48 protein-coding genes and 2 pseudogenes are annotated in these 49,488 nt (G+C 64.5%); 26 read left to right on the top strand and 24 right to left on the bottom strand.

Annotated elements, in window-relative coordinates; all coding sequences use genetic code 11:
• The first annotated feature begins 208 nt into the window (after positions 1-208).
• Positions 209-913: an SDR family oxidoreductase gene (locus tag FJ471_RS17060; protein WP_140805002.1), complete on the top strand. Its 705-nt coding sequence runs from the start codon at positions 209-211 to the stop codon at positions 911-913.
• Between the two features lie 44 nt (positions 914-957).
• Here the strand turns inward: FJ471_RS17060 and FJ471_RS17055 are convergent, their stop codons facing one another.
• The 3 genes from FJ471_RS17055 to FJ471_RS17045 all read right to left on the bottom strand — a co-directional run bounded on the left by FJ471_RS17055 (position 958) and on the right by FJ471_RS17045 (position 2,029).
• Positions 958-1,188, bottom strand: a complete 231-nt coding sequence (locus FJ471_RS17055) for a hypothetical protein (protein WP_140805000.1) — start codon at positions 1,186-1,188, stop codon at positions 958-960.
• A 71-nt stretch (positions 1,189-1,259) separates the two neighbouring features.
• Positions 1,260-1,499 carry a hypothetical protein gene (locus FJ471_RS17050; RefSeq protein ID WP_140804998.1) on the bottom strand — a complete coding sequence of 80 codons (240 nt, stop codon included), beginning with the start codon at positions 1,497-1,499 and terminating at the stop codon, positions 1,260-1,262.
• Between the two features lie 86 nt (positions 1,500-1,585).
• On the bottom strand, positions 1,586-2,029 hold the full coding sequence (locus FJ471_RS17045) for an SRPBCC family protein (protein ID WP_140804996.1): 444 nt from the start codon (positions 2,027-2,029) through the stop codon (positions 1,586-1,588).
• Between the two features lie 129 nt (positions 2,030-2,158).
• Here FJ471_RS17045 and FJ471_RS17040 point away from each other — a divergent pair, with 129 nt between their 5' ends.
• The 5 genes and pseudogenes from FJ471_RS17040 (at position 2,159) to FJ471_RS17020 (ending at position 9,610) form a co-directional block, all read left to right on the top strand.
• Entirely contained in the window at positions 2,159-2,950 is a 792-nt protein-coding gene (locus FJ471_RS17040; RefSeq protein ID WP_140804994.1) for a pyrroline-5-carboxylate reductase dimerization domain-containing protein, read from the top strand.
• A 325-nt stretch (positions 2,951-3,275) separates the two neighbouring features.
• Positions 3,276-4,700 carry a family 16 glycosylhydrolase gene (locus FJ471_RS17035; protein WP_140804992.1) on the top strand — a complete coding sequence of 475 codons (1,425 nt, stop codon included), beginning with the start codon at positions 3,276-3,278 and terminating at the stop codon, positions 4,698-4,700.
• A gap of 12 nt (positions 4,701-4,712) precedes the next feature.
• Positions 4,713-6,473, top strand: a complete 1,761-nt coding sequence (locus FJ471_RS17030) for a type I secretion system permease/ATPase (RefSeq protein WP_140804990.1) — start codon at positions 4,713-4,715, stop codon at positions 6,471-6,473.
• Positions 6,474-6,476: 3 nt separating this feature from the next.
• Positions 6,477-7,793 carry an HlyD family type I secretion periplasmic adaptor subunit gene (locus FJ471_RS17025; protein WP_140804988.1) on the top strand — a complete coding sequence of 439 codons (1,317 nt, stop codon included), beginning with the start codon at positions 6,477-6,479 and terminating at the stop codon, positions 7,791-7,793.
• Between the two features lie 192 nt (positions 7,794-7,985).
• Positions 7,986-9,610 (top strand): annotated as a pseudogene (locus tag FJ471_RS17020) (alpha/beta-hydrolase family protein).
• Positions 9,611-9,618: 8 nt separating this feature from the next.
• Here FJ471_RS17020 and FJ471_RS35335 read toward each other — a convergent pair.
• The 6 genes and pseudogenes from FJ471_RS35335 to FJ471_RS16990 form a co-directional block, all read right to left on the bottom strand.
• Positions 9,619-9,741 (bottom strand): annotated as a pseudogene (locus FJ471_RS35335) (ionic transporter y4hA); the annotation flags it as partial.
• A gap of 51 nt (positions 9,742-9,792) precedes the next feature.
• Entirely contained in the window at positions 9,793-10,899 is a 1,107-nt protein-coding gene (locus tag FJ471_RS17010; protein ID WP_140804986.1) for an SAM-dependent methyltransferase, read from the bottom strand.
• A gap of 14 nt (positions 10,900-10,913) precedes the next feature.
• The gene (locus tag FJ471_RS17005) at positions 10,914-11,495 is read right to left on the bottom strand and encodes a DUF3726 domain-containing protein (protein ID WP_181179486.1); all 582 of its coding nucleotides are present in this window, start codon (positions 11,493-11,495) and stop codon (positions 10,914-10,916) included.
• A complete protein-coding gene (locus tag FJ471_RS17000; protein WP_140804982.1) occupies positions 11,492-13,141 on the bottom strand; it encodes a hypothetical protein in 1,650 nt (549 codons plus the stop codon). The genes FJ471_RS17005 and FJ471_RS17000 overlap by 4 nt, the downstream gene beginning before the upstream one ends.
• Positions 13,138-14,142, bottom strand: a complete 1,005-nt coding sequence (locus FJ471_RS16995) for an Ldh family oxidoreductase (RefSeq protein ID WP_140804980.1) — start codon at positions 14,140-14,142, stop codon at positions 13,138-13,140. Before FJ471_RS16995 ends, FJ471_RS17000 begins: the two co-directional genes overlap by 4 nt.
• A gap of 15 nt (positions 14,143-14,157) precedes the next feature.
• The gene (locus tag FJ471_RS16990; RefSeq protein ID WP_140804978.1) at positions 14,158-15,066 is read right to left on the bottom strand and encodes a LysR family transcriptional regulator; all 909 of its coding nucleotides are present in this window, start codon (positions 15,064-15,066) and stop codon (positions 14,158-14,160) included.
• 100 nt (positions 15,067-15,166) lie between these two features.
• On the opposite strand from FJ471_RS16990, the gene FJ471_RS16985 reads away from it, so the two are divergent.
• On the top strand, positions 15,167-16,615 hold the full coding sequence (locus tag FJ471_RS16985; RefSeq protein WP_140804976.1) for an aldehyde dehydrogenase family protein: 1,449 nt from the start codon (positions 15,167-15,169) through the stop codon (positions 16,613-16,615).
• Positions 16,612-17,589 (top strand): membrane dipeptidase, encoded by a 978-nt coding sequence (locus FJ471_RS16980; RefSeq protein WP_140804974.1) that lies wholly within the window; start codon positions 16,612-16,614, stop codon positions 17,587-17,589. Before FJ471_RS16985 ends, FJ471_RS16980 begins: the two co-directional genes overlap by 4 nt.
• Positions 17,590-17,608: 19 nt before the next feature.
• Here the strand turns inward: FJ471_RS16980 and FJ471_RS16975 are convergent, their stop codons facing one another.
• The gene (locus tag FJ471_RS16975) at positions 17,609-17,986 is read right to left on the bottom strand and encodes a DUF2066 domain-containing protein (protein ID WP_181179483.1); all 378 of its coding nucleotides are present in this window, start codon (positions 17,984-17,986) and stop codon (positions 17,609-17,611) included.
• Between the two features lie 355 nt (positions 17,987-18,341).
• Between FJ471_RS16975 and FJ471_RS16970 the strand changes: the two genes are divergently transcribed.
• Genes FJ471_RS16970 through FJ471_RS16955 form a run of 4 tightly spaced genes read left to right on the top strand, consistent with a single transcriptional unit; the run spans position 18,342 to position 22,365 of the window.
• Positions 18,342-19,220 carry an ABC transporter permease gene (locus FJ471_RS16970; RefSeq protein ID WP_140805008.1) on the top strand — a complete coding sequence of 293 codons (879 nt, stop codon included), beginning with the start codon at positions 18,342-18,344 and terminating at the stop codon, positions 19,218-19,220.
• 13 nt (positions 19,221-19,233) lie between these two features.
• Complete coding sequence (locus FJ471_RS16965) at positions 19,234-20,076, top strand: ABC transporter permease (protein WP_140804971.1); 843 nt, start codon at positions 19,234-19,236, stop codon at positions 20,074-20,076.
• Positions 20,073-21,215, top strand: coding sequence for an ABC transporter substrate-binding protein (locus FJ471_RS16960; protein ID WP_140804969.1), 1,143 nt, complete (start codon positions 20,073-20,075; stop codon positions 21,213-21,215). The genes FJ471_RS16965 and FJ471_RS16960 overlap by 4 nt, the downstream gene beginning before the upstream one ends.
• On the top strand, positions 21,208-22,365 hold the full coding sequence (locus FJ471_RS16955; protein ID WP_140804967.1) for an ABC transporter ATP-binding protein: 1,158 nt from the start codon (positions 21,208-21,210) through the stop codon (positions 22,363-22,365). Before FJ471_RS16960 ends, FJ471_RS16955 begins: the two co-directional genes overlap by 8 nt.
• Before the next feature lie 82 nt (positions 22,366-22,447).
• On the opposite strand, the gene FJ471_RS16950 is transcribed toward FJ471_RS16955, so the two are convergent.
• Positions 22,448-22,663 carry a hypothetical protein gene (locus tag FJ471_RS16950; RefSeq protein WP_140804966.1) on the bottom strand — a complete coding sequence of 72 codons (216 nt, stop codon included), beginning with the start codon at positions 22,661-22,663 and terminating at the stop codon, positions 22,448-22,450.
• Between the two features lie 255 nt (positions 22,664-22,918).
• On the opposite strand from FJ471_RS16950, the gene FJ471_RS16945 reads away from it, so the two are divergent.
• The 5 genes from FJ471_RS16945 (at position 22,919) to FJ471_RS16925 (ending at position 27,022) form a co-directional block, all read left to right on the top strand.
• The gene (locus FJ471_RS16945) at positions 22,919-23,164 is read left to right on the top strand and encodes a DUF1127 domain-containing protein (RefSeq protein ID WP_181179480.1); all 246 of its coding nucleotides are present in this window, start codon (positions 22,919-22,921) and stop codon (positions 23,162-23,164) included.
• A gap of 235 nt (positions 23,165-23,399) precedes the next feature.
• The gene (locus FJ471_RS16940; RefSeq protein WP_224667087.1) at positions 23,400-23,978 is read left to right on the top strand and encodes an OsmC family protein; all 579 of its coding nucleotides are present in this window, start codon (positions 23,400-23,402) and stop codon (positions 23,976-23,978) included.
• A gap of 58 nt (positions 23,979-24,036) precedes the next feature.
• Positions 24,037-25,263 (top strand): NAD(P)/FAD-dependent oxidoreductase, encoded by a 1,227-nt coding sequence (locus tag FJ471_RS16935; protein WP_140804960.1) that lies wholly within the window; start codon positions 24,037-24,039, stop codon positions 25,261-25,263.
• Between the two features lie 11 nt (positions 25,264-25,274).
• Positions 25,275-26,570: an NAD(P)/FAD-dependent oxidoreductase gene (locus FJ471_RS16930; protein WP_140804958.1), complete on the top strand. Its 1,296-nt coding sequence runs from the start codon at positions 25,275-25,277 to the stop codon at positions 26,568-26,570.
• The gene (locus tag FJ471_RS16925) at positions 26,567-27,022 is read left to right on the top strand and encodes a MaoC family dehydratase (RefSeq protein ID WP_140804956.1); all 456 of its coding nucleotides are present in this window, start codon (positions 26,567-26,569) and stop codon (positions 27,020-27,022) included. Before FJ471_RS16930 ends, FJ471_RS16925 begins: the two co-directional genes overlap by 4 nt.
• Before the next feature lie 19 nt (positions 27,023-27,041).
• On the opposite strand, the gene FJ471_RS35330 is transcribed toward FJ471_RS16925, so the two are convergent.
• From FJ471_RS35330 to FJ471_RS16890, 7 genes are all read right to left on the bottom strand, one after another.
• Complete coding sequence (locus FJ471_RS35330; RefSeq protein WP_246684748.1) at positions 27,042-28,583, bottom strand: alpha/beta hydrolase; 1,542 nt, start codon at positions 28,581-28,583, stop codon at positions 27,042-27,044.
• A gap of 161 nt (positions 28,584-28,744) precedes the next feature.
• Positions 28,745-29,701, bottom strand: coding sequence for an EamA family transporter (locus FJ471_RS16915; RefSeq protein WP_140804954.1), 957 nt, complete (start codon positions 29,699-29,701; stop codon positions 28,745-28,747).
• A 101-nt stretch (positions 29,702-29,802) separates the two neighbouring features.
• Positions 29,803-30,084: a hypothetical protein gene (locus tag FJ471_RS16910; RefSeq protein ID WP_246684747.1), complete on the bottom strand. Its 282-nt coding sequence runs from the start codon at positions 30,082-30,084 to the stop codon at positions 29,803-29,805.
• A 210-nt stretch (positions 30,085-30,294) separates the two neighbouring features.
• Entirely contained in the window at positions 30,295-31,467 is a 1,173-nt protein-coding gene (locus FJ471_RS16905; protein ID WP_140804952.1) for an FAD-dependent oxidoreductase, read from the bottom strand.
• Positions 31,468-31,484: 17 nt separating this feature from the next.
• Entirely contained in the window at positions 31,485-32,804 is a 1,320-nt protein-coding gene (locus FJ471_RS16900) for an aspartate aminotransferase family protein (RefSeq protein WP_140804950.1), read from the bottom strand.
• A 137-nt stretch (positions 32,805-32,941) separates the two neighbouring features.
• A complete protein-coding gene (locus FJ471_RS16895; protein WP_140804948.1) occupies positions 32,942-33,919 on the bottom strand; it encodes a GlxA family transcriptional regulator in 978 nt (325 codons plus the stop codon).
• Positions 33,920-34,033: 114 nt separating this feature from the next.
• Positions 34,034-34,381, bottom strand: a complete 348-nt coding sequence (locus FJ471_RS16890) for a VanZ family protein (protein ID WP_140804946.1) — start codon at positions 34,379-34,381, stop codon at positions 34,034-34,036.
• Between the two features lie 291 nt (positions 34,382-34,672).
• Here FJ471_RS16890 and FJ471_RS16885 point away from each other — a divergent pair, with 291 nt between their 5' ends.
• From FJ471_RS16885 to FJ471_RS16860, 5 genes are all read left to right on the top strand, one after another.
• A complete protein-coding gene (locus FJ471_RS16885; RefSeq protein ID WP_140804944.1) occupies positions 34,673-35,209 on the top strand; it encodes a DUF1629 domain-containing protein in 537 nt (178 codons plus the stop codon).
• Positions 35,210-35,460: 251 nt separating this feature from the next.
• Positions 35,461-36,321, top strand: coding sequence for a xanthine dehydrogenase family protein subunit M (locus tag FJ471_RS16875; RefSeq protein ID WP_140804940.1), 861 nt, complete (start codon positions 35,461-35,463; stop codon positions 36,319-36,321).
• Complete coding sequence (locus FJ471_RS16870; protein ID WP_140804938.1) at positions 36,321-36,797, top strand: (2Fe-2S)-binding protein; 477 nt, start codon at positions 36,321-36,323, stop codon at positions 36,795-36,797. Before FJ471_RS16875 ends, FJ471_RS16870 begins: the two co-directional genes overlap by 1 nt.
• Before the next feature lie 2 nt (positions 36,798-36,799).
• Positions 36,800-39,064, top strand: coding sequence for a xanthine dehydrogenase family protein molybdopterin-binding subunit (locus FJ471_RS16865; RefSeq protein ID WP_140804936.1), 2,265 nt, complete (start codon positions 36,800-36,802; stop codon positions 39,062-39,064).
• A gap of 16 nt (positions 39,065-39,080) precedes the next feature.
• Positions 39,081-39,326, top strand: a complete 246-nt coding sequence (locus FJ471_RS16860) for a MoaD/ThiS family protein (RefSeq protein WP_140804934.1) — start codon at positions 39,081-39,083, stop codon at positions 39,324-39,326.
• 67 nt (positions 39,327-39,393) lie between these two features.
• Here FJ471_RS16860 and FJ471_RS16855 read toward each other — a convergent pair whose 3' ends face one another.
• Positions 39,394-40,782, bottom strand: coding sequence for an SIR2 family protein (locus tag FJ471_RS16855; protein WP_140804933.1), 1,389 nt, complete (start codon positions 40,780-40,782; stop codon positions 39,394-39,396).
• A gap of 271 nt (positions 40,783-41,053) precedes the next feature.
• Here FJ471_RS16855 and FJ471_RS16850 point away from each other — a divergent pair, with 271 nt between their 5' ends.
• Positions 41,054-41,935 carry a serine protease gene (locus FJ471_RS16850; protein WP_181179477.1) on the top strand — a complete coding sequence of 294 codons (882 nt, stop codon included), beginning with the start codon at positions 41,054-41,056 and terminating at the stop codon, positions 41,933-41,935.
• 368 nt (positions 41,936-42,303) lie between these two features.
• On the opposite strand, the gene FJ471_RS16840 is transcribed toward FJ471_RS16850, so the two are convergent.
• The 3 genes from FJ471_RS16840 to FJ471_RS16830 are packed head-to-tail and all read right to left on the bottom strand — an operon-like array spanning position 42,304 to position 44,610.
• Positions 42,304-43,446: an ATP-binding protein gene (locus tag FJ471_RS16840; RefSeq protein WP_140804929.1), complete on the bottom strand. Its 1,143-nt coding sequence runs from the start codon at positions 43,444-43,446 to the stop codon at positions 42,304-42,306.
• A gap of 55 nt (positions 43,447-43,501) precedes the next feature.
• Positions 43,502-43,924: a DOPA 4,5-dioxygenase family protein gene (locus tag FJ471_RS16835; RefSeq protein WP_140804927.1), complete on the bottom strand. Its 423-nt coding sequence runs from the start codon at positions 43,922-43,924 to the stop codon at positions 43,502-43,504.
• Between the two features lie 44 nt (positions 43,925-43,968).
• The gene (locus FJ471_RS16830; protein ID WP_140804925.1) at positions 43,969-44,610 is read right to left on the bottom strand and encodes a hypothetical protein; all 642 of its coding nucleotides are present in this window, start codon (positions 44,608-44,610) and stop codon (positions 43,969-43,971) included.
• 506 nt (positions 44,611-45,116) lie between these two features.
• On the opposite strand from FJ471_RS16830, the gene FJ471_RS16825 reads away from it, so the two are divergent.
• The 3 genes from FJ471_RS16825 (at position 45,117) to FJ471_RS16815 (ending at position 47,119) form a co-directional block, all read left to right on the top strand.
• Positions 45,117-45,653, top strand: a complete 537-nt coding sequence (locus tag FJ471_RS16825) for a hypothetical protein (RefSeq protein WP_140804923.1) — start codon at positions 45,117-45,119, stop codon at positions 45,651-45,653.
• A gap of 99 nt (positions 45,654-45,752) precedes the next feature.
• The gene (locus FJ471_RS16820) at positions 45,753-46,586 is read left to right on the top strand and encodes an SPFH domain-containing protein (protein WP_140804921.1); all 834 of its coding nucleotides are present in this window, start codon (positions 45,753-45,755) and stop codon (positions 46,584-46,586) included.
• The gene (locus tag FJ471_RS16815; protein ID WP_140804919.1) at positions 46,583-47,119 is read left to right on the top strand and encodes a hypothetical protein; all 537 of its coding nucleotides are present in this window, start codon (positions 46,583-46,585) and stop codon (positions 47,117-47,119) included. The genes FJ471_RS16820 and FJ471_RS16815 overlap by 4 nt, the downstream gene beginning before the upstream one ends.
• 51 nt (positions 47,120-47,170) lie before the next feature.
• Here the strand turns inward: FJ471_RS16815 and FJ471_RS16810 are convergent, their stop codons facing one another.
• Together FJ471_RS16810 and FJ471_RS16805 are read right to left on the bottom strand one after the other, a co-directional pair.
• Positions 47,171-47,932, bottom strand: coding sequence for a Stf0 family sulfotransferase (locus FJ471_RS16810; protein ID WP_140804917.1), 762 nt, complete (start codon positions 47,930-47,932; stop codon positions 47,171-47,173).
• A gap of 336 nt (positions 47,933-48,268) precedes the next feature.
• The gene (locus FJ471_RS16805) at positions 48,269-49,243 is read right to left on the bottom strand and encodes a nucleoside hydrolase (protein WP_140804915.1); all 975 of its coding nucleotides are present in this window, start codon (positions 49,241-49,243) and stop codon (positions 48,269-48,271) included.
• Positions 49,244-49,488 lie beyond the last annotated feature (245 nt).

The raw sequence follows: 49,488 nt of genomic DNA, 5'->3' as shown, positions 1-49,488 counted from the left end.
ATTTGGCGAGACCCAAGCTGGGGCAATGCCTCATTCCTTCGCGCCCCCCTCGGTCCTGCCGGGCATCTCCCCCACTTGGGGGAGATTGGCAGTTCGGCCGCTATCGCCAATTGCCAACGCCGCCTTGGCGTAATCCAATCCGGTTCGTGCCCTGCCCTCCGCGTGCTAACAGAGGCGCTTTCAACAATTCCAACGAATGGATCAGGACATGGCGGCAGAAAAAGTAGCTCTGGTGACGGCGGGCGGCAGCGGCATGGGGGCCGCGGCGGCGAAGCGCCTGGCAGCGGACGGCTTCAAGGTTGGCGTGCTCTCCTCCTCGGGCAAGGGCGAGGCGCTGGGCAAGGAACTCGGCGGCTTCGGCGTCACCGGCTCCAACCAGTCGAACGAAGACCTGAAGCGCCTTACCGACGGCGCGCTGCAACGCTGGGGCCGCATCGACGTGCTGGTCAACAGCGCCGGCCATGGGCCGCGCGCGCAGATCATCGAGATCAGCGACGAGGACTGGCACAAGGGCATCGACACTTATTTCCTCAACGCCGTGCGCCCGACCCGGCTGGTGACGCCAGTGATGCAGAAGCAGAAATCAGGCGTCATCATCAACATCTCGACCGCCTGGGCGTTCGAGCCGAGCGCCATGTTCCCGACCTCGGCCGTGGCGCGCGCCGGGCTCGCCGCCTACACCAAGATCTTCGCCGACACCTATGCGGCCGACAACATCCGCATGAACAATGTGCTGCCCGGCTGGATCGACAGCCTGCCGACGACGAACGAGCGTCGCGACAGCGTGCCGCTGAAGCGCTACGGCACTTCGGAAGAGATCGCCGCGACGATCTCGTTCCTCGCCTCGGACGGGGCCGCCTACATAACCGGGCAGAACATCCGCGTCGACGGCGGCATTACCCGAGCGGTGTAAGTCGCGCGGCAACGCGATGGCGCCTGGCAATGCCGGGCGCCAAGTCATTTGCGGCTGCGAAGATGCAGCAGCAAGAGGACACCCAGAAACGCAACGACGGCGACCACATTGCCGAGAACGTTGCTCCAAAAACGTGCCGGGTCGTCCGCACACGAAATCCAGCTGAGCCGCCCCCGGATTTCTCCGGTCTTCAGGCCGTAGGCAAGATTATAGATCGCGAAGGCGGCGAGTGCCGCCACCAGGACAAAGAAAGCGTCGGTTTTGTTGCGATCCATGGAGCATGGTCTAGCCCCGCCCGATGAAATTTTGCTTATCGTCGTGCGGGCGACAGGGACGCCCGCTCAAGTCATCCGGGTCTGCGGGAATTGAGCACGCACAGAACGCACAGGAAGGCTATCGAGCCCACCAGGACGATCGAATTGCCGACCACGATGTTCCAGAATCGTGTCGGATCGTCCACCAGCGCGACCCAATGCAACTTGCCGCGGACTTCGCCAGTCTGGATGCCGCAGGCAATGTTGTAGACCGCGATGGCGGCGAGCGCCGCCATCAGGACAAACAGGTCGTTGTTCTTGTTGCGATCCATGGCAGCGGCTTTTAACAGCGCTTGGTGAAATTTTACTTACCTTGGGTAAGGCGGCGGCCGCGATCCAGCCGCCGCCTTATACGAGTTTATTGGTTGATCTCCGGCTCGACGAGCTTGGCCAGGTTGCGCAGCGATTCCTGCCAGCCGAGATAGCAGGCCTCGGCGGGGATGGCGTCCGGGATGCCGGCCTGGGTGATGTTGATCTCGGTGCCGACCAGTACTTTCTTCAAGGTCACCGTCACTTCGATCTGGCCCGGCAGGTTGGGATCGTCGAAGCGGTCGGTATAGCGCAGGCGTTCACCCGGAACGAGCTCGACGAATTCGCCGCCGAAGGAATGGCTGTCGCCGGTGGTGAAGTTGCGGAAGGACATCTTGTAGGCGCCGCCGACCTTGCCCTCGAACTCATGCACCGTGCAGGTGAAGCCGTTCGGCGGCAGCCACTTCGCCAGCGCATCTGCCTCGACGAACGCGCGGTATACCTTTTCCGGCTTGGTCGCCAGGACGCGGTGCAGTTTGATGGTGCTCGGCATGTCTCGATATCCTCTCTGGTTTCCGTTGATCGATGCCCCAAGGACGGACGGGCTGCGGCCGATCCGACAGAGGCTGTCAAATTTTTTGCCCGGCGGCTACCGTGGCATCCGGCAACGGAGGCAGCGGACATGAGCGCTTCGATCAGGCTGGGCATCGTCGGCGGCGCGGGCTGGCTGGGCGGCGCCATCGCGGCTGCGGCGCTGCAGGCCGGCGTCGTACAGCCGGAGAAGCTCGCCCTCTCCTACCGCAGCGCCAGGCCGGATCGTTTTGCCGGCGCATTCTGGACCGACGACAACCAGGCGCTTGCAGAGCGTTGCGACATCATCATGCTTTCGGTGCGGCCGCAGGATTGGCCGGCGCTTACCGTCGACGCCAAGGGCAAGCTGGTCATCTCGGTGATGGCCGGCATCCGCCTTGCCGAGATCGGCGAGAGGCACGGCACACGCCGCGTGGTGCGCACATTGCCCAACGCCGCGGCCGAGGTCGCAAAATCCTACACGCCGTGGATCGCGAGCAGCGATGCGACCAGCGAGGACCGCGCCATCGTGCGCGCGATCTTTTCCGCCTGTGGTTGCCAGGACGAGGTCGGCAGCGAACGCGACATCGACTATCTCACCGGCCTGACCGGATCGGGACCGGCCTTCCCTGCCCTTCTGGCCGACGCCATGATGCGCCACGCCATCGCGTTTGGCCTCAAGCCCGAAGTCGCGCAGCGCGCCGTCAACACGGTGCTGACCGGCACCGGCCGGTTGCTCGAGGTGAAGGATGCCTCACCCGCCGACACGGTCGAAGCGTTCCTCGGCTATCGCGGCACGACTGCCGCGGCGATCGAGACGATGCGCAAAGCCGGGTTCGACGAGGCGGTAGCCCAGGGCCTGACGGCGGCGTTCAGGAAGTCGATCGCGATGGGCGAGACGTGAGCGAGCGCTCCACTCCCAGATGTCAAAACTCGATCGGCCATGCCCTGTGGCTCCGCCGCGACAGATGCATGCGTCCACGGCTATCTGCACAATCTTTTGGCAGAAAATCTTGCCAAATTAAGTAAAATTGAGTATAATTCGCGCCCTAATTGCATTAGGTATCGCTCATTCTATCTTCTCGAAAATATCGACAAAATTACTGTCGTTTTTCTCTGTACTATTTCCTTGTTTTCGGGAACGATAGCCCGTGTTGCAAGTTGGTTCGAAGCACTCGCTTGAACCTGCAATGAGCCATCCGGGCGGGGCAGCGCGGAAGGATCGTCCGATGAGCTTCGTCGTCAACGCGGTAGGCGTTCCTCTCTACTATAGCGGCGCTTCCAATCATTGGTTTTCGGCCTCGTCCGGACCGACGTTCAACGGCAGCAGCGGCAACGACTCCATCTGGGCCGCCAGTGGTGTCAACGTCACCATGTATGGCGGCTCCGGCGACGACATCTATTATCTCTATTCGGCGGGCAACAAGGTGGTCGAGAACCCTGGCGAGGGCATCGACACGATCAGCACATGGATGAGCTACACGCTGCCGGACAATGTCGAGAACCTCATCGTCACCAACCCCCACAACTATGCCTTCGGCAATGCGCTGGACAACATCATCACCGCCACGGCAGGCGGCCAGACCCTGGACGGCGGCGCGGGCAACGATGTCCTGATCGATGGTGGCGGCGGCGCCGACACTTTCATCATCGCCAAGGGCAACGGCAGCGACTCGATCGTCAATTTCGCCTCGAACGATACCGTGCGCCTCGACGGCTACGGGTTCACCTCGTTCACCGCCATCCATGACAGCATGATCCAGGCGGGACCCAATGTGATGCTGAACCTTGGATCGGGAGAGATCCTCGAATTCAAGAACACCACGATCGACAAATTCCAGCCTAACCAGTTCGAGCTGCCGATCGACAAGTCCGGCATGACGCTGTCCTTCAGCGACGAATTCAACACGCTCAATCTTCACAGTAGCCAGGGCGGAACCTGGGATACCAATTTCTGGTGGGGCGCGGCGAACGGCAGCACGCTCACCCGCAATGGCGAGCTGCAGTGGTACATCGACGCCAATTACGGCCCGACCAGTTCGGTGCATCCGTTCAGCGTGCAGGACGGGGTCCTCACCATCACCGCGGCGCAGACGCCGGCCGACATCAAGCCACTGATCAATAACTACGAATACACATCCGGCATCCTGACCACGCATGATTCGTTCTCGCAGACCTACGGCTATTTCGAAATGAAGGCCGACCTGCCGGAAAACGCCGGCGCCTGGCCGGCCTTCTGGCTGCTGCCGGAAGACGGCTCCTGGCCACCGGAGCTCGACGTGATGGAAATGTATGGCCAGAAGCCGAATTCGCTGCTGGTGACCGCGCATACCAATGAGACCGGCCAGCACACGACGGTGGGATCGACGGTGAACGTCATGGACACCGCCGGCTTCCATACCTATGGCCTGTTGTGGACGCCGGACAAGCTGGTGTGGACCTATGACGGGATGCAGGTGGCCGAAGCGGCGACGCCGTCCGACATGAACAAGCCGATGTACATGCTTGTCGACCTCGCGGTGGGCGGCCAGGCCGGGGCGCCGCCGGACCATCTCGCCACGCCGGCCCAGATGAAGATCGACTACATCCACGCCTATACGCTGGATGAGCTGCAGCAGAGCCATTTGAACGTCACGGGCGAACACACAGCCTAGGCGGTCGAGGCGATGTCAAGGGAGCGCGCCCCGGATGCGATCAGGCAGGCCGGCCCGTGGCCGGTGCTTTTGCGCCGGGTGTTCCTGCGCGCCGTCGCCGATGTCGGGCTGTTCTCGCTGCTCGTCAATCTCCTGCTGTTGGTGATCCCGCTTTACCTGCTCCAGGTCTATGACCGTGTGCTGCCTTCCTCCAGCGTCGAGACGCTCGTCTATCTGTCGGTCATCGCGGTCGCGGCGCTTGGCTTCCTCGGCTTTCTCGACGCCGTCCGCGCCATCTACACGCAGCGCGTCGCCGCGACCGTCAACGACAGGCTGGGCGCGAGAACGTTCGCCGCCTCGCTCGGCTCCAGGACTGTGCCGTCGCCGCTCACCGACCTCGCCGCGGTCTGCGCCTTCATCCGCTCGCGCGGTGTTTCGGTGCTGTTCGACCTGCCCTTCGCGCCGGTCTTCCTCGCGCTGCTCTACCTGATCCATCCGCTGTTGTTCTGGGTGACGCTTGGCGGCGCGGCGCTGCTCGTCGTGCTGGTCTTTGCCAACCAGCTTGCCATCGGCAGGAACGATGCGCTCTCGGCGGAGCGTTCGGCCTTGGCCAGCCAAGCCGAGCAGGCCTTTGCCCGCAACGCCGAGACCCTGCGCGCCATGGGCATGGTGGAAAACGCCGCGCGCGCATGGGGCCGGCATGTGGCGGCCGCGCTTGTCCTGCACGACCATTCGGCCGGCGCCAACGCAGTCTTCAGCGGCGCTTCGCGGGCGCTGCGCATGATGCTGCAACTGGCGATCCTCGGCACCGGCGCCTGGCTGGTGCTCAAGAGCGAGATGACGGCGGGCATGATCTTCGCCGCCTCGCTGGTGTCGTCGCGCGCGCTGCAGCCGCTCGACCAGCTGATCGGCTCCTGGCGGCAGCTCGGCGAGGCCAGGCGCGCCTGGACGCGGCTCGGGCGCGCGCTTTCGGCGCAGCCGGAAAAGGCGGGCAAGCTCATCCTGCCCGACCCCACCGGCGCGATCTCGGCGCAGGATCTTTTCTTCATCGCGCCGAATGCCACGTTCGGCGCCGAGCCGATCCTCAAGCGATTGAGCTTCGCGATTCAGCCCGGCGAAGCGGTGGCGATCGTCGGCCCGAGCGGCGCCGGCAAATCGACGCTGGCGCGGCTGCTTGTCGGCGCCGCGCAACCAAGCGGCGGTTCGGTCAGGATCGACGGCGCGGAGCTCAGGACCTGGGACGAAAACCAGCTTGGACGGCATATCGGCTACCTAGCGCAGGAGGTGGAACTTTTCCCTGGCTCCATCGCCGACAACATCGCCCGCTTCGACGCGGACGTCGACGACGCGGCGATCGTCGAGGCGGCGAGGCGCGCCGAGGCGCATGAGTTGATCCTTTCGCTGCGCGACGGCTACCAGACGACGATCGCCGGCACGCTGTCAGGCGGCGAGCGGCAGCGGATCGGGCTGGCGCGCGCCTTCTACGGCAACCCGCGCATCCTGGTGCTGGACGAGCCGAGCACGCATCTCGACGGCGCCGGAGAGACCGCGCTGGACGCGGTGCTTGCCGCCGCGCGCGCTGCCAGCGTCACCACGATCGTGATCACGCATCGGCCTTCGGTCGCCACCGCCTGCGACCGCGTGATGGTCTTGCGCGGCGGCGTCATCGAGGCGTTCGGGCCGAGCGCGGAGGTGCTGCGGCAACCCGGCAAAGCCGCGCAGCGGAGCACGGTGGTGACCGGATCGTTCGCGCCGACCATTCGCGCCGCGCCGACCACCCGCTACAGGTCCTGAACGATGACGCAGAGCCTCACCTTCGACGGCCGCCCGCGCACGGATTTCCGCCGCACCGCCTTCGCCGGCTACGCCGCGATCGCGCTTCTTATCGGCGGCTTCGGCTATTGGGCGGCCAAGGCGCCTCTGGCCGGCGCGGTGATCACGCAAGGCACGATCGCGGCGACCGGCGGCAACATCCTGATCCAGCACCGCGAGGGCGGCATCATCAAGCAATTGCTGGTGCATGAAGGCGACCGCGTGCGCGAAGGCCAGGAGCTCATCCTGCTCGACCGGACGGCAGCCGAAGCCGATCTCAACCGGCTGACGAGGCAGTGGATCGCGCTCAAGGCGAGCGCCGCGCGGCTGGAGGCCGAGCGCGACGGTCTCGCCACGCTGGCGCCGATCGCCGAGCCCGCGCCCGCGCCGTTCCAGCCGGAATTCGAGAACCTGATCCGCGAACAAAAGAAAGAGTTCGACGCCAGGCTGGCGCGGTTCCGCTCGGAGCAATCGATCCTGGCGCAGCGCGTCGCCATGCATCGCGAATCGGTCACAGGGCTGAACGCGCAGAAGCTCGCCATCGAGCAGCAGGCCGAGGTGGTGAAGAAGGAGCTCGGCATCAAGACCGACCTTCTGGACAGGGGCCTTACCGATCGCAACGAATATTCGCTGCTCTTGCGCAGCGAGGCCGACCTCGTCGGCCAGGCCGGCGCGCTGGAGGCCAACCTTGCCTCGGCCAACACGCAGATCATCGAGGCGGAGGTGCAGACCGAACGCGCCACCACGCAGCGCGTCGAGGAAGCGCTGACCAAGCTGGACGACGTGCGCACCAACCTCGCCGACATCGAGGAGCGGATGCGCGCGGCGCAAGCGGTGCTGCAACGCACGACGATCACCGCGCCAGCGGCGGGCATCGTGGTGTCCTCGACCTACAATTCGCAAGGCAGCGTGATCGGGCCAGGCGAGAAAATCATGGAAATCCTGCCCACGTCATCCGGCCTGATCGTCGACGCGAAGCTCAGGCCGAAGGACATAGACCAGGTGCATGTCGGCCAGCAGGCGAAGCTGAGGCTCTCCGCGCTCAACACGCGCCTCACGCCGGAAGTGCCGGCCACGGTGAGCGAGATTTCCGCCGACCGGCTGATCGACCAGGCCACGCACGAGCCCTATTTCCGCGCCAAGCTGAAGATCACCGATGCCCTGCCCGCCGGCGTGAAGAGAGAACAGCTCTATCCCGGCACCCCGGTCGACGCCTTCATCAGCACCGGCGACCGAACCTTCTTCGAATACCTCGTGCGCCCGATGATGGATTCCTTCGCGCGGGCGTTCAGGGAAAGGTAGGGCTGCGAGGCGAGTCCTCTTGATCGCTCCCCCTGGTCGACGCTCCCCGGATGTTGGGCCGATAGCGGATCGGCAAAGCCTGCGATATAGGAACCGGAAGCCGAAATTATCCTGCGGTTCAACCCGACGCGTAAGGCCCACGTGACAACTGCTCGTTTGCTTCATGTCTGGCGATCGCTGTCCGGTGTCGGCATGGCCCTCGGCATGCTGTTCTTCGCGGCCGCCCTGACGCCGACGCTCGTTCCCCGCACCGACCTGACGCAGGGCGTACTGGCGGGCGCGTGCTTCGCCATCGGCTACGGCCTCGGCGTCGCCTTGCGGTGGCTGTGGAGATATCTGGAGATTCCGGAGCTGCCGCCACGGGCGCGTTCGCTGTCGAAGGCCGTCGTCATGATCCCGTGCCTCGGCCTGGCGATCGTGGCGCTGTGGCGATCCGGCGCCTGGCAGAACTCAATCCGCGCGGTGATGGGCATGCCGGCCGTCGATGGCGCTCACCCGGTCAATGTCTGCGCCCTGGCCATCTGCACCTTCATCGTCGTGCTGGCGCTGGCCCGCCTCGTGGCATGGCTGGTGCGCACCATCGCCGGGGCACTGAGACGCTACATACCCAGGCGCCTGGCGAATGTGGCCGGCGCCGCCATCGCCACGCTGCTCATCTGGTTGCTGGTGAGCGACGTCGCGATCCGGGCGATCTTCAGCGCGCTCGACTCCTCGTTCGCCAAGTTCGACGCTCTGTTGGAACCGGAGCGCCAGCCGCCGAGCGATGCCTCCAGGACGGGAAGCCCCGACTCGCTGGTCAAGTGGGACGAGCTCGGCCGCGCCGGCCGCGAGTTCATCGCGGACGGTCCCGCCGCTGCCGAGATAGGCGCCTTCACCGGGCGCCCGGCGCAACAGCCGGTCCGGGTCTATGTCGGACTGGGGGCGGCGGACAACCCGCAAGCCCGGGCAAAACTTGCGCTGGAGGAATTGAAGCGGACCGGCGGCTTCGACAAGTCCACGCTTGTGGTCATCACGCCGACCGGCACCGGATGGATCGATCCGGCCTCGATGGACGCGCTCGAATATCTGTGCCGCGGCGATGTCGCCAGCGTCGCCGCCCAGTATTCCTATCTGAGCAGCCCGCTTTCGCTGCTGGCGCAGCCGGAATACGGCGCCGAGACGGCCCGCGCGCTGTTCCTCGAAATCTATGGCTACTGGACGAGCCTGCCGAAGCAGTCCCGACCGAAGCTTTATTTGCACGGGCTGAGCCTCGGCGCCATGAACTCCGAGAAATCAGCCGGGCTGTTCGAGATCTTCGGCGATCCGATCAGCGGCGCGCTCTGGAGCGGACCGCCCTTCGAAAGCCGCATCTGGCGTTCGGTCAGCGATACGCGCAGCAACGGCTCGCCGCAGTGGCTGCCGATCTTCCGCGACAGCAGCCTGGTCCGGTTCATGAACCAGAATGGTCCGGCGGTGGCGCCCGACACGCCCTGGGGGCCGCTGAGGGTCGTCTACCTGCAATATGCCAGCGACCCGATCGTCTTCTTCGACTATCGCGACGCCTACCGGCAGCCCGACTGGATGAAGGCGCCGCGCGGGCCGGACGTCTCGCCGCAACTCGCCTGGTACCCGGTGGTGACCATGCTGCAGCTCGGTCTCGACATGGCCGTGGCGACGACCACGCCGATCGGCCACGGCCATGTCTACGCGCCGCAGGACTATGTGGAAGCCTGGAGCGCGCGGTGCTGGGCGTGAAGGATTGGTCGCAACAGGATCTCGCCGCCCTCAAGGCCCATCTTGCCGCCAAGGTTGCCGCAGAGGCCGACAGAGGCGGATAGCTGAGGCTTCAGGGCACCGCCGAAATCAGCAGAAACATGGCGAATATGCCGAGATGGACCACGCCTTGAAGGCTCGTCGTGCGGCCCGTGCTGAGCGTGAGCGTGCTGACGAACAGGGTGAGCAGAAGAAGGGTGTCGGCTTGTGTCCGCGACCGACCCCGGGCGCGGACCTCGATAGCCTCTTACGATTTGACGATCTCCGTCACGCAGTGGACGTAGTCCATCCGATGGCCTTCGGGGGCGCGCGCAACATCGGCTTCGTACGCGCCATAGAGATCGTCGACGATTGCGGCACGGTCATTGGCGGGACGCGAGGGATCGAGCGCGTTCGCAAAGACGGTTTCCGACCAGGAGCGGAGCGTAGGCACATAGGCCCAGGCGAAGTTCTGCGCGTTGCCATGGACCCGGAAGGCCTCGGCATAGGGGCAAGGCGTCACCATGGTGAAGATGTTTTCCAGCCTCAGTCCGGCTTGTGACACCGGCGAAGCCGGATCGCGGAAGGGTGCCGCGAATTCGTCCGGCGTCTTATAGAACTGCTGGAACGTCGCGTTGACATATTCCGTCTCGCTGATCCGCCCCGCCCGCGCCAGATCGCGCCAATGGCGCGCGAAGCCGTCGAACATGTCGACCCCGGTCGTATGCCCGAGATAGCGCCCTTCTTCGTCGACGCAGAAATTGGCCAGCGCCAGCCTGCCGCCGGACCTGAGCTCGCGCGCCCTGGCCAGCAGGATCGTCTCCCAGTCGCGCAGGCCCTGGGCGCGAAACTGCGCCCGCTCGGTTTCCGTCGCACCGACCGCCTGAACATGGTCGGCAATCATGCACGGCCGCTTGCTGATCCAGTGCATCGCCGTGGCGGAAAAGCCGAACGAGAGCGAATTGTCCGGCAATATCTGGCGATAGAAGCTGGTGCCGCTGCCGAAGATGTAGAGACCGGGCGTCTCGGCCAACGGAACCTCCGCGGAGGTTCCCAGCAGCCCCTGGCTCAGCCGGAACAGGGTCGAGAAATCATTGTGAGGCAGGTCGGTGTAGGTGATCGATATCGCCCGCTGCGGTTCCCTCTCCCGAATGGCGCCGACCAGCCGACGCATCATGTCCATCGAGGTGCCGCCATCCGCCGCGCCGAAATCGGCGATCGCGAACGGTTGCCCCTCAGCCAGCCGAGGCATCCTCGCGGCGGCCTCGACGACGAGGTCGCCGACCTTGTCGATGACGTATTTGGCGCCCACGGTGTTGGCCGAGTAATAGCCCGCTCCGCGCATGGCGATCTTCTGGCCGTCGGCTGCGCTCATTTTTTCTCCCCTTGTTATTCATCGTCCACGCGGCCGCCGCCGGCTCCGCGCATGCGCGACCGCTCGCTTTCCGGCACATAGGTTCTGGCGGCGAAGGAATTCAGGGCGGCAAGTATCTGCCCGTCGATCGCGCCGCGCCGGCCCGTGACCGGCTGGGCGATCCCGGCGCGGCCTTCGATGACGACATCGGCCTTTGGCGTCAGCGGCGCCGCCGGATGGGCTATGCGCATGGCCGAGCGGCGCAGCATGGCGTCGAGCCAGATCGGCTGGCCGACATCCATGATCGTGAGCGGCATCGCACTCGCTGGAAGCAGATCGTCGAGAAGCAGAGCCGCCGTTCGGATCGGGCAGAGCGGCCTGCCGTCGGAGACATCGGCAGCACCCTCGCGCCAGCGCTTTGCGCGGGCCGGCTCCGGCGGCGCGAAGGATTGCGTATCCTCGAACAAGCTCAGCAGGGCCGGCCCCCAATTGTCGCCCTCGACCGCGATCCGCCGTGCCGCGCGGCCGATATCCTCGGCCAGCCCCCATGAGAATCCGGCGCCCCGCGCCGCCTTGGTGCTCAGCGTTTCCACCTCGTTGAGCGACAGGTCGATCACGCGGCCTCTCCTGCCATCGTGGCGACATCCTCGATCAGGGGCTCGCCGCTGAAGAGCGCGATGCGCAGCCAGCGGTCGGAGCGCGGATCGAAACTGCGCGCGCCGAAGAAGGCGAGCTTGGCGCGCAATATGTCGACGGGCCGCAATTCGGCGCCGATCAGGTTGTCGTGGATCTCGGCATAGGGGAATTTCGCGACGATCTGGGCGCGCCGCACCGCATGGCGCCATTCCGGCCGGCGCAGCAGGAAGTCCGCGACACGGGCCAACGCCGGCTCCCGCGCCAGCGCGGCCGCCAGGCTGAGTGCGTCGCGCGCGGTGGCCAAAGGCTGTTCGAGCTCGGCGCCATCCTCCTCGAAGCGTTCTCCGAGCCGGGGCTCGAGCTTCTCCGCCGAGACATACCAGAAGCGCGCATTGGCGGACGGCTCGGCGAAGTCGATGCCTGCCGCCCAGGAATAGCAGTCGAGAAGCGCCTTGCGCAGCGAACCGCAGTCCATGCCGCCTGCGATAGCATGGCCGGGCGTCTCGTCGGCTTTCATCGTGTCGCCGAGCTCATCGACCAAAGTTCCATGCGGCTCGAGGATCAGCGAGACGCAGGCCTCCTGCCCTTCGAGGGAGAAATTGTCTTCCGCGAAGCGATAGACCGCATCCCAAGGCTGGGGTTTCGCCAGCAGCCGATCGAGGTTTTCGACCAGCGCATCGAGATCGGCGGCCAGCGACAAGGTTGCGGCGGCTTGGCGGCTGTCGTCGCTGTGCCAACGGGCGACACGTCGCGACAGGTCGGCAAGCGTCCGCGCGAAAATCCCCCGTTCCGCCGCGCCAGCATGCGGCTCTGCGCGCACCCGCGCCAGCGCGGTTTCGCGGGCCAGGAACCAGCTATGCGTCAGGAGCGGATGGCGAACGAGGAACGGCGCCATGCCGAGCCCGGTCGCGTTTCCCACGCCGAGCGCCCGGCGCAAATCCGGCGCCAGCCTGGCCGCGCCGGCCGGATTGCGGCGATGGGCGATGTGATCGACCAGATCGAGCGTGAAGGAGCGGATCAGCCAGACGGTGAGCATTTCCGCCTGGAAGGATCCCGCAAGCTCCGGCCGTGTTGCGATCTCGTCGCGATCGGCGATGCCGAACTTGCCGTTGCCGTAAACGGCCGTCGTGCGCAGCAGATAGCCGACGCCGAGCAGTTGCTCCTCGGCCGGCTGTCGTCCTTGCGCAAGTGCCGCGGCGACGTCCTCGAACAGCCGCACGCTCTTGTTGGCGCGCGCCAGCACCAGTTCGCGGCTGGTGTAGCGGCCCGCCTCCTGCAGCGGCGCATTTGCCTCCAGCCGCGCGATTTCGGCGGCGTCCGGCAATCCGTCGTAAAGCACGTAGCTCGTGTCCCAGGCCTGCGCGATCACCCGGTCGGATCGCTTCTCGTCATCGAGCGGCGTCGAGAACGCGACCAGGCTGTAGGTTCTCGCCGGCGTCTCGACCGCATAGACCGCGCGCCCGAACCCATTGTCGTCCAGGTCGAACAGATGCTTGCGCACCCGCCATTTCTCCCTGGTGGCGCGGCGGATCAGCTGACGCAGAAAGCTGAGACGCGTCGGATGCGCGGCGCCCAGCCGCTTAAGGCGCATGACAACCTCGGGCGGGCGCAGCGCGATCGCCGTCATGCGGTGGCGCCCGCAAGCTTTTCGAGCGTGGCGAGCGTTTCGGCCGCCACCTCGATGCCGTCTCTGGTGTTTTGTTCGCGGGCGCCGAAGCGCCTTGTGCCTGGAAGCCTGGTATCGCCAGTGAAGGCGCCAGCGACGGTTTCCAGATTGCCCGCGAAGGCCCCTGCCGAAGTGGCATCGGGCGACACCGCCAGGAAGAACTGGCCGGTTCCGGGCGGCCCTCCGGCCGTGCCGGAAAACGGGCTGGCGACAAGCCCGGGATTGGCTCCCGTCAGGCAGGCGGCAAAAATCTCCACCAGCAGCGCGGAGCCGACGCCCTTGTAGCCGCCCGCCGGCGCCATCGTGCCCTTCAGCGCTTCGCCGGCATCGGTGGTGGTCTCGCCGCTCGTGTCGAAGGCCCAGCCGGGCGGGATCGGCTCGCCGGCGCGGGCGCGCTTGATGACCTCGCTCTTGGCGACGACGCTGGCGCTCTGGTCGATGACGAAGCGGGCGCCGCCCTGCCCGTCCGGGACCGCCAGCGACCATGGATTGGTGCCAAGCGCGGCCTTTCGGCCGCCCCAGGGCGCGATCGAGGCCGGCGCGTTGGTGAACCCCAAGCCGACTAAGCCTGCTTCGGCGATGTGTTCGGTGTGATAACCGAGCGCGCCGCAATTGTAGGAGTTGCGGATGGCCAAAGCCGCCATGCCTTGCGAGCGCGCCGCTTCGATCAGCGCCGGCAGGCCGAGGGCGATGGCCGCATGGGCAAAGCCGTTGGCGGCATCGACGGCGACGACCGCGGGAGCCGGCCGCGTCAGGATTGGCTGCGCCTGCCCCAGCACCTTGCCGCAGGCCAGATGCTCGCAATAGGTCGGCAGATACATCAGGCCGTGCGACTTCAACCCGTCGCGTTCGGCTGCCGCGATGCCGGCGGCCAGCGCCCCGGCCTGGCCCTCGCTGGCGCCACGGCGCATCAGCGCGGCGCGGGCGAGCGTTTCGATGCGGGCTTGCGTCAGACGTGTCATCCCCTCACCCGCCAATCATGCCGCCGCATAGCCGAACTCTCCTTCGCTCGCCCGCGTCTGCAGTCGGATGCATTCGATGAAGCGCAGCGATGCCGGCTGCCGGTTGCGGCCCTCCTTAGCGATCCAGCCGACGGTGCGGCTCGAGCGCGGATCGGCAAGCGGCATGAAGCGAACCGCATGGCTCGATTTCCAGCGGCAGAGCCTGGGCAGGATCGTCACCCCGAGCCCCGCCTCCACCATCGCCAAATTGGAGCTCACATTGGTCGCGGTGAGTTTCGAGCCGGCGGCAAGCGCCTCGATCTCGGTAATGCCGAGGGCAGCCGCCGCGCCGTTGCGGATGAAGCTCTCGCCGTCGAGCTGCGCCCATTTCAACGGGCGCTTCGATTTTGCCAGGGGATGATCGACCGGGCAGACGAAATCGAGCGGCTCATGGAATAGCGGCTCGAAGCTGAGCTGCGGCCGCCTGGTGGCGAGCACGCACAGCCCGACCTCGACCATGCCGTTCTCAACCGCATCGACGATGGCGCTGGAATCGCTGTCGCGGACATGGATGTCGAACCGGCTGCCCTCGGCGCGAAGCTGCGCGATCGCGCGCGGCAACAGGGTCACCGCGACCGAAGGCACACTGGCCACATCGCAGCGCCCCTGACGGTCTGCCGCGTAGCTAGTCATTGCCAGGCAGGCGCGGTCGTAGTGCGCGATCATGGCGCGCGCCTCGTCGAGCACGATGCGACCGACCGGAGAGAGCGCGCCCTTGCGTTCGCTCTCGAACAGCGGCGCGCCGATGTCGTCTTCCAATTGCTTCAGGGTCATCGACACGGCCGACGGCGTGCGGCCGATCTGGTCGGCGGCGGCGCGCACGCCGCCGGTCTCGCAGACCGCGACGAAGCTGCGCATGCCGGTCAGGCTGATGGTTTTGGTCACTGTTAAGCTTGCCTGAACATTTGTGCCAAAAATTGAGCTTGATTGAAGTTCACAGCATTGGTTAGGTCGTTGTCAACCGAATTGATGCAGGTCGAACAGGATGCTGAACGGTCAGAACTTCATTGCAGGCGAATGGCGCGACGGCGCCGGCTGGGTCGAAGACATCAATCCATCCGATGTGACCGATGTTGTCGGGCGCTTCGCCCAGGCGCACACCTCGGACATCCATGACGCCGTGGCGGCGGCTCAAGGCGCCCAGCGGGAATGGGCGGCGGCGGGGCTGGAAGCCAGAGCCGCCGTTCTCGACGCCGTCGGACGCGAGTTGATGGCGCGCTCGAAGGAGCTTGGCGAATTGCTGTCGCGCGAGGAGGGCAAGACGCTTCCCGAGGGTGTCGGCGAGGTTTATCGCGCCGGGCAGTTCTTCACCTATTTCGCGGCTGAAGCCTTGCGCAATCTGGGCTCCTCGGCCGACTCGGTCAGGGCCGGCGTCGACGTGCTGATCGAGCGCGAGCCGCTCGGCGTCGTCGCGATCATTTCGCCCTGGAACTTCCCCGTCGCCACAGCGTCCTGGAAGATCGCGCCGGCGCTTGCCTTCGGCAATGCGGTGGTCTGGAAGCCGGCCAGCATCACCCCGGCGAGCGCCTGGGCGCTGACCGAAATCATCAGCCGGCAGGCGATCCCGAAAGGATTGTTCAGCCTGGTGATGGGATCGGGCTCGACGATCGGCCGCGAGCTTGCCGCCAATGCCAACATACAAGGGTTGAGTTTCACCGGCTCCGGCGCCGTCGGCTCCGGCATCGCGGCGCTGGCCGCCGCGCGCTTCGTGAAGCTGCAGCTCGAAATGGGGTCGAAGAATCCATTTGTGATCATGGACGACGCCGACCTCGACCGCGCCGTCGACCTTGCCGTGAACGGCGCCTTCGGCGGCACCGGGCAGAAATGCACGGCCTCGTCGCGCCTGATCGTGCACCGGCCGATCCATGACGCCTTCGTCGAGAAGCTGCTGGCGAAGACCAAGGCCCTGAAGGTCGGCCATGCGCTCGAGGCCGGCGTCCAGATGGGACCGGTCGTCAGCGCCGAGCAGATCTCGGCCAATCTCGATTATGTGACGCTCGGCATCAGCGAAGGCGCTGAGCTTGCGACCGGCGGCGAGGTGCTCGATCTGGCGCATAATGGGCACTATATGGCTCCTGCCGTGTTCCTCAACGGGGGCTCGCGCATGCGCATCAACCAGGAGGAGATGTTCGCGCCGATCACCTGCATCATTGCCGCCGACGATCTCGACGAGGCGATCTTCATCGCCAACGACACGCCCTATGGGCTAACGGCAGGCATCGCCACGCGCTCACTCGCACGCGCCACGAAATTCCGCCGCGCCTCGCGCTCAGGCTGCGTCATGGTCAATTTGGCGACCGCCGGCACCGACTATCACGTGCCGTTCGGCGGCGTTCGCGCCTCGAGCTACGGGCCGCGCGAGCAAGGCCGCGCCGCGATCGAGTTCTACACCCAGGTCAAGACATCCTACATCCACGCGGGCGCGCCCGAATGACCAGCGACGCGCCGCAAGTGCTCATCGACGGGCTGCAATATTGCAACTGGTCGCGCGAAATTTTCGAGGAGATGCGCCGGGGCGGCCTGACCGCGGTCCACGCCACGGTCGGCTATCACGAAGGTTTCCGCGAGACGGTGCGCCACCTCGTCGATTGGCGCACTTGGCTTCGCGACAATGAGGACCTGATCCTCCTGGCGCGCGATGCCGGCGACATCGAGCGGGCGCGGGCCTCGAACCGGACGGCGATCCTGCTTGGCCTGCAGAACCCGATGCCGATCGAGGACGACATCGGCCTGATCGAGATGCTCTTCGATCTCGGCATCCGCTTCATGCAGTTCACCTACAACAACCAGTCGCTGCTCGGCTGCGGCTGGATGGAGAAGGAAGACAGCGGCGTGACGCGGATGGGGCGCGAGGCGATCGCCGAGATGAACCGGCTCGGCATGATCATCGACCTGTCGCATGCCGGAGAACGGACCGCGCTGGAAACGATCGCGTTCTCACAACGCCCGGTGGTCGTCAGCCATGCCAATCCGCGCTGGCTGCGCGACAGCAACCGCAACGTCTCCAAGGCCGTCCTGCACGCGCTGCGCGAAAAGCAGGGACTGCTTGGCCTGTCGCTCTATCCGCTGCATCTTCCGAACGGCTCGGACACGACCCTCGCGCAATTCGGAACGATGGCTTCCGAGGCCGCCGAGATCATGGGAGCGGATCATCTCGGCATCGGCTCGGATCTCTGCCAGGACCAGCCCGACAGCGTCGTGCGCTGGATGCGCGAAGGCCGCTGGACGCGCGAGACACAGGCGGCGGCAAGTTTCCCGCCACAGCCATCCTGGTTCAGGTCGAACCTCGACTTTCCTGGGTTGTCGGAAGGCCTGCTCTCGGCGGGCTTCGACAAGGCGCAGACCTCGCTTGTGCTCGGCGGCGCTTGGCATCGCTTCCTGACGGCCAGCCTGCCTGCGGCCGGGTGATTGCTGGCCTTTTCAATAGCTAGTTCATCGGCCGAAGGCGCTTGGCCGCGCCGCCTATGGCATTGCGGAAGGCGGCATCGAAGTTGACGCCGGCGATCTCCCAGCTCTTGTCCTGCGCGCCAAGCGGCAGGCGCCAGACGGCATGCCAGCCCGGCTCATTGGTTTCCCAGTCAAGAGGGCCGACCAGGATCGCATCGGCCCCCAATCTGGATTTCAGACCTGCCAATGTCTCTTGCGGTATCGCGTCGACCTTCTCCGGCGCGATGGTCGACAGGTCTGCTTCGCTTGCGAAGACGATAGGTATCGCGAAACGCGTCGAAGCGTCCTCGAAGCTTGCGCGCAGGTCCGAGCCGTGGGCGCCGCCGGAACGACGAACGGGCCGCCGGGCTTTCGGCATCCATTTCATAGAGCGATGCGTAGCCAGACCGCCAAAGCTCGAACTCACGCGCATTGCCGGCCTGGATGGACAGGTTCAAGCGGTTCGGCGCGCGGCGGGCCGTTTGTGGCGCTGGCGAATCCATGGGGCAGGCTGCTCCAAAAGCTGGCGAGCCAGCGTGCCCAACAGGCCCCGATTTTGCAAGGCATCCATTCAAAGCCCTTATATTTCCGGACCGTACGCTCCTCGCGTCGCGCGGCCCTCCCCTGGCTGAATCGAATTTAGGCCAGCGCCTGTAGACATCGCGGCGGCAATGAAACAATCTTCACTGCGGGAACACAAGCGCCTCGAAGAAGGCGCCTACATCCGGGTGCGCATGAACAATCGCTGGACCTTGTATGATCCACGCCTGGCCTGGATGCTGGTTGCACCAGTGCTTCTGCTGCTGATCTTCTTCCTGGTGCTGCCGATCGCGGTGATGGCGGCCTATACGTTCTTCACCTTCGTCACCGCAGGCGTCGAAACCAGCGCGCTGACCACCGCCAACTGGCAGGAGTTCTTCACCGACAGCTACTATTCCGGCTTCCTGCTCAAGACGTTGAGGGTCGGCGCGATCACCGCGCTGCTGTGCGGCGTGCTCGGCTATTTCCCGGCCTATTTCATCTGGGCGACGAGCTTCAAGCACAAATGGCTGCTCTTGCTCCTGCTCATCGTGCCGTTCTGGATCAGCTTCACCATCCGCACCTTTTCCTGGATAAACATCCTGGGCGAACAGGGCGTCATCAACGTCGCGCTGCTCAAGATGGGCATCATCAACGAGCCGCTGCAGATGCTCTACAACGAAGGCGCGGTGATCCTAGGACTGCTGCACTTCCTCCTGCCCTACATGATCCTCAACGTCTATGTCAGCCTGGAGGGCATCGACCGCACACTGATCGCGGCGGCGCGCTCGATGGGCTGCACCAGCGCACAGGCGTTCCGCGAGGTGACCTTGCCCCTCTCCCTGCCCGGCCTCGCGGCTGGGCTGCTGCTCTGCTTCGTGCTGGCGGCCGGCAGCTATGTGACGCCGCAACTGCTCGGCTCGGGCCGCGACGCGCTGTTCGGCAATCTGATCTACGACACGATCATGGGCGAATTGAACTGGCCGATGGGCGCCACGCTGTCGATCGTGCTGTTCGTCGTGCTCGGCTTCTTCGCCGCCATCTACACCCGCTACATGGGAATGTCGCAGATCGTCAAAGGGCTTGCTGGATGAGGAAACCGGGCGGATGAGCGGGACGCGGCGCAAGGAGGAAGGCAGATGGGCCTGGCGGCTGACCGGCTTCGTCACGCTCTGCGTCTACATCTTCATGTTCGCGCCGATCGTGGCGACCGTCATCCTGTCGTTCAACGCCTCGATGTTCGGCGGCTTCCCGATGACCGGCTTTTCGCTGCAATGGTACGCCAAGCTGATGAACAACGACGCGGTGCTGACGGCCTTCCGCACCTCGCTGTGGATCGCGCTGGTCACCGCTGTCGCCACCACGGCCATCGGCGTCGTCACGGCCTTCGCGCTGGTGCGCTTCGAATTCCCCGGCAAGCAGGCGCTGAGCACGCTGGTGATCCTGCCGGCGCTGGTGCCGGAAACCATTCTCGGCGTCGGCCTGCTGGTGCTGATCAAGGCGATCGACCAGCCGCGCACCATGCTGCTTCTGGTGCTCGGCCATATCCTGCTTGCAGTGCCCTATGTGGTGCTGATCGCGCAGGCGCGCATGGTGGGAATCCGGCGCGTCTATGAGGAGGCGGCGCTCTCGCTCGGCGCCTCGCGCTTCTCGTCCTTCCGCGAGATCACGCTGCCGCTGCTCATCCCGGCGGTGGTCGGCGGCGCGCTGCTCGCTTTCACAATCTCGTTCGACAACACCTCGGCCAGCCTGTTCTGGCGGCCGGCGGGCGTCGAGACCATGCCCACCCAGATCCTTTCGATGCTGAAAATCTCGATCAGCCCGGAGATCAACGCGCTCGGCACCGTGATGATCCTGGTGACCGTCGGCATCCCGTTGGTCGGCGGCCTGATCCTGCAGAGCTTGACCAAGTTGAAGAGACGAGGCGAACCAAAGGAGGAAGTACGATGAAACTGACGACGACCAAGCGGCTGGAACGGCTGCACGACCGGTATGCCAATGGCGATCTGAGCCGCCGCACTTTCCTGACGCTGACGGCGGCGGCCGCCGCATCGGCGGGGCTTTCCATGCCGTGGATGGGCCGGGCGCTCGCCGCGGTCGAGGAAGTCCGCTTCGACGGCTGGGGCGGCACGGTGCAGGACGCGATCGACAAGTTCGCCTTCCAGCCCTACACGGCCAAGACCAAGATCAAGGTGGTGCAGGGCACGTTCGGCGACGAGGACGAGATCATCACCAAGATCAAGACCGCGAAGCCCGGCGACTACCAGGTCATCCATTCCTCGGGCGTCAACTACTACATCAAATATGTCAATGGCGGCCTGACCTCGGAGATCAACGAGGCCAACATTCCCAACATGGTGAATGTGCTGCAGCCGATGATCGAGCCGTTCCGCAAGCTGACGCCGAAACTGTCGGCCGTGCCTTACGACTACGGCACCACCGGCATCGCCTACAACACCAAGGTGATCTCGCCGGAGGAGGCCAAGGAAAAGGGCGCGGCACTGCTGCTCGACAAGAAATATGCGGGCAAGGTGGGCGGCTATTCCGACATGACGACGCGCGTCTGGTACGCGGCTTTGGCCACCGGACAGGATCCCAACAACCTCAAGGACATGGACACGATCTGGGCCAAGGTGCGCGAGACGCGCGACCTCGCCAAGAAGTTCTGGAGTTCCGGCGCCGAGCTGATGGACCTGCTCTCCAAGGGCGAGATCGTGGTGACCGACGCCTGGTCGGGCCGCGTCGCAGCACTCCAGGACCAGGGCCATCCGATCGGTTACCTCGATCCGGCGGGCTCCTATGCCTGGATGGAGGACATGCTGATCCTGAAAGGCTCTCCGATGGCAGAGTGCGAGGAGCTGATCAACTTCATGCTCGATCCGGCGACCTCGATCGCGGTGGCCGAGGGCCAGAGCTACCCGCCGTCGCTCGACCCGACCAAGGTCAAGCTCACCGACAAGATCGCGAAGCTGCCGGCCTTCGATCCGACCGGCACGATGAAGGCGCTGACCTTCGCTGATCCGACTTACTGGGCGACCAATGAGGATGCCTGGACCAAGCAATGGAACAGGATCTCGAAAGGTGCCTGACAGCCAGGACACGAAAATCCATCCCCGGCCGGCCTCGGCCGGGGCAATCGGCGCGAGCGCGGCCGCCGAGGCGACCAGCCCGGCGGTCGAGTTCCGCAACATCGACATCGCCTATGGCAAGTTCGTCGCGGTGCGCGATTTCTCGCTGTCGATCCGCAAAGGCAGCTTCGTCACGCTGCTCGGGCCGTCCGGCTGCGGCAAGACGACGATCCTGCGCTCCATCGCCGGGCTGGTCGACATTTCGGCCGGCCAGATCATGATCGGCGACCGGCGCGTCGACGACGTGCCGATCTACAAGCGCAATATCGGGCTGGTGTTCCAGAGCTATGCGCTCTTTCCCCACAAGACCGTGTTCGACAACGTCGCCTTCGGCCTGAAATACCGCAACGTCGCCAAGCCCGAGATCAAACGCAAGGTCGGCCAGGCGCTCGACATGGTGCGGCTGCCGGGCAGCGAGAAGAAACTGCCCTCGCAATTGTCGGGCGGCCAGCAGCAGCGCATCGCGCTGGCGCGCGCCATCGTCTTCGAGCCGCAGGTGCTTTTGCTCGACGAGCCGCTCTCGGCGCTCGACGCCAACATGCGCGAGGAGATGCGCGTCGAGATCAAGAAGATCCAGAAGGAAACCGGCATCACCGCCATCTTCGTCACCCATGACCAGGAAGAAGCGCTGTCGATGTCGGACCGCATCGTGGTGATGAATGCAGGTTCAGCTGAGCAGATCGGCACCCCAGAAGAGGTCTATGAGCGGCCGGCCACCGCCTTCGTCGCCAACTTCCTCGGCAAGGCCAACATGCTTTCAGGAACGGTGAGCCGATCCGGCGGGCCGACCACGGTCAAGCTGGCCAGCGGCCAGACGGTCAATGTGCTGGCGCCCAAACCTCTGGCGCAGGGCAGCGCCGTCACCGTCGTGGTGCGGCCGCAGAAACTGTCGGTCGTTGGAACGAGCGCCAACCGGTTGCCCGGCCAGGTCGTGTCGGCCTCCTATCTCGGCGGCAGCGCCATCTACGAGGTCGACATAGGCGGCAAGACGAACATCCGCGCCAACGCCCCGATCGACGGCCGCGTTCGGCGCGAAGGCGAAGCGATCGAACTCGGCTTCGACCCGAACGACTGCGTGCTGCTGGACGAGGACGGGCGGCGGATCTCCTGAGCTCGCCACCGCCTTCCTGCAGGCATGGCGGTGTCGTTATTTCCGCCGTGTAATCAGTACGATCCCTGACGGCTATTACAGTTCATTTTTTGGAGATAAATGCCTTGCAGGCAGGAGTGAGCTCACTGATGTGCTGTTTAAGACAGCTTAACCCCTTTGCATTGTCGACCATCTTGCACACTCGCTGGGCATCCGCCCTGCATGGTGTTTTGTAGGCATCTTTCGCTAAAGCGGCGTCGGCGAGGAAAAGCGATATAGAAGCCAGAAGCGCCAGTCCAAGCGATTTCTGTTTGCGCATGACTTAGTTCCTCTCTGAAAATGGGCATAGTAACGCATCCGTTATATACGATAATCCTGATATAATTGAAAGACCAAAGACTTCACGACGACGCGCTCCGTGACACATTGGCAAAGGACGATATTTCAAACTGAGAAACTACCAGATTCCACGGCAATTTCGACGCCCGCTCCAACGCTGGCTCCCCCGGTCGTAGGCCACAAGCCCCGCCATCGACGACGCGAAGCATCGCGCCGCAAAACGATGGAGACGACGATGACGACTTTGGAACACACCGCTTGTGAAACCGGCCGCGCGGGCTTCGGCCTGGCCGGCTTTACCGGCCGCGCGCTCAGGCTTTGCTATCGCGCGATGAGGATGCGCAGCGACCGCGCCGCCATGCAGGCCATGCCCGATTATCTGCTCAAGGACATGGGTATCGCCCGTTCGGAAATCGACCATTACACCTCGATGCGCTACGCGTCCGACGCCGACGGGATGGACATCCGCAACGCTGGATGACCGCCGATGGCGATCATCCAGCGCCGTCGACAAGCCCCGGGCTTTCCCATGCCCGGGGCTTTTTGCGTTCGGGTCGGGCGGTGGCGACGCGTCGTTTCAAACGGTACGTCCAACGCAATTTCCACGGTAGGCGTATTAAAAATTCCACGGTCGCATCCACTCTCGTTCAAACGCCCCATCGGCAGATAGAGGCCGTCACGGCAACCAAGCCGCAACCGAACCTTTGGAGATGAAGATGCAACCCAACACCAAACCTGCACGGCTTCCGCTCAACGGCGTCGACACGCCGAACCTTTTGGCGACGATCAATTTCGTCGCGGGGCAGCCGGAGCTGGCCAAGTTCCAGTTCCGCGCTCACAACGAGTGGATCGAAGGCACGCACAGCAAGACCGTCATGAACGGCTTCTTCGGCGCCGGCCAGGAGCAGAAGCACGAGAAGCCCCACTATGCCGACGCCGATCATCCGGCGATCCTGTGCGGTGCGGACAACGCGCCGACCCCGGTCGAGTGGCTGCTGCACGGGCTAGCGGGCTGCCTGATGGCAGGCGTCGCCAACATTGCCGCCGCGCGCGGCATCAAGCTCACCAAGGTGAAGTGCTCGGTCGACGGCGACATCGACCTGCGCGGCATCCTCGGCATCTCCGACGAGGTCCGCAACGGCTTCCAGAACATCCACGTGTCGTTCGAGATCGAAGGCGACGCGCCGGCCGAAAAGCTGCAGCAGTTGGTCGAGCAGTCGCGCGCCCGTTCGGCGGTGTTCGACGTGCTGACCAAGGGCGTGCCGGTCACCGTCGGCATCAAGACCATCCAGTAAAGCCGGCAGGCGGCCCGGAGCCGATCCGGGCCGCCTCCTTTCTCAAACGGAACAGAACATGAGACGCGCGGACGTCGTCATCATCGGCGCGGGCCAGGCCGGCCTTGCGCTCAGCCATTGCCTCGGCCAGGCCGGTATCGACCATGCCGTGCTGGAGCGCGGCCGCATCGGCGAGCGCTGGCGCTCGCAGAGCTGGCGCTCGCTTCGGCTGCTCACGCCGAACTGGCTGAACGCCCTGCCCGGCTCGCCCTATAAAGACGGCGATCCCGACGGCTTCATGAGCAAAGGGGCTTTCGTGGAAAGCCTGGAGCGCTACGCCTGGCAATGGCATGCGCCCGTCGAGACCAATGTCGAAGTCATCGCTGCCAAGCGGACCGGCGACGGCTTCGCTTTGCGCAGCAGCGCCGGCGACTGGTCGGCGCGCGCGGTGGTCGTGGCGACGGGGCATTGCGACAGGCCGGTCATCCCTTTTTCGGCTGAGACACTTCGCGGACCGCTCAGCATCCACGCTTCGCAATATCGCTCGCCCGGCGAGTTGCCGGGCGGCGACGTGCTGGTCGTCGGCGCCTCGTCCTCCGGCGTGCAGATCGCCGACGAGCTCGCCCGCGCCGGGCGGCGTGTGGTGCTTTCGGTCGGCAAGCATACGCGCCTGCCGAGAACTTGGCGCGGCCAGGATATCTTCTTCTGGCTCAGCGCAATGGGCCTGATGGCGCAGCGCCAGGAAGACCTCGCCAACCCGGAAGCCGCCCGGCGCCAGCCATCGCTGCAGCTCGCCGGACGGCCCGACAGGGCCGATGTCGACCTCGCCACGCTGCAGGCGCTCGGCGTGGAACTGACCGGGCGGGTACGCAGCGTCAGCGATCGCGAGATCGCCTTCGCCGGCGATCTCGGCCAGCACGTTGCGGCGGCGGAAGCAAAGCAGGCACGCCTGCTCGACCAGATCGACCGCTTCACGGGCTCGGCAACGCCATACCGGCCCGAGCCGGTGGCGGTGCGGGCAGCCTGCGCGGAGCGGCTTTCGCTGAGCGACGGGGGGATCCGCACGATCATCTGGGCGACCGGTTATGCACGCTCGTTCGGCTGGCTGGAGCCGCTGGCGCTCGGCGCCGATGGCGAGTTCGCGCATCAAGGCGGGATCACCAGCGTGCCCGGCCTCTACGCGCTCGGCTTCCGCTTCCTGCGCAAGCGCGATTCCAACTTCATTGGCGGCGTCGGCGCGGACGCCGAGGCGATCGCCGCCGAAATCTCCCGTCATCTCGACTGCAACGGCCGCAGGGCGGCCTGAGGACCACAACCATGGCAACCACCCCCATCTCCCTTATGGCTGCCCCCAGGCGCGGCCATTACGACGCCATCGTCGTCGGCGCGCGCTGCGCGGGTGCGGCGACCGCGATGCTGCTCGCCCGCGCCGGCCTCAAGGTGCTGGCGATCGATCGCAAGCCCTATGGCTCCGACACGCTGTCGACGCATGCGCTGATGCGGCCTGCCGTGCTGCAATTGTGGCGCTGGGGACTGCTCAAGCCGCTGATCGAGGCCGGCACGCCGCTGATCGAGACGACGACCTTCCACTATGGCGACGAGGAGATCACCATCCCGCTCGCCGCCGGTTCCGACCTTCCCGGCCTGATCGCGCCGCGGCGTACCGTGCTCGACCGCATCCTGGTCGATGCGGCGCGCAAGGCCGGCGCGGAGATCCTGCACGAAGTGGCGGTCGGCGACCTCTTCGCCGACACGCGCGGGCGCGTTCGCGGCATCGAGATCCGCGCCGCCGGCCGCGCATCGCTCCGGGTCAGCGCCGATATCGTGGTCGGCGCCGACGGCGTCGGCTCGCTGGTGGCGAAATGCGTCGACGCCCAGCCCTTACGGCGCGGCGCGGTGTCGGCCGCCCATGTCTATGGCTACGCCCCGGTCGAGGCCGGCGCCGGCTACCATTGGTATTTCCGCGATGGCATCGCCGGCTCGTTCATCCCGACCAATGACGGCCTCGCTTGCATCGTCGCCTCGGTGCCGACTGGTCTGTTCGACCAGCGCTTCCGTCTCGGCCACGCGCGTGCCCGCATGGATGTGCTGGAAGCGCTTTCGCCGGCGCTGGCCGCACAAGCGGCCCGAGCGCCGAAGGATGCCCGCCTGCAAGCCTTCCGAGGCGTGCCGGGCTATATCCGCCAGCCACACGGCCCCGGCTGGGCGCTGGTCGGCGACGCCGGCTTCTTCCGCGACCCCATCACCTCGCACGGCATTTCGGATGCGCTGCGCGACGCCGAAAGCCTCGCGCGGGCGATCCTCGACGGGTCCGAAGCCGCATTCGCGATCTGGCAGCAGCAGCGCGACATGATCGCCAACCAGATCCTGGATACCACCGACGCGATCGCCGGCTTCGACTGGACGCTCGACGATCTCGGCGAGCGGCATCGCCGCTTCAGCGCCGTGCTGAAGGCCGAGGTGCAGGCGCTGGCCGGGCAGCCCATACCGGTCCGCCGTGCCCCTTCCCCGGCATCGCGGCCGACGGCCCACCGGGCGCCGGCCAACCAGGACGAGCCGCCGGCCTCGACCGGCTCGAACCTCAATCGCAACCGAACCGGAGCAAGACCATGACTGTGCATCTGATGAAGGACGGCTGGGTCGGCGTCATCAACGGTCGGCCAAAGGTGGGCGCCTTCGCCGAGCGCTCGCGGCGCACGCAGCCCCAGGATATCGACGCCTTCGCCGAGATGACCGGCGACCGCAATCCGCTGCATTACGACAAGGCGCTGGCCGAGGCTTCGGTGTTCGGCAAGCTCATCGTGCAGGGCGGCGTCACCTCAGGCATCCTGAATGCGGTGGTGGCGGAAGACCTCCCCGGCCCAGGTTCGGTGTTTCTCGAAGTCTCGTGGAAATTCGTCAAGGCGGTCGGCGTCGGCGAACTGATCACCGGCCGCGTCGAGGTCAAGGAGGTGCGCGCCGACAAGCCGATCACGAAGTTGGAGACATCGGTGCGCAACGAAGCCGGCGAGCTTTGTCTCACCGGCACAGCGACGGTGTTCACCGTGCCCGTGGCCAGGGGTTGAGAACTTTTCGAGCGGCCGGTTACCGGCCCGCCGTCTCGGCGATGAAGGCGCGAACGTGGTCTATGAACTCCTCGAAGGCGGGCTCGCCTTCGAGCAGGATGTGGTTCTGGCTGTCGAGCTCGATGAAGCGCGCGCCGGGAATGCCCGCGGCCATGGTGCGGCCCGACTCCACCGGCGCCACGTTGTCGTCCCGCGCATGCAGCACCAGCGTCGGCACGCTCACCTTCTCAAGCAAGTCGCCGACGTCTATCACCGAAAAGGAACTCTGAAGGCGCCAGGCATCGTCGGGCGAGACGGTACGCAGCATCAGATCGTCCATCCAGGCGAAATGCTCATGCGTGGCGCCGGGGATGAACATGGAGCAGAAGGCCTGCCGGAACATCGGGTTCGGCTTGCCCCAACTCTCGCGCATCAGCGTCGCCGCGGCCTCGCGTGTGGCGATCTCGCCCGCGTCGCCGCGCGCCCGCCAGCCTTTGACGTAGCCGCCGTAAAGGATCATGCCCGACACTTTCTCGGGATGGCGGATGGCGTAGGCGATCGATACCGCGCAGCTCTGCGACAGGCCGAGCAAGGTGAAGCGTTCGAGCCCCGTCGCCTCGACCACGCATTCGAGGTCCGACAGCATGGTCTCGAACGAGATGTCGACGACGTGCCGCTGCGAAAGCCCATTGCAGCGCTCGTCATAGCGCACCAGCCGGTTCTGGCGCGACAATTCCCGCATCCAGTGCCGCCAGATCGGGCTGTCCCAGTCGAAGGTGAGATGCGACATCCAGTGCGCGGCGCGCAGGATCGCGGGGCCGTTGCCGGTGCTGGCGTGGGCGAGCCTGGTGCCGTCGAGAGCCCGGCAGAATTGCACGGCGCGGCGAGGATCCTGCGATGACGTGACGGGTCTCGGCGGCGTGGGAGAAGTAGGCTGCGGCGCGCGGCCCGTGGCTTGCGCGGCGGCCGAGCGGACCTTGTCCTCCAGCGCCTCGGTCTCGGCGGCGAGCCTCGCATCGTCGGGCACGAGGCTGCGCAGGCGCTGGGCGAAGGGCAGCGCCCGCCGCGGCTGGTCCGCCAGGCGCTCGACCAGCTCGCGCAGGATGCCGAGCTCGACGATCTCCACCTCGCTGGCGATGGCCTGCCGCCAGGCTTCATAGTCGAAGCAGCGTTCGAGCGAGAGATCGGCAAGAAAGCAGCCGCGGATCGAGGCCAGGGCGGCTTCGAGCTCCTCCGTCGAGCGGGACGAAAGATCGGCCTTCACCAGCGGCGCCAGCCGCGCATGGTCCGTCTCGAGGTTGAGCGCGACGGCGTTGCGATCCGTGGCAAGGGCGGATTCGTCGTCGCCTAGCACCTGGCGGATTTTGGACAGGCTCCAGCGCAAGGCGCCGCGCGGATCGTCGGGAATGTCCCAGAATATTTCGCACAGCCGCTCGCGCTGGTGCCGCCTGCCGGTGACGGCGAGGTAGGCAAGCAGCGCCCGCGTCTTGCGCGACGGCGGCAGGTCGAGCGGCTGGCCGTCGCGCATCACCTGAAAATCGCCAAGCACGCGCAACTCCAGCATATGCTGAGCGCCGTTCATGCGTTCACGCGCTTGTCGATCGCCATGATCCCCCTTCGGCCTTGGCCGGCGCTGCGAAGGGCAGCCAATAGCAAAATCGGCTAATTTAGGAAAGCTTGGAGCCTCACGGCAGCAACAGTTTCAGACTGGAGAGCACGAGGCACGCCCGTGACGGCCCGGCTTCAAGCCTTTGCCGGAACCACCCTCGGCTTGATCACTGTCGCCAGCAGGACCCCGGCCACGATGAAGGCCGCGCCGAGCAGATCGTAGTCATGCAGGCTCTCGCCGAGCAGCAGATAGGCGAGAATGGCGACGAACAGTGTCTGCAGATAGAGCAGCATGCTTGCCCGGCTGGCGCCCAGCGCCTCGACGCTTTTGTTGTAGAGATAATACATCAGCGCGCCTCCAGGGCCGGCCAGATAGGCGAGCGCGAGCAAGCCATTGCCGTTCAGGGCGGAGCGTTCGTCGTTGACGATTTCCCAGAGGTGGAACGGCAGCGCCACCAGCGCGCCGGCGCCGAGCAGGAGCACGACCAGCGGCAGGAGCTCGAGGCCGAATTTGGAGCGGCGCAGCAGCACCGTGTAGAGCGCCCAGCAGAAGGCGCTGCCGACGATCCACAATTCGCCGATGTTGAAGCGCAGTTGCACCAGTGCGTCCAGCTTGCCATGCGCGACGATGACCAGCATGCCGGCAAGTGCCGCAACCGCGCCGAGCGATTTCCAGAGGCCGAGCGGCTCACCAAGCACCAAGCGCGCCAGCACCATGGTCATTATCGGCGACATCGCCATGATGATGCCGGCCGTCGTCGCGTCGGTGTCGTTCAGGCCATGATAGATCATGCCCTGGCAGAGCGTCAGCCCGATGGCGCCGACGGCGACGATCTCCAGCGGCCGGGCTTTGAGCAGCGCAATCATCGCGCCGTGATGGCGATGCACGATCGGCAGCAGGATGGCGCAGGCCAGCAGGAGCCGCCAGAAGCACAGCCCCCAGGGTGGCATTTCCGGCGCTACCCATTTGGCGGCGATATAGACGCCGGCCGAGAGCAGCCAGCAGAAGACGGCGGTGGGATAGCCACCCAGGGAAGGTATCGAGATCGCGGCAGGTTGCTCTGCCGGATGCGCTATCGGTATCGCCTGCATCGCATGCCCCCCGTTCCATGAACGCCAGCCCAGACGTGAGCGGCAGTCTATCTCATATCGGGGGTGTTACATAGTTGGCCGACCAAGCCATGCCGCAGGGATCAATGCGGCGTGCCGCCGGCCATATGCAGAAGGTCCCAGGCCGAGTCGACGCGACCGTCGAACTGCGAAGCAAAAATTTCGGCCTCGAGGTCTTCGAAGCCGTCGTCGACAAGAGCCTCGATGCTTCGCCGCAGCAAGGCAAGCTGCATCTGCCGCGCGTGGATTTTGTCGGATTCGCGCATGATGGCCGTGACGTGATAGGCGACGACCGGGTGGCCAAGACAGGACAGGAGCGTGCCCGACCCTGCCGTCGCCGCAGTGACTGCTTCCTCGATATTCATGCCGGCACTCCTCATCAAAAGATGCTGGGCGCCTCCCCGGCAGACGGCGACGGTATCCGTCGCTTCTTTTCTCATTTCGGCAGTCGCAAGGTGATTGCTCGCGGCCAAAATCAGTATCCTCCAGAACACTATTAAAGGCGACCGGATAGTTAATCGATGGTTAACGGCAAAGCTCGCATCTTAGGCATCCGGGCCGGCTTGGCGCGCCGGTCAGTGACCGAGGACGTTACGCTCGGCCGACGGCGCCAGGCTCTGCGAACCGGGCACCGAAACCGGCGCGCCGCGAAGCACCCAGTCGGCCGCGATCTGGCCGATGACCGGGGCGAGCTGGATGCCGTAGCCGCCGGCGCCGGCGGCCGTGATCAGTGACGGTTCCGAGGCATCGAGCGGCCCGACGAAGGGGCGATGGTCGGCGGTGACCGGATAAAGGCCCGCCCAGCCACGGCCGAGCCGCGCTCCAGGCAGATCGGGCACGCGTTCCAAAAGCAGCTCGGCCAGATCGACCTTCGACTGCTCCTCGCACTGGTCGTTGTAATTGTCGGGGTCTTCCGGCGCGATCGAGTTCACCTTGTGGATCTCGGCGATCAGCTCGCCCGGCTTTTCATGGCGGAAGTTGAGGCCGCTGCCTTCGCTGTTCACGAGGTCCATCACCATCGGCATGGTGTAGTCGAGCGGCTCGTCCAGATGGATGACGACGGCTTCGTGGCGCTCGGGCCAGATGTGCAGCCGCTGGCCGAAAAGCGCGGCGACCTGCGGCGCCCAGGCGCCGCCCGCATTGACCACGACATCGCAATCGATCAGCCGGGGCTTGCCATCGGTGGCGTCGCCGCTGGTCTCCAGCCTATAGCCGCCCGGGCGCCGTTGCACGCCGAGCAGCTTGCGGTACTGGCGGATCTCGCCGCCCTTCTCACGCACGATGCCCGCCAGCAAATTGCACATCTCGTGCGGGTCGATGAAGCCGTTGTCTGGCCCGAACAATCCGCCTTCGAGCCCGTCAGGATTGATGTGCGGAACGAGGTCCCTGAGTTCGTTGGCGCGGATCAGGCGCGACCTCAGCCCCGCCTCGGCCTGGATCTCGACCGATCTCGCGAACAGCGTCATCTGCGCCGGCGTGCGGGCCAGCCGCAGATAGCCGATATGATTGAAGCGAAGCCCCTCGCCCTCCCAGTGGCGGAACCGGCGCAGCGCATGAACGCGCAGCATGATCTCGAACGGGTCGGTCAATTGCGATCCGACGACGCCGACCGACCGGCCGCTCGACCCCGAAGCAATCGACTGGGCTTCGAGCACCGTGATGCGCGCGCCCTGCTCGACGAGGTTGAGCGCCGTGCACATGCCCAGCGTGCCCGCGCCGATCACAACGACATGAGGAGAAGCTGTCATCCGTGGTTCTGCCTCAATCAGGACTGCGCGGCGACGTCGCCCAGGGTCGCGTCGATCGCTTGAAGGATGGCGCCGGCGTCTTCCTCGGTCATCGGCGTCGACAGCGCGAACAGGCCGTAGCTGGCGGAGAGCACGCCGCGGCCAAGCAAACCCTTGTGGAAGGCGTCGAACTTCCTGTGCTCGGCCGGACCTGGATAGATGGAGCGGTAGTCCGTGACGGGATGCGACGTGAAATGAACCTTGAACAGCGAGCCGACGCCGACGCATTGGCCGGCAAGCCGATGCTTTCCGAATGAGGCGACGACCCCTTCGCGCAAGGATGCGCCGAGACGATCGAGATGGGCAAAGCTCTCTTTCGTCAGCGCCCGCATCGAGGCAAGGCCGGCGCGCATGGTGACCGGATTGGCGGTGAAGGTGCCGCCGTGCGGAAGCGCTGGCTTGCCAGCGGTCGGATCGAACACCGCCATGACATCGGCCCGCCCGCCCACGGCGCCGACCGGAAAACCGCCGCCGATGATTTTTCCGAGCGCCGTGAGGTCGGGCTCGATGCCCCACAGGCCTTGCGCGCCCGACCATCCGAGGCGAAACGAGATGACTTCGTCGAAGATGACCAGCGCGCCCGCGGCATGGGCGATCTCGACCATCGCGCGGAGGTAATCCCGGCGCGCCGGAATCAGCCCGGCGCGGTTGGGCATCGGGTCGACAAGCACGGCCGCGATGGTCTCGCCTTCCGCGGCGAAGACGGCGCGCAGCGCCTCGGTGTCGTTGAAGGGCACGGCGATCACGTCGTCCAGCACGCCGCGCGGCGTGCCCTTGGCATAGGCCGTCGACCTCGGCAGATCGCCCCAGTTGGCGGGCGAGGAATCCAGGCTCACTTCGGCGAAATCGTAGGAGCCGTGATAGGCGCCCTCGATCTTGACGATCTTCGGCCGCGCGGTGAAGGCGCGCGCGGCCTTGATCGCCATCATCACGCCCTCGGTGCCGGAGTTGGTGAAGCGGATCTGGTCGACCGAGGGCAGCCGCTCGACCAGAAGCTCGGCGAGTTCGATCTCGCTCAGCGTCGGGGTGCCGAAAGCGGTGCCGAACGCCAGTTGCTCGGTCACGGCCGCGGTGACATCGGGTTGCGCGTAGCCATGGATCATCGACGTGAAGTTGTTGATGCAGTCGTAGTAGGAATTGCCGTCGACATCCCAGACCCTGCAGCCCTCGCCCCGCGCGGCATAGATCGGGAACGGATCGACGAACACCGTGGTGCGCGTGTTGCCGCCCGGCATCACCTTCCTGGCGCGCTCGAACAGGGTTTTCGATCCGGGCATGGCGTCGGGATAATGCGGCATGGCTCTCCGAAGGCGAATTCGACTTGTTGAAACAGCGGCGCAACCGCCGCTCGTCACGAAGCTACGGCTCGTTTGTGCGCCGGCGCAATCGGCCAGGCCCGGTCATGCGACCCGACCACGGTCATCGCGGACCTTCATCATTTCGCGGCAGCGGCAACCGTGCGGTTCGGGTGCCTCAGATTGGTCGGCGTGATGCCGGTCTGCTGGCGGAAGACGCGGCTGAAATGGCCGGCATTGGGGAAGCCGCAGCGGTAGGCGATCTCGCCGATCGCGAGATCGCTGCCCTCGAGCAGCGACTTGGCGTAATGCACCCGCAGCGCCAGATAGGCGGCCATCGGGCCGATGCCGAGCTCGGCGCCAAACAGGCGCTCGAGCTGGCGGCGCGAGCAGTTCTGCCTGGCCGCGATCTCGGCGACGGAGAGCGTCTCCTGGAGATTGCTTTCCATCAGAAGCAGCGCCCGCTTCACCGCGCGGCTCATGGCCGCGGGAAAAAGGTCGCCGACCGGCTGCACGTCGCGGCTGGAACGGATGCGGTCGAGCACCAGGATCTTGGCCGCCTTCTCCGCCGCTTTCTGGCCGATGAATTGCGAGACGAAATAGCCGGCGAGGTCGGCCGCTCCCGTGCCGCCGGCGCAGGTGGCGCGGCCGCGGTCGACGGAATAGAGGCTGTCGGCATGGGCGTTGACATCTGGAAACTCGGCGCGGAAATCCTTGATGTGGAACCAGCTGACGGCGGCGCTGTAGCCGTCGAGCAGGCCATAGCGCGCCAGCACGAAGCTGCCGGTGCAGAGCGCGGTAAGGGGCACGCCTTTCGCGGCGGCGCGCAGCAGGAACGCCTCCTTTTCCGAGCTCAGCTTGCGGTTGGTGTCGAGCAGGCCGCCGACCACCACGACATTGTCGAAGTCCTCGGGATTGCCCATCGCCTTGGTCGGCAGCAATTCGACGCCGCAGCTGGCGCGGATCGGCAGGCCGCGCTCGCCGACGATCTCCCAGTCGAACTCGATCCTGCGGCTGCGGTCGCCCTCGTCGCCGGCCAACCTGAGCGTGTCGATGAACAGTGATAGCGGCGACAGGGTGAAATCGCGCACCAGGAGAAATGCGAACTTCTTGGCCATTTGCCTCCGGGACCATCCTCGCTCAACCGGACATTATGCGAAATCCCAGGGCCGGGCCTTCTGATTCCGACCTGCATGCGGTCGAAACACCACCGGGGCCGCGACGTCGTGGGGCTAGCGGCGCGCAGCGGCCCGGCTGGCGAGCGCGATGATGATGCGCCCCAGCACGATCCCGGCGACGCCCGCCGCCGCCTTGACAAGGGCGTCGAGGGCGCGCGCATGCCGGCCGGGATCGAATAGCTGCAGGAACTCCAGCACACCGGCCACCACGCAAACGAACAGCACGGTCTGCGCGACCCGGGACGGAAACCCGAGCGCCAGGGCCAGCCCGAACAGGATGTAGGCCAAAGCGCGCTCCACGTTGGCGTCGCCAAGATGCGGCCGGAACTGGATGGGCGACAGCGTTGCAAAGGTGATGATGGCCAGCAGGACGAGCGCGGCGAGACGGGAGAGCGAGGTCATGCCCGCTCATACAGGCGGCAAGCCGGCATAACAATATCGACCGGTGTCCGGTCGGGGATTGGTCCCGCGCACCCTGCAAGCGCAGGCGCCAGCATCCGCCGCCGACCATCATTGTCCCGCCGGACGCTCGGTTGCCTCGCAGGTGTCGGCCTGGCGTGCGACGCGGCCAGGCTGGCCTTGCTTGAATACCGCTTCCGGCCGGTGCATGGTTTCGCGCGCTGTCGAGGGCCGCAGGGCATCGGGCACGAGCCGTCATCCCATGCCTCAGTCGAACCAGCGGGACATCTTGCAATGACGACCATCCATCAATTCGCCGTGTCGGAGGGGCAGGAATGGGTGCTGCCGGTCGATGACGAGACTTACGAGGTGTTCTTCGGCCTCGATGGGCGCTCGCTGGACGGCTGGCAGCCGCCGGTGATGCGGCGCGTCGAGGAAGGCGAGCGGCTCTATTCCGATTTCCCCTGGCTCGGCGAGCACGCCCCGCTTTTGCGCCAGGCGGCCGTCGATGCGCTGGCGGCGACGCTCGCCCCCTATGGCGAGCTCGTCGCGCTGCGCGGCGAGAAGGTCTGGCTGCTCAACGTCACCAAGGTGATCGATGCGCTGGACGAGGCGAATTCGCGGATCGTGCGCTTCGACGACGGCGATATCTTGGCGATCGAGCGATATGCTTTCGACGCCGCCAAGATCGGCACGGCGGAAGTGTTCAAGCTGCCGATGCGGGGTTCCCCTGTCTTCGTCAACGAGGTGTTCGTGGAGCGGGTGCGCAACGCCGGGTTGCGCAACGTCTCATTCGAGCCGGTATGGGCCTCGGGAACGGCAATCGCCTGAGGCGAATAACAGTTTTGCGGTTTGTGGCGGAGACGGGCAATCACCGACGCCGGCGCCGCCCCTCATCCGCCTGCCGGGACCTTCTCCCCGTATAATGACGAGGAGAAGGAAGTGGCCGCCCTGCCCTGGCCTGCCCGCTGGGCGCATCTGGAGCATCGCTCTGGCCCAACCCGGACATGCATGAACGGGATGGCCATTATAACCAGACTCTTTATAACGGTCGCTGACATAGCGACGACCAAGGGGAGACGATGCGTTACATACGTCCGCTTTCAATCGAAGATGCCGTTGGCGAGCTCGCCAAGGCGGTAGGCCCGGCCGCGATCCTTGCCGGGGGCAGTGACCTTTTGGTGAGGATGAAGGGCGGCTTCATCGAGCCCGAGCTGATCGTCGACATCAAGGCGATAGGCGGCCTGGCCGACATCACCGAAACGGCTGACGGCTTCCGGATCGGCGCCGCGGTGCCCTGCGCGGTGCTGGGCGAGAACAAGGCCGTGCGCAAGGCGTGGCCGGGCGTCGTCGAGGCGGCCAATCTGATCGGCTCCAAGCAGGTGCAGGGCCGCTGCACCATCACCGGCAATCTCTGCAACGCCTCGCCCGCCGCCGACAGCGTGCCGGCGCTGGTGGCGGCCGGCGCCAAGGCGGTGGTCGCCGGGCCTTCGGGCAAGCGCACCATTGCCGTGGAAAGCGTGCCGACCGGACCCGGCCGCACATCGCTTGCCAAGGGCGAGATCATCGAGGCGATCCTGCTCGACAAGCGCCCCGTGCATGCAGGCGACGCCTATCTGCGCTTCATTCCGCGCACCGAGATGGACATCGCGGTGGTGAGCGCCGGCGTCAACCTGACGCTGGACGACAAGGGCGCGATCAAGACCGCGCGCGTTGCGCTGGGCGCCGCCGCACCGACCGTGCTGCTGGTCGAGGAAGCGGGCCAGGTGCTGGTCGGCTCGAAGCTCGACGAAGCCACGCTGGAGCGGCTGGCCAAGATCTGCTCAGGCGCCTGCCGTCCGATCGACGACAAGCGCGGCACCATCGAATTCAGGCGGAAAGTCGCGGGCGTGCTGGCGCAAAGGGCCGCCGCTATCGCCTACAAGCGTGCGGGAGGCAAATAATGGCCGGTGTAGCTGTATCAACCACCATCAACGGCGACGCCGTCGAATATCTGTGCCAGCCCGACGAGACGCTGCTTGAAGTGCTGCGCGATCGCCTCGGCCTGACCGGCGCCAAGGAAGGCTGCGGCACCGGCGACTGCGGCGCCTGCAGCGTCATCGTCGACGGCAGGCTGGTCTGCTCCTGCCTGGTGCTGGGCGCGGAAGCCGAAGGCCGCAAGGTCGAGACCATCGAAGGTATGGCGCATGGCGACCAGTTGCACCCGCTGCAGCAGAAGTTCATCGAGCATGCGGCGCTGCAATGCGGCATCTGCACGCCGGGCTTCCTGATCGCGGCGAAGGACCTCTTGGCCAAGAACCCCTCGCCCACCGAGGAGGAAATCCGCTTCGGGCTGGCCGGCAACCTCTGCCGCTGCACCGGCTATGACAAGATCGTGCGCGCCGTCCAGGACGCGGCCAACGTGATGAAGGGAGCCTGATCATGAATTTCGATCCGCGCTTTACCGGACGCAAATTCTCCTCGGTTGGCACGCGCCCGCTCCGCCCCGACGGCATCGACAAGGTGACCGGACGCGCCCGCTACGGCGCCGACTTCAACATGGCTGGACAGTTGGTGGGCCGGATCTTACGCAGCCCGCACGCCCATGCGGTGATCAAGAGCATCGACACCTCGAAGGCGGAAAAGCTCGCCGGCGTGAAGGCGGTGATCACGGCGAAGGACCTGCCGGACCTCACCGATGGCGACGCCGCCATGTACGACATTCTCGACAACTCGATGGCGCGCAAGAAGGCGCTCTATGACGGCCATGCGGTGGCCGCGGTGGCGGCGATCGACGCCCGCATCGCCCGCCAGGCGCTGAAGCTGATCGAGGTCGACTATGAGGTGCTGCCGCATGTCACCGATGTCGACGAGGCCGCGCATCACCACGCGCCGCTGATCAACGACCAGGTCTTCACCGAGGGTCTCGAGGAAAAGCCGGCAAAGCCCTCCAACATCACCAAGCGCACGCAGTTCGGCCATGGCGATGTCCACAAGGGTTTCGCCGAGGCCGATTTCGTGATCGAACGCTCGTTCAAGACCGAGCAGACGCATCAGGGCTATATCGAGCCGCATGCCTGCGTGGCGAGCGTCAACCCGGACGGCACGGCGGATCTGTGGGTCTGCACGCAAGGCCATTTCGTCTACCGCCAGCATTGCGCCCAACTGCTTGGGCTCGAAGCCTCGAAGCTGCGCGTCACCTCGTCGGAGATCGGCGGCGGTTTCGGCGGCAAGACCCATGTCTGGGCCGAGCCGGTGGCGCTGGCGCTGTCGCGCAAGGCCGGCCGCCCGGTGAAGCTCGTCATGACCCGCGACGAGGTGTTCCGCGCCTCAGGGCCAACCAGCGCCACCTCGATCGACGTCAGGATCGGCGCGAAAAAGGACGGCACCATCACCGCCGCGGAAGCGACGCTGCGCTATAGCTGCGGCCCCTATGCCGGCTCCTGGGCCGAGATCGGCGCCATGACGGCGTTCGCCTGCTACAAGCTCGAAAACGTCAAGACCGTCGGCTTCGAGGTGCTGGTCAACCGGCCGAAGACCGCGGCCTATCGCGCGCCGTCGGCGCCGATGGCGGCCTTCGCGGTGGAAAGCTCGATCGACGAGCTCGCCCGCGAGATCGGCATGGACGCGGTGGATTTCCGCATCAAGAACGCCGCGCAGGAAGGCACCCGCGCCTCCTACGGCCCGGTCTACGGGCCGATCGGCATCGGTCCGACGCTGGAGGCGGTGAAGAAGCATCCGCACATGAAGGCGCCGCTGAAAGCCAACCAGGGGCGCGGCATGGCCTGCGGCTTCTGGTTCAATTTCGGCGGCCAGACCTGCGTGGATTTGAATATTGGCATGGACGGCTCGGTGTCGCTGGCCGTGGGCACCGTCGACGTCGGCGGCTCCCGCGCCTCGCTGTCGCTGGTTGCGGCGGAGGAGCTCGGCATCGACTATTCGCAGCTCAAGGCGATCGTCGCCGACACGTCCTCGCTGGGCTACAACGACATGACCGACGGCAGCCGCGGCACCTTCTCGTCCTCGATGGCGACGATCTCGGCCGCCCGCAACGCTATTCTGATCCTGCGCGACCGCGCGGCGCAGATGTGGGACATCCCGGTGGAAGACGTGGTCTGGGAAAAGGGCCACGCCATCGCCAAGGGCGAGAAATACGGCAATCTGTCGCCGCTGTCGCTGAAGGACATCGCGGCCAAGTCGGGCACCACCGGCGGACCGATTGCCGGCCATAGCGAGCTCGTGGCCGACGGCGCGGGCGTCTCCTTCGCCACCCATATCTGCGACATCGAGGTCGACCCCGAAACCGGCGCGACCCGGGTTATCCGCTACACGGTGGTGCAGGATGCCGGCAAGGCGGTGCACCCGACCTATGTCGAGGGCCAGTACCAGGGCGGTGCGGCGCAAGGCATCGGCTGGGCGCTCAACGAGGAGTATATCTACGGCAAGGACGGACGGCTGCAGAATGCGGGCTTCCTCGACTACCGCATCCCGGTGTGCTCCGACCTGCCGATGATCGACACGCAAATCCTGGAAATCCCCAACCCCAACCACCCCTATGGCGTGCGCGGCGTGGGCGAAACCTCGATCGTGCCGCCGCTGGCGGCAATCGCCAACGCGGTGTCGAACGCGGTCGGCGTGCGCATGACCCACATCCCGATGTCGCCGCCGCGCATTCTCGCGGCGCTCGACGCGGAGCGGGAAGGCTGAACCGAGGCTAGCGGCGATGGTCGAAGTCACCCTCTGGGGCTCGCTCAGCACCGTCGCCGGAGGCAAAGCCAAGCACGACATCGAGGCCAAGGACATAAGGGAACTGTTCCGCAAACTGGCGGAACAGTATCCCGGAATTGAGCCGTGGATCGATCGCGGGATCGCGGTCGCGATTGATGGCACGATTTATCGCGATACGTGGAGTAAGGAACTGCCGGAGGACGCGGAGATATTTCTGCTGCCGAGGCTGGCGGGGGGGTGAGGCTGCCGTCGTTAACTAGTTAGTTTGAGACGCTGATTTGTAAAAACTTGATTGTCATTCGATCGAGTCAATCTCTTAGTTTATATTCCTTTCCTGCCATCACATTGCGGAATAGATCGACAGCTTCATGCGACCACTTCCTCGTGGCTGATCTCTTTCCTGTCTTAATCCGCTCGTGATAACAATTATCAGACGCTCGCAAATCAACCCTTTTCTCATCCTTAATTTTTCGGATAACTGGATTTAGATCATTCCACCCCTTCAGCTTTAACTCGTCCGCAACTTGCGATAGCGTAAAGGGATGTGTCTTGTTGTCGGTGTCAGCAAAGGTTAGACCGAGCATACGGGGGAGTTGCTCATCGTCTTGGGCAACCTTTTCTAGAGTAGCATAGTCCACCTCCACAGTTCCGCGAGGAATATCCTTGCGCGTGAGCTTCATCAATCTCGCAGCCAAAGCTCGAAGCAAGGCAGGATTTACCTGCTTCAACTCGTGCCTTGCGGACAGCAACTCGAAGACCTCCCTTAGAGATGACACGTTGAAGACGCGTAACCTGTATTGTCGACCGCTTTCTTCATCGTCGTCGATTACCACTTCGGACTGCGATGGACCTGATTTAAGTTCGGCATGCCATACCACCTGGGCAACGTTGCTAACCAAACCGGTCTCGTCGGCAACAATCCGCCCTATATCCTGGAGGAGTGTCCGGACATTCGGGTCACCCAAGCCATAGCCAAAAATAAAGACTGGGTGTTCGACAAAATAGGTGAGGAGCTTTGCCGCGAAGTATCGGCTCTGCTTGTGCCAGTTCTCATAGTCACCGCTAGTGAGAACGAGGCTTTGTGGCTCTCCAAGCATGCCGTGAATATGAAAGATTTCGCCGAAGGAATTGAGGTCGTACCTCAGTACGCCACGGCCAACTATAGGTTCGTAGCCCTCAAAAATCAGCTCGATCATGGAATCATAATTTGTAGTTATGATCGCATGAGGGCGTATGTCCCTCAACGCGGATATCTCTTCATTATATTTCGCCGCAAGACCGTCGCGATCGGCCGGTGTGATCTTCTTCAGATGCTCGGCGATTATCGATTTTATGAACACATGTCTGTCGGCTCCCTCGAAAAGCGCGGCGTCGAAATGATCTCTACCGTCGCTCCATGCCCATTCGAAGATCAAGTCGGCTATGGCGGTACCGATCTTGACTTTGTCGTCCCCGAACTTCTGGGCGAAGTAAGAATACGATGGCGCACTCTCACCAAGAATTTCGAGGGCGTACCTGAGCGCACCCTCCCAATCCGGAGCTTGCATGTATCTCCGAGCTAGGCCTGCGCCGATGAATAGGACCGGCTGAACGTCAAACTCCTCCACTACAGCTTGGATTGCTCCCGCGACGCTTACTGCTGTATCCAACTCGCCGTCTGTCGCCGTGCCCACAGTGCCAGTCTCTTCTTTAGCCATTTAATGTCGCCTCCATCTTTTCGATAACCGGGAACGAGGCCGGCAGCAATTGATTTCGGGCTATTAGCAAACAGCTTGGTTGTCCACTTTAATCATTTGTATATTTTGGACGCTTGGAGTTTGGCTTCTGGACTCTGGGGCTTATCCCCGAAGCTCCGTGCAGCTCATCCAAGCGCGGAGTTGTCCCGTCCACCCAATGGATTGGCAATATCGCGGGCGAAACTTCTGTGTGTTATCAAAACTTTCGACGCGATGGGTTTGAGAAATGGCGATGGCCGACGATAGCCAGCGAACTGGCCTTAAAGGACTGCCCTTCACCGTGATCCGAATTCGGGCCGGCGATCCAATACATCCTAACATGGTGCACACTGGAACGGGCTTCTTCTACAGGCTCGATGTAGGTCCCCATCAAGTTGCGCTCATCGTATCTAACAAGCACGTCCTGACACGGAAGACATGGATTGAATTCGATGTAGGCGCCATGGACGGTGATAGGAACCGCATCCTTGGTCCTGCTACCGCAGTTCGTGCCGAAGCTGGCGAATTGCCCATCTTTGAACATCCAGACCCGAGCGTCGACTTAGCTGCGGTCCCATTGAATCCGATCACTGACAGCCTCGAAGCGGTCGGCAAGAAGCCTTTCGCGCTCCTATTAACAAAAGAAAACTTGCCACCCGCCAACATACAAAGCGCCCTCAATGTGGCAACGAGCGTTCTGATGGTGGGCTTTCCGAACGGGATAATGGACGACGTGAACAACCTGCCTATAATCAGACGCGGGACACTGGCAATGCCCTATGCCGCGAACTATCGAGGAAGCGCCGATATTGTGATCGATATTGCTGCATTTGGAGGATCCTCCGGCTCCCCGATCTTTGCCTTCTTTGAGCACATTTTCCCTGACGATGCCGGCAATATCAACTTCATGACACGACCGCTTATCTACCTAATAGGGATATTGCATTCGGGTCCGATGATGACGGCCGAAGGACTCATAGTTCCAGCCCCGGTGCCGACCAGCTACCAAGTTGCCCGGACGAACTTGATGATCAATCTCGGCTATTGCGCCAAGGCCTTTAGGATTGAAGAACTCGCTCCGGTTATTGAGTCCTTTGGCGCAGCCCAGACTAGAATTGCCACGTCACAGCAGTGATGGCTGCCCCTTATTTGGGCCTTTCGGAAACCTAATTTGCGTGGCCAACTTCTCGAGAATCACCAAGGCTTCGTACGGGGCTGTCCGTTGCGTGTGCTACGCCTCCGACCATGGAACTGGGAGCCAGGTTTCCACCTCCTCCCGGGCGGTGAGGAGCACCGGCATCGCCTTCTCGTGGATCGGTGCTATCAAAGCCTTGGACTTGGTTGTGAGGAAGCCATAAAGCTCAAAGTCGCCCGTACCGCCCTGACCTTGCGGACGCCCTGCCAGCGCGTCCGCAAGCCGGAGGTTGCATACGGGGCGCAATCTGCATCGAGCAATTGGAGCCTGCCAGAGGCCTGAACTTTAGAAACACAATGAGATCGCTACTAGTCCTCACCCTCATCTGAGAGCGCGTCCATCAATGCAAAGAAGTCCGACGCACCAACCTTCGTCACCGAACCGACCACCTCAAACTCATGTTCTATCAGTAGCGGGTTCGGGATTTCGTTGGCCAGGATGCGAGTTTGAAGAAGGTAGCGCCCCGGGGCCGAGGGCAAGATTGCTAGATCCTCTTCAGCGCGAACCGTTTGGCCTGGTCGTATCGTTCCTAAGGTTATATGAGCGACTGGCTCGGAGCCCCGATCATCGACAACCATCAACTGGTTGGCACGCTCTAGCCTGACGTGGGCTAAGTAGGAGGTGTCTGGCACTTCGGGCATGCAGTCGACGCGAAGCAGCGACACAGACTCTCCTTCTGGGCAACGGCAAATCACTTCGAGATGGGCATCTCCAATGGAGAATTCAGAATTGTTAGTCAATATTAATCTAACCTGTATCGCCCGCCGCCAGCTTGAGTAATAGTAAGCTCCGTCTCTCCAATAGTTTTTATTCGAAAGAGGCCTTGGGAAATTGAACATCTCGTTTCGATTTTCGGCGAAATCGGGCAATTTTTTTGGAAAAACCAAGAATTCTCTATCGAATCTGTGCGGCAGAGGCTGATTATCTGGAGCTTGGAACGACAGCAAAACCCGGGCCTCGCCCCGCGCCATGTTGGCTGCTCCCATCAACGCGACTTCTCGAGGTGAAGCGATCCCAGTGGAACTCCCCCGGCGGATGTAAACTACGTCCTTGGTGAGCTTCCCGTAGTCTCTCTTGAGGTAGAAGGGCCGCTGCTGTTTCGGTATGGAGATCACCGCGATCTGCTGGCCTTCGAACAATCCTTCCTCGTAACGGAAGTCGAGCTTGCTCTCCAACTTCCCATTAACGAATTCTTGAAGACGCGAATCATCAATGGCGCCTTCTGACGACAATCCAACCACTTCTGCAGGATGGGGCGGGTTCTCCTTGAACCCAATCAGTATGTAACCGGCACTTTCCCTATGCGCGTTTGCTAGAGCCAAGATGTCTTTCAGAATTTCCGACTTCTCTTCGTCGCTGGCCTTGGCAAAAGGATAGCGCTCGCCCTTGTAGTCCAAGTCGGAACCCTCGCCTTTGCAACGCAACTCCTCGAGCAACGCGTCGGTGAGCATCTGATTTCCCCCCGTTTCTGGTGCGCTGTTAGCAGCGCCAACCCTACTTCCGCCCCTACGCCCCCAGCGTCGGCTCCGTATTCACCGCCAGCGCCTCCTCCGCCTCATCCTCTTCGCCGAGCACGTCGCCATGCACACCGAGCGCCCGGCCGATCCAGATCGGGTCGATCAGGTGGTCGCGCTTGGGGTTGGTGGTGTTGGGGTGGATGAGGATGCTCAGGCCCCCATGGTTCAGCATCAGCCAGGGGACCAGCGTGGCGAAGATTTCGGTGGCGAAGGAGACCTGGTACATCGCCTGCTCATGCGGGCCGACCGGCTCGTCGCGCCAGTTGCCGAGGCGCACGCGAAAACGCTCTGCGATGCGCTGGCGCAGCCATTCGGCCTGCCGGCGCTGGGCCGCATCGCCGTAATAGATGTGGGCGTGATAGCTGGCGATCTCCGCAAGCGGTCTCGGATCAAGTGGCGTGGCGTTGGTCATCGCGATGCTCCCTTCGATGATTCCTCATTGTCGCGTCCAGCAAGCTAGCCCGGCCGGCACTGGCGCTTCTGCTTCAGGCATTGGTCGCCGATGTCGCGGGCAACGCAACCGGACAGCACCTGGAACGGCGTGAATTTTCCAGATTGGGAAAAAAACTGAAGGCAGTAGCTTCTCCAATCCGGTCGCAGCGCGGCCCAGTATCCAGCCAGAATGGCCTTGCGCTTCTCTTCCCCTTCCAGGCAATCGCGTCGCTCATTCGCCTTCTCGTCCGGGAATTTCGCATTGCAATAAGGGTCGCTTTTCAAGGCGGAAAACAGGGTGTCCGCCGTCGGTTCGCCGATGCTGCAGAAGACGCGGCCATCGAGGCAGGCCCGCCCCAACGCCGAGTCAACCAGGTCCCCGACGGTGAGATAGGTGTGGAACCTGACCTCCTTCATATAATCGCGCATGAGCCTTTGGTTTTCCTCCGGTGTGACGAGATACCAGAAGGGTTCCAGTTTGGCCTTCAGCGCCGTCTCGTCGGTAAGGCACTTATCCTTCTCGGCCTGTTGCTCGGCCTTGACGAGCATTTTCGAAACGAGCGCGGTGCAATAGCCTTGTGTGTCCAATTGTGGAAAGGGCGGCTCCTGCCCTGCCTCGGCGAGTTGCGATGCTAGCAGCAGTGCGACGATCAAGAAAATCCGCATCGCGCCCCCCCTTCACGGCCGACCGCAGCGTATACCTGACGACGTTGCCCGGCCTAGCCCCAAACGTCAGGGCAACCGCAGACGCCGTCGTCGCCCGCCGCTCGCGACAATGTGTATGGCCGCCATTTCAGACTTCGCTTATCAACGATGCAGCATGCCATCCATGGTTCCCGGACAGCCCCGTCCGGCGAAGAAGACGTCTTTGTGAATGAGGCAAGGGATGGAGGGGGAGCGGCGACGGAACGGCCTTTGATACGCCTCGGGCGTGGCCGTTGGCGCCCGGAAGCGGGCGGCAGGGCGCGCTGAGGCGGGCACGTTCCGGCATCTTCGAAGCGGGCAATCAAGGCGGACCACTGAGCGGGCCGGTCGAAGCGGCACGCTCAACACCGACACGCAAACCCCGGGCGCCGTCCCGAGGTGGCGTGACGGGCCTGTTTTGCCCTCTCCTTCCATTTCAGTGCCTTGGCGATTTTGAGTGCGTTGACGATTTCCAGCGGGAGTTCGGCATGTCGCATCTTTTGTTTGTGCTCGCGCTCGGCTTCATCGCCTGGCAGTGGTTCGCCAAGGCGCGAGGCGGGGCGAAAGGCGCTCGGCGGGAAGGCGTGCGGCCGGAAGGCGGCCGGCGCGCCGCGCCGCGAATGGCGTCTTCCGACAACGGTGACGACGAGACAGAAGGCGGCGAGATCGCCGACGTCGCCAAGGCGGTTTCGAGCTTCCTCGGCGAGAAGGCTTTTCTGGGCGAAAAAGGCCTGCTCGGCGAAGCCCTGCTCGGCGAGACAGGGCGGGAACTGCTCGGGCAAGCCGTCAGCCGCGCCTTGCAGGAGTCCGGAGTCGCCGGCGAGATCGAGCGCCGGGCGACCGAGGCGCTGAAGCCGCTCAGGCAGGCGTCAGCCAAAGCCTCGAAGAAGGCGGCAGCGCAGGCGCAGGGCAAGCAGCGGACGAAGTATCTGCTCGACGGCGATGGCGGCTACCGGCAGCGCAGCGACCGCACCGCGCGGCTGGAACAATCCTTCAGGGGCAAGGGCCTCTGCTCGCCGCGTTAGCGCGGCTCTCAGCTTGAATCGCCTATCCGCTCCAACTCTCTGTTTTCACATCGTAAATCCATGAGGCGCACGCGCCTCCAACCAAGCGAGGGAAGTACAATGGCAATCACCAGGCAGGTCATCACGTCTCTGCAGCGCGACGGCACGGATGCGCTGGGCACCCGGACCGTGGCGATGAAGATCGTCGACGAGAGCATCGTCTCGGGCTCGCTGCTCACCGTCGAGAGCAACCATTTCTGCATCCTGAAGTCGCGCGGCGCGGTGCTCAACGTCTACGAGACCGGGCAATATGCGCTGCAGACGCCGGACAAGCCGCTGGTCGGCTCCGTGGTGCAAGGCTTCTTCGGCGGCTCGTCGCCCTGGGTCTACGAGGTCATCTACATCAACCGCTCGAAGCTTTTGGTGCGCAACGAGGGCGTGGCGACCAGCGCCGAGATGGCGGAGATGTCCTATGTGGTGGACTACTACATCCACATCGATAGCAAGGAAGAGGCGCTCGACCTCATCACCCACATGCCCTTCGCGGGCGCGGTGATCGACACCAAGGAAATCGCCGACTATGCCGGGCCGGCCATCGAGCAGGCGATCAACCAGATCATCCAGGTCACCAAGATGGAGAACGTCAACGAGCGCATCAGCGACGTGCGCGAGGCGGTGAAGGCGCATCTCACCGATTTCCTCAAGGTCTACGGCATCATGCTCAACGACCTCAAGGTGTTGATCATGCCGCGCGACGAGCGCATGCGCGAATTGATCTCGCTGCAGGCGATCGGGCTCACCCCCATCGAGGCGGTGCGCTATTACCTGGCGCTGCGCATGGCCGACAAGGGCCTGGTCTCGGCGCCCAATGCCGCGGCCGGCGTGCCCTTCCAGATCGGCGGCCAGCCGACCGGCTTCTATCCGCTGGGCGACGAAGTGGGCGCCACAAGATGAGCCGCTTCTACGAGGCCGGGCCGCTCGCACAGGTCGGGATCAACCTGTTCTACGGCTATGGCTACAATTTCTACCGGCAGGAAAACCAGCTCCGCGCCGACGACCAGCGGGTGCGCCAGATGGCGTGCTCGCTGCTTGGCCGGGCGCGCGCGGGGCTCGACGAGGCCGAGAGCCGCTACCGGCGCGAGAACATCGCGCCCCCTACCCGCGCCAATCCCTTCCCCGACCCGGCCGTCGTCGCCAACGCGCAGGCGCTGGAGCGGCTGGGGCGCGAGGTGGGCGGGCTGGAAGGGCTTATCCGCCACCAGCCGGTGCCGGAGAACGACCGCATGGCGCAGCGCTACCGGCTGGAGGCCGCGACGCTTGCTACGCTCGCCGAAAAGGACGCGGTGCTGGTCGGCCAGGCGGAGCTCTTGCGCTCGCTGGTCGAGGGTGCCGCGGCCGACGCGATCCTGACCAACAAAAGCGAGATCGAGACCGGCATCGGCGCCATCGCGACGACGCTGCGCGACCGGCAGACGTTCCTGCTGTGAGGCGCGCGACGCGTCAAACGCGCTCCGGCGGATCGCCGGAGCGGCGCTTGGTCAGAACCGCCTTCTGTTCAAAGGCCGCTTCAGGGCGATGCGGGCGAAATTGTCCAGCGTGCGCGGCACCGGTACTTCCTCGATCGCCTCGATGGCCCCCTTCTTCGCTGCCTCTTGCCGAAAGCGCTCCACCCAATCCTCGGTGAGGTCATCGCGCTGGATCCTGAGTTGAGAGACCGGCACGGCCGCCGGCGCCGGAACATCGAGCAATTCGGCGACGGCTTCGAGATAGGGCCTCGGGTCCGGCAGGAGGTCCTCGTAGAAGAAATGCCGGTGGGGCAATTGCGAAAGGTCCACATAGGCCCGCCAGAACGCGTAGCTCTGCTCGATCTGGAAGAACGCCTGGCTGATGCCGGCGAAGCTGTAGGGAACAGGAGATCGAGCGCCCTTGGCGCGGCTTGTCCACAAGAGCGAAACGCTGGCGCGGTAGAAGGAAATGGCTTGCCTCAGCCGATCGCGGCGTTCGAGCAGGATGAAGCCCAGATCGTTGTTCTTTCGGACTTCCAGCAGGAAGTCCTTGCCGCACTTGCCCTTCGACCAGCTCAGATGGCGCGGAAACACCTTGATGGCGAAGCGGCCGTTCGCGGTCGAGGCTTCGCGGATCACCGTCTCCTCGAGCACATCGTATCTGCGCGGCTCCGGACCGAGATGGAGCTGCTTCAGCCATTCCTGCGAACGGCCCATGATGCCTGTGGCATTGGTGAGACTTCCAAGCCAGTTCGAACCGCTTCTTCCCTCGGTTAAAACTGCAACCCCCTTCAATCTATCATATCCTCCCTTTTAGCCCGCTGCCGGTAAAGCCATAGGAACGCGCGGGCTCAGAGCTTCATTCCCGCCATCGCTTCAGTCTTGCCCGGGCGGACGGGCCACTCCCGGCCTATGTCCGCCTCGATGCCGCTCTTTCGCGACTGCCGCTCCCGGCAGCCGTTCCGAACGGTCCAGCGTTTCATCGAAACGCCGACCGACTCCAGATGTTTCTTTTACGCAGTTTTGGACGGAAGGCCACGGCGAAGTCGCCGAGCCCAACCGCTCACACTTTTCCTGGAATTGCTCCAGGTGCCGCCGGGCCGCTTGCCATCCTGAAATTGCGAGGCCGGCTCACGCCTTTTGCCGGCTCAGCCGCTCGACCGCGTCGACGATCAGGTCGCAGAACTTCTTATGGTCGAGCTGCATCGCCACGGTGTGGCGGAAGTTCACCTGCTCGCTCGCCGTGCCGCCGAAATGGCGCATGCCGCCCATCTTCTCGAAATTGCAGACCGTCATGCCCTTGGTCCAGCGTCCGGCGGTCTCGACGCGGATGTCGGCCTTCTCGGTGGTGAAGACGGTCGGGTCGATCATGGCCGCCACGCAGCAGGCGTCATGCACGGCGGGGTACGCGATCTGCAGGAGGCCGCCATGCGTGGTCGCGATGAATTCCCAGATGTCGAGGATGAACTTGGCGATCGAACCGCCGACGACGCGCACCCTGTCCTGCAGCTCAGGCGTGGCCAGGGCCTGGTGCGTGAGGTCGAGCCCGACCATGGTGACGTCCCAATCGGCGCGGAACACCACGTCGGCGGCCTCCGCATCGGCGTAGACGTTGAACTCGGCCGCGGGCGTGATGTTGCCGCGCGTGAAGGCGCCGCCCATCGCCACCACCTTCTTCACCCGCCCGATGATGCGCGGGTCCTTGCGGGCTGCGAGCGCGATGTTGGTGTAGGGGCCGACCGGCACCAGCGTGACGCTCTTCGGCTCGTGCGCCATGACGGTGTCGATGATGAAGTCGACGGCATGCCGCCTGTCGAGCTCGAAGGAGGCCGGCGGCAGCTCGGGGCCGTCGAGCCCAGTCTCGCCGTGGATCTCGACGGCCAGCACCTGGTCGCTGACCAAGGGACCGGGCGAGCCCTTCGCCACCGGCACCTTGATGCCGTAGGCGGTGCATGTGGCCAGCGCGTTGCGCGTGGTGTTCTCGACATTGTGGTTGCCCGAAACCGTGGTGATGCCGAGCAGGTCGATGTTCGGGTTGCCGGCCGCAAGCAGGATGGCGATGGCGTCGTCGTGCCCCGGATCGCAATCGAGGATGATCTTTTCCATGGTTCCTCCCTGGGGCGATTACAGACTGGGGCGGCTTGCAGCGTCAAGGTTCGTCGGTTGGCACAACGGGGTGCAACATCGCGGATGCCGGCGCTGCCCCCGCTCCGTCTCGGCTTCGCCGAGCCACCTCTCCCCCACCTTTGGCGGGGGCGAAGAAACGCAAGTCGCCGAGGGTGGGGAAACGCCAACCGCCAAGGGCGCGGCCTTCGCAAGCCTGGGTTCCTCGCCCCCACAAAGTGGGGGAG

It is taken from the genome of Mesorhizobium sp. B2-7-1, assembly GCF_006440735.1.
Taxonomy (GTDB): domain Bacteria; phylum Pseudomonadota; class Alphaproteobacteria; order Rhizobiales; family Rhizobiaceae; genus Mesorhizobium.
The sequence above is the reverse complement of the archived record's forward strand: the minus strand, read 5'-3'. Positions and strand labels throughout refer to the sequence as shown.

Bases quoted from the DNA above. Each gene is read 5' to 3' on its own strand.
- FJ471_RS17030 (WP_140804990.1), top strand. From the start codon at position 4,713: ATGTCAAGGGAGCGCGCCCCGGATGCGATCAGGCAGGCCGGCCCGTGG.
- FJ471_RS17025 (WP_140804988.1), top strand. From the start codon at position 6,477: ATGACGCAGAGCCTCACCTTCGACGGCCGCCCGCGCACGGATTTCCGC.
- FJ471_RS16890 (WP_140804946.1), bottom strand. From the start codon at position 34,381: ATGACCTCGCTCTCCCGTCTCGCCGCGCTCGTCCTGCTGGCCATCATC.
- FJ471_RS16820 (WP_140804921.1), top strand. From the start codon at position 45,753: ATGGCAATCACCAGGCAGGTCATCACGTCTCTGCAGCGCGACGGCACG.
- FJ471_RS17050 (WP_140804998.1), bottom strand. From the start codon at position 1,499: ATGGATCGCAACAAGAACAACGACCTGTTTGTCCTGATGGCGGCGCTC.
- FJ471_RS17055 (WP_140805000.1), bottom strand. From the start codon at position 1,188: ATGGATCGCAACAAAACCGACGCTTTCTTTGTCCTGGTGGCGGCACTC.
- FJ471_RS16975 (WP_181179483.1), bottom strand. From the start codon at position 17,986: ATGCCGAAAGCCCGGCGGCCCGTTCGTCGTTCCGGCGGCGCCCACGGC.
- FJ471_RS16855 (WP_140804933.1), bottom strand. From the start codon at position 40,782: ATGGCTAAAGAAGAGACTGGCACTGTGGGCACGGCGACAGACGGCGAG.
- FJ471_RS16865 (WP_140804936.1), top strand. From the start codon at position 36,800: ATGAATTTCGATCCGCGCTTTACCGGACGCAAATTCTCCTCGGTTGGC.
- FJ471_RS16840 (WP_140804929.1), bottom strand. From the start codon at position 43,446: ATGCTCACCGACGCGTTGCTCGAGGAGTTGCGTTGCAAAGGCGAGGGT.
- FJ471_RS17045 (WP_140804996.1), bottom strand. From the start codon at position 2,029: ATGCCGAGCACCATCAAACTGCACCGCGTCCTGGCGACCAAGCCGGAA.
- FJ471_RS16910 (WP_246684747.1), bottom strand. From the start codon at position 30,084: ATGAATATCGAGGAAGCAGTCACTGCGGCGACGGCAGGGTCGGGCACG.
- FJ471_RS16970 (WP_140805008.1), top strand. From the start codon at position 18,342: ATGAACAATCGCTGGACCTTGTATGATCCACGCCTGGCCTGGATGCTG.
- FJ471_RS17000 (WP_140804982.1), bottom strand. From the start codon at position 13,141: ATGACGGCGATCGCGCTGCGCCCGCCCGAGGTTGTCATGCGCCTTAAG.
- FJ471_RS16875 (WP_140804940.1), top strand. From the start codon at position 35,461: ATGCGTTACATACGTCCGCTTTCAATCGAAGATGCCGTTGGCGAGCTC.
- FJ471_RS16835 (WP_140804927.1), bottom strand. From the start codon at position 43,924: ATGACCAACGCCACGCCACTTGATCCGAGACCGCTTGCGGAGATCGCC.
- FJ471_RS16950 (WP_140804966.1), bottom strand. From the start codon at position 22,663: ATGCGCAAACAGAAATCGCTTGGACTGGCGCTTCTGGCTTCTATATCG.
- FJ471_RS16960 (WP_140804969.1), top strand. From the start codon at position 20,073: ATGAAACTGACGACGACCAAGCGGCTGGAACGGCTGCACGACCGGTAT.
- FJ471_RS16870 (WP_140804938.1), top strand. From the start codon at position 36,321: ATGGCCGGTGTAGCTGTATCAACCACCATCAACGGCGACGCCGTCGAA.
- FJ471_RS16815 (WP_140804919.1), top strand. From the start codon at position 46,583: ATGAGCCGCTTCTACGAGGCCGGGCCGCTCGCACAGGTCGGGATCAAC.
- FJ471_RS16980 (WP_140804974.1), top strand. From the start codon at position 16,612: ATGACCAGCGACGCGCCGCAAGTGCTCATCGACGGGCTGCAATATTGC.
- FJ471_RS17060 (WP_140805002.1), top strand. From the start codon at position 209: ATGGCGGCAGAAAAAGTAGCTCTGGTGACGGCGGGCGGCAGCGGCATG.
- FJ471_RS17035 (WP_140804992.1), top strand. From the start codon at position 3,276: ATGAGCTTCGTCGTCAACGCGGTAGGCGTTCCTCTCTACTATAGCGGC.
- FJ471_RS16935 (WP_140804960.1), top strand. From the start codon at position 24,037: ATGAGACGCGCGGACGTCGTCATCATCGGCGCGGGCCAGGCCGGCCTT.
- FJ471_RS16895 (WP_140804948.1), bottom strand. From the start codon at position 33,919: ATGGCCAAGAAGTTCGCATTTCTCCTGGTGCGCGATTTCACCCTGTCG.
- FJ471_RS16860 (WP_140804934.1), top strand. From the start codon at position 39,081: ATGGTCGAAGTCACCCTCTGGGGCTCGCTCAGCACCGTCGCCGGAGGC.
- FJ471_RS16925 (WP_140804956.1), top strand. From the start codon at position 26,567: ATGACTGTGCATCTGATGAAGGACGGCTGGGTCGGCGTCATCAACGGT.
- FJ471_RS17010 (WP_140804986.1), bottom strand. From the start codon at position 10,899: ATGAGCGCAGCCGACGGCCAGAAGATCGCCATGCGCGGAGCGGGCTAT.
- FJ471_RS17040 (WP_140804994.1), top strand. From the start codon at position 2,159: ATGAGCGCTTCGATCAGGCTGGGCATCGTCGGCGGCGCGGGCTGGCTG.
- FJ471_RS16830 (WP_140804925.1), bottom strand. From the start codon at position 44,610: ATGCGGATTTTCTTGATCGTCGCACTGCTGCTAGCATCGCAACTCGCC.
- FJ471_RS16930 (WP_140804958.1), top strand. From the start codon at position 25,275: ATGGCAACCACCCCCATCTCCCTTATGGCTGCCCCCAGGCGCGGCCAT.
- FJ471_RS16985 (WP_140804976.1), top strand. From the start codon at position 15,167: ATGCTGAACGGTCAGAACTTCATTGCAGGCGAATGGCGCGACGGCGCC.
- FJ471_RS16905 (WP_140804952.1), bottom strand. From the start codon at position 31,467: ATGACAGCTTCTCCTCATGTCGTTGTGATCGGCGCGGGCACGCTGGGC.
- FJ471_RS16940 (WP_224667087.1), top strand. From the start codon at position 23,400: ATGCAACCCAACACCAAACCTGCACGGCTTCCGCTCAACGGCGTCGAC.
- FJ471_RS16915 (WP_140804954.1), bottom strand. From the start codon at position 29,701: ATGCAGGCGATACCGATAGCGCATCCGGCAGAGCAACCTGCCGCGATC.
- FJ471_RS16945 (WP_181179480.1), top strand. From the start codon at position 22,919: ATGACGACTTTGGAACACACCGCTTGTGAAACCGGCCGCGCGGGCTTC.
- FJ471_RS16900 (WP_140804950.1), bottom strand. From the start codon at position 32,804: ATGCCGCATTATCCCGACGCCATGCCCGGATCGAAAACCCTGTTCGAG.
- FJ471_RS16805 (WP_140804915.1), bottom strand. From the start codon at position 49,243: ATGGAAAAGATCATCCTCGATTGCGATCCGGGGCACGACGACGCCATC.
- FJ471_RS16965 (WP_140804971.1), top strand. From the start codon at position 19,234: ATGAGCGGGACGCGGCGCAAGGAGGAAGGCAGATGGGCCTGGCGGCTG.
- FJ471_RS16825 (WP_140804923.1), top strand. From the start codon at position 45,117: ATGTCGCATCTTTTGTTTGTGCTCGCGCTCGGCTTCATCGCCTGGCAG.
- FJ471_RS16995 (WP_140804980.1), bottom strand. From the start codon at position 14,142: ATGACACGTCTGACGCAAGCCCGCATCGAAACGCTCGCCCGCGCCGCG.
- FJ471_RS35330 (WP_246684748.1), bottom strand. From the start codon at position 28,583: ATGAACGGCGCTCAGCATATGCTGGAGTTGCGCGTGCTTGGCGATTTT.
- FJ471_RS16885 (WP_140804944.1), top strand. From the start codon at position 34,673: ATGACGACCATCCATCAATTCGCCGTGTCGGAGGGGCAGGAATGGGTG.
- FJ471_RS16850 (WP_181179477.1), top strand. From the start codon at position 41,054: ATGGCCGACGATAGCCAGCGAACTGGCCTTAAAGGACTGCCCTTCACC.